Raw genomic sequence first — 57,671 nt, forward strand, 5'->3', positions numbered from 1 at the left:
GAATAAAACTTAAACAATAAAACTTGTATTCAAGTATCTAATAATGTTGATAAAATACTAGGAAAGATCCTAGAAACAATATATAAGAAATTAGGGTGGTTATAGCGAAAGGGCTCACCTCTTCCCATTCCGAACAGAGAAGTTAAGCCTTTCAGCGCCGATGGTACTGCTATTGCGGGAGAGTAGGTCGCCGCCAGTCTTTAAAAAGAATCCTCAATCATTTATTTGATTGGGGATTTTTTGTTTTCGGATGTTATGTATTACGTTGTAAGTTATATGTTGTACGTTTTGTGAGGAGTTGTATAATGTATTATTTATATGTCATTCCGAAGTGTTGAGGAATCTTATATGATTATGTGAAGCTGAAATAAATTCAGTTTAACAATGTTTTATCGTCTAACTTCTCGATAAATTTAAAATCAATCATTTTAATCACTCCTTTAGATTTGAAATTCTTAAATTGATACAAAAAGAGAATGTGTTTAAGTACACTATTATCACTCAAAGTTAAAAACTTATAGTTCGATTCAGACTTAAACACATCTTATCAAAAATTCAAATAGAAATTCGGGCTAACGACCCATTATAAAGGAGTTGAATTAATGATAATATTCTCTTGTAAATCCTAATAACGAATTTATGAATAATACTTTTATTGGTATCGACATTAGTAAAGAAACTTTAGATTTTTATGTAAAAAATTCTGAATCTGAATCACATTATCAAATTGATAATGAAGTTAAATCGATTAAAAAATTCTTCAAAAAATTTAATAACAGTTCTGAAATTATTGTTGCCATGGAGAATACAGGACGTTATAATTTTTTGTTATACGAAGTTTTGAGTACTCTTGAATTATCCGTTTTTGTAATTAATTCACTCCATCTGAAAAGAAGTATTGGTTTAACTAGAGGCAAGAATGATAAAATTGATAGCCAGAGAATATGCTTATATATTGAGAAGAATTATATGGATCTTCAAAAATGGAAACCTAGTTCAACTATTATCTCAAAAATAAGTTATCTAAATACCGAGAGAAGATTTAGAATAAAAATAAAATCATCTTTACAAAAACAATTGAAAGATATCAAACATCTTAAAAATTGCCTTGATAAAGAAGTACTTGAATTAAATAAGAAGCTGATTAAAAACTTAGACAATCATATCAAAAAAAATTGAAGATAAAATAGTTAAACTAATAAATTCTGATCAGAATTTAAATGATCAATATAAACGTATTCAGACTATTCCTGGAGTAGGAAAGGTATTGGCTACTTTAATGATAATTAAAACAAATGGTTTTACTGAAATTCTATCTGCACGAAAAATGGCTTGTTTTGCTGGTATAGCTCCTTTTGAACATCGCTCTGGAAGTTCCATTTACTATAGAGCTCGAGTTTCAACAATGGCTGATAAAGAACTTAAAAAGACCTTACATTTAGCTGCTTTAAGCACTATTAGATTAGAGAATGATTTAGCTATTTACTATCATCGAAAAGTAGAAGAAGGAAAAAATAAAATGTCAGTTTTAAATGCAGTAAGGAATAAATTTATACACAGAATTTATGCTTTAATAAAAAACGAAACTGTGTATAATTTTAATTTGGAAATGTCATAGAAATCGAAATGACTAATAGGTTATGATTCTTCAGTTCGCTGTTGCTTTGTTTAGAATGACAGAATAATGAGCTAATTTGTTTTAAAAATATTCGAATCTAATACAGTAGTTTATAAAATAAATAGACTTCTCGTCGAGCTCGAAGTGACAAGGCTTGTTATTTTTGCATAACGCATAACGCATAACGCATAACGCATAACGCATAACGCATAACGCATAACGCATAACGCATAACGCGAATTGCGTTAGGGATAGCAGTGGATCTTTATAAAGAATAACTGATAAGAGTATAGGAGAATAAATATTCAAATAGATATGATATATATTTAAATATATTATTCTATCTTTTTTACTATTTTATATTTTTCTCAATCGAGAAGAAAAATATTATATTAATATTTTTAGGACAAGAAAATTTGATTTTCGAATCCTAACACAGTTGTTTATTATCATCATGTTTTTTTATGGATTTTTAGTATTTATTTGAATAAAGTGAAATTATAGCTAAGTCAGAACATGTCCGTATATGAGTCTTGCTTTTAATAATAAATGTAACAATAAAAAATATCTAATAATTAAATAAAAAAACGCTCTAAATATTAGAGCGTTTCATTTTTCTGATATATTTCTAACCACAGAATAAAATAACAGAATTATTATTTATAAACAAAAGCAATATGTGCTGGTATATTACCTGCAGTAGTCTTCCATTTTAAAGTTCCTTCTTTAGCAAAACAATAGATAAATCCATCAGATACATAATTTGTAGCATCTGTTATATAAATATCACCATTAAATTTATTAACAGCAATTCCGTAAGGAGTTTCAACTTCATTTATAATAGGATTATTGATTAATTGATTACTAACTTGCTGTTCAGTTTTTGTGTTGATTATTCCATAACTTTTTACATATTCAAAAGTTTCATAACTAAATTCGTTTGAATAGTAGTACAAATAATCACCTACAATTGTAAAGTTTGAAACAGGAATATTAAATGTTTTTTTAATTTGATGAGTTTTCGAATCAATTACATATAAATTAGAAGCTACGTCATAATAATTTCCTCGAGTCGTTACATACAAATCACCCTCTTCGTCTTTTTTAATACGATGTAAGTTTACCTCAACATCAATTTTCTCTGTTTCAGTAAATGTATTTAAATCAACTACAGAAACCGTGCGGTCGTATTCTGGATAACGATAACCGCCTGAATTGGCTACGTATAAATTATTGCCAACAATTTCTAATTCATCAGGTTGATACCCAACTGTAGTTTCTCTTGAAATATTGAAATTAATTGTATCAAATTCAATTACTTTACCTAATGGAGAGTTAGGGTCAGTTGCTATTGGTCCTGCATAAGAAGTTGCATATCCTTTTCCATCTTTAAAAGTAAGATATCGTCCATTTTCTAAAGGAATTGTTGCAATATGACGTGCTGTTTTAACATCCATAACTTCAATAAAATTTGAAGCATTAATTACAGAATATAATTTACTACCATAAATTTTAATATCATTACCTACGTCACCTAAAGAACGAACAATATCAGGATTAGCTGTACTGTAAATATTACGACTAAATACTCCTGATGTTAAATCCATAAAATCAATTGAAGCTTTATTTGATCCCATATTACCTTCATTCAACAAATAAAAACCTGTAATTTCTGTAGGCTCTGGATTACCAATTGTTTCCTGATCATTACCTATAATACGATCATCATCGTTACAGCTAAATATAGCTAAGGGTAGTGTAAGTAATAAACTTAGTTTGATAAATTTTCTCATAAATATGTACTTATTATTATTTTAAACTGTCGGCCTGGCATTGGATAATTCAAGACGATATCATAATATTTATTCATAATATTATTGACTTCAAATGATCCATTAAATCGAATTTTCTTTAATTCAAAAGATTTTTGAATCGAAAAATCATGTGTGAACCAAGGTTTTATATAATTGTATTTGTTATTATTTTGATTGGCATCGTATCGTTCTCCTACATAAAGAAAACTATAATTTAACCCCCAAGTTTTATATGTAGAATTCAAGATAAATGATCCACTATGTACAGGAACATAAGGAATTTGATCTTTATAATAGCTTCTGCTTTGCGAGGTGTAATCTTGCGCTTTTTGATAAGTATAATTTAAGGTAGATTTAAAATCAAAGTCACTTAAATTTAGATGTCCTTGTATTTTTACATCTGCTCCTTTAATTTGTACTTTACCTAAATTCATCATCATCCAACGAAACATACTACCATTAGGTGCAGCGATAATTTTGTCTTCAACTTCATTATAATACATATCAATTTTTGCGTTTAGATAATGTAGTTTACCTAAGTTTCTCCAGGTGTAATCTAAACCTATGTTATATTGATTTGTATATTCTGGTTTTAAGTTTGAATAACCAATATTAGTATAATACAAATCATTGAAAGTTGGCATCCTAAATACACGTTTATAAAAAGCATTGATATAAAAATCTCTTGTAGTGAAAGGCTGAAAACTTCCAATCAAAGTAGGTGTCCAAACTGATTTATCAGGTGCACTTGTATTCATTTCAACTTGCTCACGTACAAAAGAACCTAATAAACTACCCTGAATTTTTAATCGTTGAAGTTGGTATGTACTTGCTATAGCTAATAATTGGGTGTATCGTTGGGGATAGGAAAAGTTTTTTAAAGTTGCATCTAGTTTATTATATTGAAAATCGAAAGCTATATTCATATCCCAATTGGAACGTATTTTAAAGTAATTCGCTGATGAAAAATAGAATTCTTGCTGAGTGTATTTATTTTGAGTTTTAATGGATGAAACTGTATCAACAAAATGAGTAAAATCGTGTGCATATTTTAAGTTGATACGAGATTCAAATTTTCCCCATTTCTTTTGTACACTTCCTTGGGTAAAATAATTCTTATCGGTTAAAGTTTGTCCTTTTGCTCCAAATCCATTACGAATAATAGCTGCAGGAATTCCACGATCAGATAAATAACTATATCCTTTTATATTCCAACTTAAAGTATTATGATTTCCATAAATACCAAGTTCAAATCGTCTTGCTTCAATTTGCCCATCCTTACGAATTGCAGTAGTATCATTAGCAATACTATTATCTGCGTTACGTTTGATTACTCTAAATTTATACTCCCCATTACTCTTAAGATATTCTGAACTTAAAGAAGTTGAAATTTGATCATTAATTTTATATTCAAAACGAGCAGATGGATTTATCAATTGGATTGAACCTGTTTTGTATCGTAATGTTAAATTATATTTTTTATTATTCTTGAATTGTGGTTTCTTCGATTGTAAATAAATTGATGAAGCAGAAGCATAATCTTTTGCAGACTGAAAAATATTACTTTTTTGGCCATTGTAAAGTGATATACTTACTAAATCATCTAAAGAGTATTTACCTAAATCAACAACACCATTTTGTGCATTTCCCAACTGTATACCATCATAATAAACGCCTACGTGCTGACTTCCCATACTACGTACATCAACAGTTTTTAATCCACCAACACCACCATAATCTTTCAGTTGAATTCCCGAAAAATAGCGTAAAGCGTCTGCTACTGAATGGCTATTAAGTCGCGTTAAGATATCTCCATCTAATGTTTGTGGAGCGATTAAATCTATTGGTTTTTTGTTATTTAAATTTACTTGTTGCAAATCATAAACAGAATCCTTACGCTCTTGTCCTAAAACAAAAGTTCCATGTCCTATCATCAAAAGGCAACAAAAGTAAAGCTGATAAAAATTTCTCATTAGCATATTACATTTGTTGCTAACGAGAGTTTAAAGAAGTATATTTAATCAACACCTAAAAAAGAGGTATTCACTAAAACTAATATTCTTCGCTTTATATCCCGAAAGCAAATAAATTTATATACTCTTGGTAGGTCTTCTGACTTACTCCATTCTAAAAACCTTCCCATTCATTATTGAACAGTGGTATTTATTTTAGAACTTGTACGGAGATTACAGCAGCGGGTCTGTTCAGGATTTACACCTGATTCCCTGTTACCGAAATGTTACTTTCGCACCAATAGTTAAGCAAATATAATAATTTTTATGAATAATCAACTTTTTCCTTTAACTGACTAGTTGAGAGTTTTTATGCCTATTTAAATTATCATTTCGAAATAAATTTGTAATGTATTTAATATGATATGCATCTAAGTTTTCTTTTCTTTAATAAAACTCAACTACCAATGAAATTATCCAATATTAAAAATAGATTAAAAATTAAACTCTACTTAAACACTAATTTCAAAAAATATTAATTTTGTAAAAAAAGAAAGGATGCAAATTATTCTTATTGAAGACGATAAACGAATCAGCGATTTTATTTTAAAAGGATTAGAAGAAAATGGACATTTTGTAACCTTATGCAAAACTGCTGAGGATTATATTGAACAATATCTTCAAACTATCTATGATTTGATTATTTGCGACATCATGCTTCCTGGAATGGACGGAATACAATTGGTACAAACTATTCGTTACAAAAAAATATATACGCCAATTTTAATGTTAACGGCTTTAGGTTCGGTGCAAGATAAAGTTTCTGCCTTAGATTTTGGGGCAGATGATTACATGACTAAACCGTTTCATTTTGATGAATTATTATCGAGAATTAATGCTTTAACCCGCCGTTTTCAATATGCGCAGCAAAACGAAAAATCAACTATTTTCTTTTTTGGAGATGTATCTGTCGATTTACAACAATACAAGGTAAATGTGTCTGGTGATGAAGTAGTTTTCTCTCCGAAAGAATTTAAATTATTGAATTATATGATTGAAAATGCCAATAAAGCCGTTTCTCGAATTCAGATTTTAAATGCCGTTTGGGGAATTACATTCGAAAATCACACTAACGTAGTCGATGTTTATATTTCTTATTTAAGAAATAAAATCGAAAAAAATCAAAAGTATATTTTCACGATCAAAGGCGTTGGATATATGCTAAAAACCGAGGATTAGTATGAAATTAAGAAATCGTTTGTCGTTATATTCCGTTTTAATTTTCAGCATTTTAATTCTGACGATTTCTGCTATCGTCTATTTTACTTTTTATTCTACAATGGAAAAAAAGGAGATGAAAGCTTTGGAAAGTAAATCATTATTAGCAGCAATTTATTACCTAGAGCAAGACGAATTATCCGCTACAGAACATGAAAATATTCAAAGTCAGTTATTAAAAACTATTTCTCGAAAAAATATTGCTATTTATAGTACTAACGATCAAAAGGTAAATGGTGAAATGCAGTATGATACCACTATTTCTGATCAATTTTTACAATTAGTGAGACAAGAAAAAGAAGCTTCTTTTCAAACTCAACTTTATTTTTATCACGGCCGTTTTTATACGGATAATCAAGGAGATTTTGTGGTGGTAGCACGCGAACCTAAAGCCGAATTTAGTGATCAAATGAAGTCTTTATTGCAAATTCTTTTTATGGTTTCTGTGATAGGATTAATTATTGTTTTTATATTATCACAATACTTGGGTTATATTGCCTACCATCCCATCAATCATTTTATTGCACAAATTAAAAACCGAAACGGGATTAATTTTAACGAACCTATTATTTTAAATAATTCGTATACAGAAGTTAAAGAATTATCTACCACTTACAATACTTTTATAAACCAAATAGCGCAGACTTTTAACGTACAAAAGAATTTTATAGACTATGTTTCTCACGAATTGAGAACGCCAATTACTGCATTATTAGGGACATTAGAAGTAACTAATAACAAAACACGATCTACCGAAGAATACGAAATTGTTTTGCAACAATTAAAACAATATACCACTGATTTACAAGAAACCATTAATCATATGATGTTACTTTCGGGTGCTAAAACTAATTTCGAATTAGCTCCAATGCGTATTGACGAAGTGATTTGGGAAATTATCGAAAACCAAATTGTGTATCACCAAGCAGATATTAAGGTTCATTTGGATGTCAAAAATGATCAGTTACTTACCACTAATGGTAATAGTCAATTATTAAATTTAGCAATCGGAAATCTTATTTCTAATGCTGTTAAATATTCAGATAATCAACAAATTCAAATTAAATTCTCAACTTTTGAAGATCGATTAGTCCTTCAAATCATTGATACTGGAATTGGGATAGATTCTACTGATTTACCCAATATTCGTCAGAATTTCTTTCGTGGAAAAAACACATCTTCTTATCAAGGAAAAGGAATTGGCTTATCCATTGCCGATATTATTTTTAAAATCCATCACATCGAATTGGAAATTTTACCGAATCATCCAAAAGGAACCGTTATGCGCTTAACGTTCTAGTAAGGCTCTAATCTATTTCTAATCTACTTCAAAGTTTGCCTTAATGTTTGATGTCTAGTTTTGATTCTTGAAAACTCTAGACATGAAAAATCTTTTATTTTCTGCTACTTTCATTTGTGCGGTATCTAGTATGCAGGCACAAACGGTCTCCTTAGCAGATCTCGAACAACAATTTATACAAAATAACACCCAACTTCTTGCGGTGAAATTTAATATTGATAAAGCCCAATCCGAAATTATTCAGGAAAAATTATGGCCAAATCCTACATTTTCTATTTCTGAAGTTAATCTTTGGAAAACATATAACGTAGAAACGCAACCCTATTTATTTGGTAAATACGGTCAAAATCAGCAAATCGCTGTTGAATTGGAACAATTAATTGAAACAGCAGGCAAGCGAAAAAAACGTGTAGCCTTAAAACAGTTGGAACAACAATCTGCCACTTTCGATTATGAAGAAACCTTACGCGAATTACGCAAAGACCTACGTTTGGCTTTTCATCAATTAATTCGTATTCAGCAAGAAGAAAAACAGCTGAAGGAAATCCTTGCATTGTACACGCAAATGAGCGAACAATACCAACGTCAGGCGCAATTGAAAAACATTGCAACTGCAGATTTCTATCGCGTACAAACCGAATTAATTGCCTTACAAAAAGAGCAAATCGAGTTGGAAAATGAACGTTTCGAAGCGTTGAATATACTTCGAATTTTAACGCATAATCCTGCCTTAGAAATCGAGCACATTTCATTTCCTCAAAATGCTATTCAACTTTCTAAAACCCTACCGTTCAATTTTATAGAAATCGCGCAGCAACAAAACATTGGATTAAAACGTCAAGAAAACGAACAGGCAAAAGCCCAACAAGTATTGGCTTTAGAAAAAGCTCAAAAAACGCCGGATATGAGATTTCAAGTGAATTACGATCGTGGTGGAAATATTATGAATGATTTTGTGGGTGTTGGAGTAAGTTTCGATTTACCCATTTTCAATCGCAACAAAGGAAATATCAAAGCCGCTGAAATTGGAATGTTACAGCAACAATCCAATAAACAAACGGTAGAAAATAATCTGACGCAATCCATTCAGCAACTGCAAAACCAATTGATTCGAATAGAACAGATGCTAGAAAATTGGCCGTATGCTCAACGAGAAAATCAGAAACAAATGTTGGAGAATTACAAAAAGCATTTGCAAAACAAACAGGTAACGTTGTTGGAATTTATTGATTTTACCCAAGCCTATCGTGAAGCCAATCAAGCTTACTTAGAATTACAACAAACCTATCAAAACACTTTCGAAGAATTACAATATATCGTAGGACAAGATTTTTAATCGTATGAACAAATCCATATACATTTTAGCCGCAATGATTTTTATTTTAAATAGTTGCAAGCAAAAAGAAGAAGAAAAACCAGTTGAAACAGACAAAAAAGAATCATTCTGTTTGAACGAACAATTAAAGAAATCAACGACCATTTCTACGATTTCAGAACAACCGATCCACGAACAACTGACACTTTCGGGAAAAGTGGAATACAACGAAAATGATTTAGTGGCTTACAAAAGTTTACTACAAGGTGTAGTCAACAAAGTCAATTTCGAATTGGGAGATTATGTTCGTCAAGGTCAAGTGTTAGCAGTAGTCAAATCGACAGAAGTGCAATCAATGGCTCAAGAACGCCGTTATTACCAAAACCAGATCGACCTTTTGCGTAAGCAAATTCAATCCAAGAAAGAATTATTAAACGATGGAATGGCTTCGCAACCTGAAGTTTTAGCTTTAGAGCACGAATTGCGTTCCGCACAAATCGAGCTGGATAAAGTAAATGCAACCTTGAGTATGTACCGTGCCATTGGTGATGGACAATTCCAAATTCTTTCGCCTAAAAATGGCTACATCGTACAGAAAAACATCAGCTCGGGTCAGTCGATTTCCAATGACGCAGACGATGCGTTATTTGCTATTTCCAACCTAAAACAGGTTTGGGTAATGGTGAACATTTATGCAAGTAACCTAAAATATGTCAAACAAGGCGATCACGTAAAAGTGAAAACCGTTGCTTTTCCTGACCGAATTTATACCGGAAAAATTGACAAAATCTACAATGTTTTCGATGACAACGAACATGTGATCAAAGCACGCGTGGTTTTAGAAAATCAAGATTTAAACTTGATGCCAGGTTTAAGTGCCGATATCATTATTGATAAAGAAAATGTGATTGGGACTGCTTTTGCTATTCCAAATTCAGCCAAAGTATTTGAAAACAACAAAGAGTATGTAGTCGTGTACAAAGATGATTGTACGATGGAAGTGCGTAAAATTACGCCTATCGCTTCTAATGCTGAATTTACGTATGTGGAAGAAAAATTTGCAAAGAACGAAAAGATCATCAGTTCTAACGCTTTGCTTTTAGTGGAAGAATTAAACAAATAATCCGATGCAGAAATTAGTACAAGCTGTCGTAACCTTCTCGTTACGTAATACGACATTTGTTTTGTTTGCTACACTAGCGCTGTTTTTTGGTGGAATTTATGCCTTAAAACATACGCCGATTGAAGCCTTTCCAGATGTAACCAATACCAGAGCGCGTATCATTACGCAATGGCCGGGACGAAGTGCCGAAGAAATGGAAAAATTGGTGACCTTGCCAATTTCAAAAGTAATGAACAGCATTCCGCATAAATCCAATATTCGTTCGATTTCCTTGTTCGGATTATCGGTGGTAACCGTTCAATTTGAAGATGGAGTCGATGATTTTTATGCGCAACAATATGTGTCCAATAAATTAAGTGGTGTCGATTTACCGCAAGGTGCTGATGCTTCTATCGAACCGCCATCGGGAGCGACAGGAGAAATTTTCCGTTATGTGATTAAATCCGATTTACCGATTAAAGAAGTAACAGCCATTCAAGATTGGGTCATCGAACGTGAATTGCTTTCGGTACCCGGCGTGGCTGATGTGGTGAGTTTTGGTGGAGAAGAAAAAACGTATGAAATCAAAATCAATCCGACGGAATTAAAGAACTATGATTTATCGCCTTTGGATGTGTACGAAGCGGTTTCAAAATCGAATATTAATGTCGGTGGCGATGTGATTCAGCAAGGCGATCAAGCGTATGTAGTTCGTGGAGTTGGTTTATTAGATAAAATTCAAGATATCGGAAATATTACGGTAAAATTGAATGGTTCTACACCAATTTTGATTAAAAACGTAGCGGAAGTTGTAGTTTCGAGTAAACCGCGTTTAGGTCAGGTGGGGTACAATGAACATGACGATTTGGTTGAAGGAATAGTAATTATGCTTCGAGGTGAAAATCCATCGGAAGTGATAGGAAATTTGAAATTAAAAATCGAAGAACTAAATGAGCGTACCTTACCAGATAATGTGAAAATCGAAACGGTAGTCGATCGTACCAAATTGGTGGATAATACGGTAAAAACCGTGGCAAAAAACATTGTAGAAGGGATTTTATTGGTTTCTTTAATTGTCTTTATCTTCTTGTACAATTGGAAATCAACGTTCATTGTAGCATCCGTAATTCCATTAGCATTTTTGTTTGCCATCATTATGCTAAAAATTCAAGGATTACCCGCGAATTTAATCTCAATGGGTGCTTTAGATTTCGGATTGTTATTAGAAGGAACATTAGTAATTGTGGAAACGGTATTTGTAGCATTAGCTACAATGCAACATAAAGTGGGTCCAGAACGTTTTGCGAAAATGAGTAAAATGGGCGTGATTAAGAAAAGTGCAGGAAGTGTAGCATCTTATATTTTCTTTGCTTTAATCATTTTAATTGTGGCGTTATTACCCATTTTCTCGTTCCAAAAAGTAGAAGGAAAAATGTTTACACCCCTAGCGTTTACGTTAGGTTATGCTTTATTAGGTTCCTTAATCTTGAGTTTGACCTACGTTCCGGCGATGTGTAAATTATTGTTCACAAAAAACATGGAAGAAAAGGATAATGTGATTTCACGCTTTTGTTCCAATGTAATTTATAAACTTTTCACCGTTTCTTTCAAAGCCAAAACCATTACAATAGCCGTATTTATTGGTTTGCTTTCGATTTGTGTCGTGAAATTTATGAACTATGGTTCCGAATTCTTACCACAACTGAACGAAGGTTCGATTTATGTACGTGCGACGTTACCCAATAGCATCAATTTACAGGAATCGACTCGTTTAACCAAAGAAATGAAAACGCTGTTGATGAAAGATGCCGACGAGATTGATTTCATTTTAACCCAAACGGGTAGACCAAATGATGGAACCGATCCTACAGGATTTTTTAATATCGAATTCAATATTCAATTAAAAGATGCATCCGAATGGACAAGAGGATTATCTAAGGATGAAATCATTCAAGAAATGCGTCAAAAACTAGCAAATTATCCTGGAATTACCTTTGGATTTTCCCAACCGATTCAAGATAACGTGGAAGAATATGTGGCCGGTGTAAAAAGTTCGTTGGTCATTAAAATCTTTGGTGATGATTTGTACGATTTAGAACGCTATGCCAATAAAGTAGCAAAGTCTATTGAAAAAGTAGAAGGAATTACCGATATCAATGTGTATAAAAACATCGGTTTACCAGAATTGAAAATTCAATTACACGACACTAAAATGGCACGTTACGGTATCAATACTGCCGATGTACAAGCGGTGATTGAAATGACCATTGGTGGACAAGCTGCAACAAAATTCTATGAAAACGACCGCCAATTTGATGTGGTGTTACGTTTTGAAAAAGACTATCGTGATACACCAGAAAAGATTGGAAATATTTTGATTCCTACCAGCAACGGACAAAATGTTCCTTTGCAAGAAATTGCAACTATAGGCTACAAAACCGGACCAGCATTTATTTATCGTGAAGGAAATAGCCGTTACATTGGTGTAGGATTCAGCATTGATGGACGAGATTTGGGTTCTACTATTGCCGAAGCCAAAGAAGTCGTTGCCAAAGAAGTGCAATTGCCAAAAGAAAATTATATGGAATGGGCAGGAGAATTTGAAAGTAAGGAACGTGCCTCGAAACAATTAATGACCGTGATTCCAATTTCCTTGATCTTAATTCTGTTGCTTTTATATAGCAATTTTGGAAATGTGAAAGATACGGCTTTAGCTGCTATTACAATTCCATTTGCGTTTATCGGCGGATTCTTATCCTTATGGATTACCAATACCATCTTCGGAATATCAGCCGGAATTGGATTAATCATCTTATTCGGGGTAAACACCATTAACGGAATCATCTTAATTGCAGTGATGAAAGAAAATCTGAAAGACTATCCATTAGTACAAGCGATTACCTTAGGTGTAAAAAGTCGAATTCGTTCGATTTTAATGATTGCTTTAATGGGTTCTTTGGGATTATTACCTGCGGCTTTATCAACAGGAATGGGTTCTGAAATCCAAAAACCATTAGCGATTATGATTGTAGGTGGATTGATGATTTGCTTGGTCTTATCGTTTACAGTCTTGCCAACGGTGTTTTATTACGCGTATCGTAAAGTCGAGAAACTAAATAACTAATTATGTATAAAAGGCTTATTACAACTAATAAAAGAAAAATCCCCTGAAAAGGGGATTTCGTATTTTTAATGAACACCTATTTGCCATGCTAAACGTCAATGAATTATTTATATTTCAATGTGATATATCCTTCAATTCTGCTGTCATCCTTTAAAGTGATAATATACCAATATGATGCAGAAGGGAGAGGTTTACCTTTAATTTTCCATCCCAAACAATAGGTTGATTTGTATTAGAGCTTTCGAAAATTACTTTTCCAAATCGATTATAGATTACAATGTTTTTTAAATCTCGAATGTAAGATAAATTCCAATTATCATTAATTCTGTCATTATTAGGTGAAATAAAAGTTGGAATATCTTTATATATATAAATCGTTTCTTGTGAAGTACATCCTTTATCTGTACGGAAATAAAAGGTGTGATATCAAGGTTCTAAAATAAAATTGTTTTGGATCCAATTTCTTTGATCAATACTAACTTTTGTATCGTTTATTAGTGTAAAAGTAATACGATTTCCATCATATAAATATGTGTAATTTATAGGTGAATAATCTTTAATTTCAAAAGTTTTAGTTGTGTAACATTCGTTATTTTTAACTGTAACCTCATAAGTACCTGGTTGCGTTAAGTTAGAAGTTAAACCACTATTGCCATTGCTCCAAATAATTTCGTCGTAATTATCATTTAAAGTAATTGTTAGTTCTGAATCTTTACATTTGTAATACACATCTTCTAAAATAATTGTAGGAATAATATTTTCTTGTAATGGAATTTCAATTAATGTTTTACATGCCGTATCTGTACTTGAGCTTGCATATATAATTGATAATCCGTCTTCATTTATATAATTTTCAGATAAAGGATTAACACCATTTTGTGCATCTCTTAAGGTTTTATAAAAGTAAATATTTGATTGATTTGAATTTAGTAAACTTGCGATTTCTGCTTTTTTTGTAGCTAAATCAAATATCCCGAATGTATCTAATTCTTTACAAATTGTGAATGTATTTGTAGTTAATACATTATAATTTGTTAGTTCGAATGTAATCGTTGATGAATTTTCACAACCATTTTGTTCAATAATTTTGTAATATATTGTTTGATTATGTGTAATTCGTTGTGTTGATGTAATTTGATTTTGGAAGTATTGATCCAAATAAAATTTTATTATAGCAGACTGATCATCTGATATTTCGTTAGCTAAATTTGATAAATCAATATTGATAAAACCATCATTTTGAGTATCACATATAGTTTTTGTAATTGGTGTAATAAATGGTTTTGGATTTACCTCTAGTTTTATTTCTTGCGTAAAACGACATCCATTTGTTAATACGCCTTCAATTAGTATAAATTCATAATTTTCTGTATTGATAAAATTACTTGGATTTTGAATTGAAATTTGATTTACTAAATCCATATAATCAGCATAAAACTTATAATCAGCATCAGGTAAATTAGGAAGAATTGAAGTTAAATTATAACCAATCTCGTTATTCTCACAGATTGTTAAAACAATATTAGCAGGAATCAACTCAACTTCTGAGAGAATATTTACTTGCTGATTTTGAGAAAAAGTATTGCCAAAATTATCAGTATACAACCAAGTGATTTGATATGAACCTGGCGAATCAAGATGTGTTCTGGTTGTTGTTGCAATTATTTCTTCTCCACAAGCCGATATTGCCTTAGGAGCAATTAAATCTACAAAACAATAAGCTGTAATTTCAGGCAAAACTGTTATAACCGGGCTAGGAGGAGTATTTGGAGAAGTGATTCTTACATAATAATTTATATAGCCTTCATTTCCTTGATGTTCAAATTTACAAGTGTAATGTCCTTCAGCTGTTGGACGTAAAACGGCTGAATTACCTACAATATTCCAATTATTATCGTACCAAGTATAATTAGTAGCACCTTCTGCTGTAAGTACTATAGAAGTAATGTCACACTGTTCTCCAGAAAATTTAATATTAAATTCATTCTCAGTTTCGTTAAATAAAACCATTAATCCTTGATCTATATCTCGTTGAAATCCTACTGGTATAAACGGATAAGGTTGATATCCATTTGGAGTTGTATTAAAATAATTCGCATTGGAGTATCCGCCAACAACTATATCTTTTGTTGTATTATCAATGGCGATAGAACTGAAAGCTTGTTGTCCAATTTCATCCCCATACATCATTCCCCAAATAGGCTGTCCATTTTCTGAAAACTTTAATAAAGTCGCAAAATTATCAGTAAAATTGGAACTTCTTTCACGACTTGTTCCCATAAAATGTCTTGTGTTTCCGTACAAAATTTTATTTTCTGAACTTGCATTACCTACAAGATAGATTTCGTTATTCAGACCAATTTCAATAGCACTTACATCAGTGAAACCTTCAGCACCAATATAAGTCCCAAAAATTTCACTTCCATTTTGATCGTATTTTTTTAAGAATGATGAATATTTATCTAATTCAAATTGATAAGTTGGAGAATAGGCATTTTCTGTCGCAATTTCAGTTCTCGAATATGTAATTCCACCAACGATAATATTATTATTATTATTATTATTATCAAGTTTTAATTTATGACCGCCATTACCTTCGCCTAAAAATCCACGAGTCCAATTTAAGTTAAAGTCTTTTGAATAAGATGATAATCGAAAAAATCCAGTTGTAGATTCAAATTGTGGCGAATTTTGGGTTGCATTGTTATTAGCTCCAGCTAAAACTAAATCACCATTATTAGAAAGTGCAAAACTAGTAAGTGGCATTAATGTATAAGAGCTCCAAATATAATTTCCCTCTGTATCAAATTTAATAAGTAATCCTGCTGATTCTCTAACTATTACATCTTCTGTAGGATCAATAGTATTTGAAGGATGGATTAAATCTTTACTTTTAGTATTTCCTATTATGTATAAAACATCATTTAGTTTATCTAAGTGTAAACCCATATTATTTTCATTGTGATTTCCACCGTAATATGTTGCCCAAATACGACTTCCTTGGTTATTTATTTTCGTAATAAGTAAGTCTCTACTGAAGTAATTAGAGTATTCATCGGGAGCTAATTGTTCTTGATAAGCACCTGGAGTTGCAGCGTTTAATTGATCTGTATCATAACTGATATAAGTATTCCCTTCATCATCAACATCAAATCCTTTTGGAAACGAATGACTGCGTTCTGATAAAAAATATGTAAACCATTTTAAACTGCCATCTTTATTCATTTTTAATATAAATGGACAATCTGCGTTTATTGTATGAGTGGATTGAAAAACACCATTTGTACCCAAATTTCGCATATTTGTATATCCAGATGCATAAATATCATTACCTAATAATTTAACAAAAAGAAATATCAATCGTTGTTTATTATAACCTATGTATGATCTAGAATAATCACCGAAATATGTACCCCATTTTCGTATAGGAACAGGATCAATAACTACTTTTTTATTGGTAAGATCTTGATGAGATTGTAATCCAATGGAACCATTAGAATTTGTACAATATTCGACTTTAATGTCTTAATTGTTGTTAGGGTTCACTATCCAACTTTTAGGTAAAGTTTCGATAAGAGTTCCAAATCTTAATTTGAATTCGATTTCGTTTGATTTAACAAATTTATTAGCTCCTTTGATATCAAATTGAATTGAAGAAATATCTGCTCCTGGATGTAAGATAAAATTATATTCAAAAGGTTTTTGTGGATTTTCAGTGATATAAAATTCTAAATCAATATTTGGGTAGAAATCTTTATATGTTATTTTTTGATAAAATGATATAAGTAATTCTCCTTTGTTGCTGATTATATTTTCATAATATTCGATTTTATCAGATTTAATAACTTCAAAATCTTTATTATGATTTCTAAAGATAAATTCTAAGCGATGAGTAGTGATTTTGTCATTATTATATTTATAAAAATCATAATTAAATCCTTTTTTTGTAAGATTTACATTAAAATTTTCTAAACGTAATGTATGTGTAATCGCAAAATTTGATTTTTGATATTGATTAATAATTTGTCCTTTATTTTCTTGAAAACCTATAGTTTTAGCAAATGATAATAGTGGCAAAAAAAGTAGTAGTAGATTGAGTAAAGTTTTTATTAATGTATATTGTGTTTCAAATTTAGTCATTTTTAATTATTTACTAAAAGGCTACTTTTTTATTAAATTATATTCAATAAAAAAGCTCAACTAAAAGTTGAGCTTGAAATTTATGATTAAAGGATTTATTTTTCTCTTGTCATCACATAATTGACTAACAATTCTAATGATTTGCGATATTCGTTGTCTGGCATTTCTTTCAAGATATCCAATGCATCATTTGCATATTTCTGCATCATATTTCTCGTATATTCAATACCACCATTTTGTTTAACAAATTCTATCACTTCACGTACACGCTTTTTATCGTTATTGTAACGTTTAACAGAATTGATTAACCATTTTCTATCTTTATCATTTACCTTATTTAAAGTATAAATAAGAGGCAATGTCATTTTTTGTTCTTTGATATCGATACCAACAGGTTTTCCGATTAAATTAGAAGTTGTATAATCGAAAAGATCATCTTTGATTTGAAATGCAATACCAATTAATTCACCAAAACGGTGCATTTTATTTGCTGTTTCTTCATCTACACCAACCGATAATGCACCTGCTTTACAACAAGCAGCGATTAAAGTTGCAGTTTTCATACGAATAATTTCGTAGTAAACCTCTTCGGTAATATCTAATTTTCTGGCTTTTTCTAATTGTAAAAGTTCACCTTCTGATAATTCTTGTATCGCAATAGAAACAACTTCTAATAAATCAAAATCTTTATTTTTAGTTGAAATAATTAAGGTTTTAGAAAGTAAATAATCACCAACTAAAACAGCAACTTTATTTTTCCAAATTGCATTAAGAGAGAAAAATCCGCGGCGTAATTGGCTATCATCAACCACATCATCGTGTACCAATGTTGCAGTATGAATTAGCTCGATAAAAGAAGCTGCACGATATGTTTTTTCTTGCATTTCTCCCAACATTTTGGCAGATAAGAAAACGAACATAGGTCGCATTTGCTTTCCTTTGCGTCTTACGATATAATGTGTGATACGATCGAGAAGCGAGACGTTACTCTTCATGGATTCGAAGAACTTGTTTTCAAACAACTTCATCTCCTCAGCAATAGGAGCTTTGATTAAGTCTACTGTGTTACCCAATGTAATTTAATTTTAGTTTGTGAAATTCTTAAAACAATGTAGAGTTTGTTTGGCATGATAGCCCTTAAACTTAAACTCTTCACCGCTTATACATATTTGATTTTGCTCGGGTGAAGATAAGGAAATTCCTTCTAATTGTCCTAATTGAGTAGTAAATCCTAAAGGTAAAATAATAGTCTTTTTGCTTTCTGTCAAGATTAGATCAGTATTGGATTTTGGTAAATCAAACCATTGAATTAAGCCAATAGTTTCCAATGTATAACCAATTAAATAAAGACCTTTGTTGTCTTTATTTGTGCTGATATGCGCACCTGTTACCATAAAATCTGTTGGATAAGATTCTATTTTATTTGCTGCATGTTTTTTAGAAGAATCAATCGGAATTGTATAATGAGTTGTTGCCTTATTTGACCATTCTTTAGTCAAAATATGAATCTTGTCATTATAGATAAAAAAAGCTTCAGCGTCCCAATTGGTTGTTAAATTTTTGTATCCAAATGTGGTTTGTTCTGGATAGAAAAATTCAATCTTTTCAGCTTTTAATGTTTGTTTGGATTGATTTAAATTGATGTCTTTACGATAGATAAAGTAAATTGAAAGATCTTGTCTTTTCCCTAAATTATTTCCAAAATCTGCGAAGAATAAACGAGTATCGTCCATTGCAATTTCTTCCCAATCGATGTTTGGAGCATTCTCAATAGTTATAGTTTGGATAATATTTCCGTTTTGATCAAAACGAATTAAATCCGAGGCATTTCCGCTATCATTTAGTCCCCAAAATGAAACTACACTCTTATCTCGATCTTCGTATGCTAATGCTGAAATTTCGTCTAATTGCTTAGGTAATTCAACAGAATTAAGTTTTACATCTTCAATAGAAATGGTATCTTTTACCATTGTTTGTTGTGCGCAACTTAATTGAAAGAATATTAAAATAGATAGGAGTGTAGGTATAAATTTCATTTTGTATTTTGATTAATTATCGCCTGTTTTATTGGCTAATTGTCCACAAGCAGCGTCAATATCTTTTCCGCGGCTACGACGTACATTAACTACAATATTATTAGACTCTAATGCTTTGATGTAATCATCAACTGCTTTTTCTGATGCTTGTTTATACATTCCGTCATCGATAGAATTATACTCGATGATATTTACTTTTGAAGGTACTTTTTTACAGAATCTTACCAATGCATCAATGTCCTCTTTTTTATCATTAACACCACCCCAAACAATGTATTCGAATGTGATTCGTAAACCTGTTTGTTGGTACCAATATTGTAAAGATTCCATTAAATCTGTTAAAGGAAATTTAGTAGAGAAAGGCATAATTACATTACGAACCTCTTCACGAGCCGAGTGTAATGAAACTGCAAGATTTACTCTTAATTCTTCGTCTGCTAATTTTTCAATCATTTTAGGAATTCCAGATGTAGAAACTGTAATTCTACGGGGTGCCATTCCTAATCCTTCAGGTAACGTAATTTTTTTGATGGCAGAAATCACTTCATTGTAGTTTAATAAAGGTTCTCCCATTCCCATAAATACGATATTACTTAAAGGACGATTAAAGTAACGTTTACTTTCTTCATCAATAATAACGACTTGATCTACAATTTCGGCAGCAGTTAAATTACGCATACGTTTTAATTGTGCAGTAGCACAAAACGTACAGTCTAAACTACAACCTACTTGCGAAGAAACACAAGCTGTAGTACGAGAATCAGTAGGAATTAAAACAGATTCAACAACGTTACCATCATGCAGTTTAACTGCATTTTTGATGGTACCGTCATTAGATTTTTGTAGAAGATCAACCTCAACTGGTTGGATTTGGAAAGAATTTCCTAATTGCTCACGTAAAGCTTTAGAAATATTTGTCATGTCATCAAACTGATGCGCATTCTTTTTCCATAACCATTCGTACACTTGTTTAGCACGGAATGATTTTTCTCCAATCGATTTGAAGTATTCTTCAATTTCAGATTGTGATAATCTTCTTATGTCTTTTTTTGTATCCAAATCTCAGATTATAAGATTAACATTGCATCACCGTATGAGTAGAATTTATATCCTTCTTTTACAGCTTCGTTGTACGCTTTCATCGTTAAATCGTGACCTGCGAAAGCAGAAATCATCATGATTAATGTAGATTTTGGCGTGTGGAAGTTTGTAATCATACAGTTTGCAATAGAGAAATCGTATGGTGGGTGGATAAATTTGTTCGTCCATCCATCGTATGCATTTAAGTGCCCATCAGCAGAAACTGAAGATTCAATAGAACGCATAGTTGTTGTACCAATAGCACAAACTTTCTTTTTATTGTCAATTGCATTATTAACTAAATCAACAGATTCTTGAGGAATAATAACTTGCTCAGATTCCATTTTGTGTTTAGATAAATCTTCAACCTCAACTGGGATAAAAGTACCTAAACCTATGTGTAAAGTTAATTCAGCAAAATCAACACCTTTAATCTCTAAACGTTTTAATAAGTGTTTAGAAAAATGTAAACCAGCTGTAGGAGCAGCAACGGCACCTTCATGTTTTGCGTAGATTGTTTGGTAACGCTCAGCATCCTCTGGCTCAACCTCACGTAAAATATATTTTGGTAAAGGAGTTTCTCCTAATTCTTTTAATTTTGCACGGAATTCTTCGTAAGATCCATCAAATAAGAAACGTAATGTACGTCCACGAGAAGTAGTATTATCTACAACTTCAGCAACTAATGTATCATCATTATCGAAGAATAATTTGTTTCCGATACGGATTTTACGTGCAGGATCAACTAAAACGTCCCATAAACGAGTTTCAGCGTCTAATTCTCTTAATAAGAAAACTTCGATGTTAGCACCTGTTTTCTCTTTATTACCCATTAAACGAGCAGGGAAAACTTTTGTGTTGTTACGAATCATAACATCACCTTCGTCAAAGTATTCGATTACGTCTTTGAATAATCTATGTTCAATTTCTCCGGTATCACGGTGAACAACCATTAAGCGAGATTCATCTCTGTTTTCTGCAGGGTGTTCCGCTAATAATTCTTCAGGTAAATTAAAATCGAAATCGGAGGTTTTCATTTTCATAATCGCAAATTTTTTTACAAATATACAATCTCAGATACCCCTTTGTCAAGTTTTGAGGCGTTAATTATATGATAATGCTAGATTAGGACTATATTTGAGTTATGAATAATTTACTTTTAGGAGGTATTATGTTTATATTTTTTATAGGTTGTAATACTAAAGATGCGAAAGATGAAACGGATAAAAATATTGAAAATGTTGATTCAGAATTTGTAGAAAACGATACTAAAGTAGAAGATACGGTTTTGGATAAAGCACCTGATTTTAACTTGCCTGATATTGATGGTAATATAAAATCGTTAAAAGATTATAAAGGAAAATTAATCTACTTAGATATTTGGGCAACATGGTGTGGACCATGTCGTATACAAATACCAGCAATGAAAGAATTAGAAAAAAAATATGGTGATAAAGGAATTGTTTTTCTGAGTGTATCTGTAGATCCTGAAAAAGATAAAGACAAATGGATGCAGATGATAAAGGAAGAACAAATGTCTGGTGAACAATTGTATGCTGGTGTTACTAGCAGTAGTTTTGGATTAAATTATAAAGTTGAATTTATTCCTCGTTTTATCATCATTTCACCAAATGGTGAAATTATTATGAATAATGCGCCACAACCAATGGATTTTGCAACAAGAAGCGTAAATTCAGAAATAGTGCATATCTTTGATCTATACATTAAAACAAATCAATAAATAACTAAAATATATGAATAAAATTACTCTTCTACTTTCATTGATTTCATTACCATTATTAGCGCAAACAAAACTTGAGAAAGGCTATATAATTGACTTAAATAATCAAACTATTCCAGTTGAAATTTATTATCAAGATTGGGCAAAAAATCCAAATGAAATTGAAGCAAAAATTAATGGAGAATTAAAGAAATATACTCCAAAAACAATTAAAGAATTTGGATTAGAAAACGGAATTAATTACGTTAGTTACAATGGTAAAATAGACAATTCAAGTCAGTTTTATAATAGAATTTCTGAAACAAAACAACCAGAATGGGTAGAAACCTCTACTTTTCTTAAAACTACTGTAAATGGGCCTTCCAAATTATATGTTCACGACAATAACACAACTATTACATATTTCTTTAGTAAAGAGGATGGAGAGATAAAACCATTAATTTATAAAATATATAAAGAAACACAAACTACAACGAGTAAAAATGAACAATTTAAGAATCAATTAAGATCTAATGTTTATTGTGGCGATGTAAATGTGAACAAAGTAAACTACACTAAAAATTCGTTAGAAAAATATTTTATTGATTATAATTCTTGTATTACAAATGGCGCTTTTAAACATAATAAAGATGTTAGTACAAAAAATATAATTGAATTTGGTGTTCAGGCCGGGATAAGATCTGAGAAAAATTATGTTCATTATACTTCATATGATGTAGAAAATAAATTTAATGGTACTTCGCCAACCTTTGGAGTTAATGCTGAATATCAATTACCTTTTTTAAAAAATAAATATGCAATTGCATTAGAAGCAAACTATTTTCATTTTAAAAGACAAGATGTTCAAGCAAGTCCAAGATTTGGATTAGCAATTGAACGAAAGATTATTGAAATTCCTATTGGAATTAAATACTACATTAAAAATGATAATGAGCATAAAGTTTTTTTAGATGCTTTTTACAATGCTAAAATCAATCTGTCGGATGCAAATTATACAGAAGTTGTATATTCTGAAAGTGCTAAAACAGAAATTGCAAATATGTCATCGTTTAGTATTGGAGCAGGATATCAATGGAAAAATTTAGGTTTGAAAGCTAGATATAACTTAAAATCTAGTTTTGATGTTGGTACTTACATGTCTGGAGATACATCTTCTTTTAGTTTAAATTTATTCTACAAATTTGCTCGAATTGAATTCTAGTAATCGATATAAAAGGAAAAAGCATCTCATAAGAGATGCTTTTTTGTGTTCCTCACGTAGTTTGTTGTTAATTTTAAACCTTTAGGTCTGTGTTAGTACCTAAAAACTCTTTATATTTTTCGACAATAGGGTCTACTAAATCTTTTAAGAAATCTTCAGTTTGCTCTTCAGCAAAACCAATAAAGTTTTTCGGATCAAGTAATTCTACTAATTTATCCTTGTCAATTTTAACTTCATCATCAGCAATAATACGCTCGATTAAGTCATTATGTTTACCCTCCATTTTTACTTGTCTAGCAGCTTCCATAGAATGTGTACGAATAATTTCGTGTAATTCTTGACGGTCACCACCATTTTTCACACCTTCCATAATAATGTATTCAGTAGCCATAAATGGTAACTCTTCCATAATATGCTTTTCGATGATTTTTGGGTAAACCACTAATCCATCTAAGATGTTATTCCAAATAATTAAGATTGCATCAATTGCTAAAAAAGCTTGAGGAATCGCTAAACGTTTGTTAGCAGAATCATCTAAAGTTCTTTCAAACCATTGAGTTGACGCAACCATTGCAGGAGATGCAGCTAAAGATATAACAAATTTAGCTAAAGAAGAAATTCTTTCTGAACGCATTGGGTTACGTTTGTATGCCATTGCAGAAGAACCGATTTGGTTTTTCTCGAATGGTTCTTCAATTTCTTTTAAATTTTGTAATAATCTTAAATCATTCGTGAATTTATGTGCAGATTGTGCAATGTTGCTTAAAATATTTAAAGCTTGAGCATCAATTTTACGATCGTATGTTTGTCCAGATACAGCAAATACGTTATTGAATCCGAAACGTTCAGATAAACGACGATCTAATTCTTTAACTTTGTTGTAATCACCATCAAATAATTCGCTGAATGATGCTGCTGTACCAGTTGTTCCTTTTACTCCACGGAAACGTAAAGTTTCTATTCTGAATTCTAATTCTTCTAAATCTAATAATACAGATTGTAACCATAAAGTTGCACGTTTACCAACTGTTGTTAACTGAGCAGGTTGGAAGTGAGTGAAACCTAATGTAGGTAAGCTTTTGTATTCTTTTGCAAATTTACCTAATCCATTGATTACGTTAATAATTTGTTTTTTGATTAATTCGAATCCATCACGAATCTGAATTAAATCTGTATTATCACCAACAAAGGCAGAAGTTGCTCCTAAGTGGATAATCGCTTTAGCGCTTGGTGCAACATCTCCGTACGCGTGTACGTGAGCCATTACATCGTGGCGGAATTTCTTTTCGTACTCTGCAGCTTTAACGTAATCGATATTGTTTACATTATCTTTTAAATCTTGGATTTGTTCATCTGTAATGTCAAGACCTAAATCTTTTTCAATTTCAGCTAATGCAATCCATAATTGACGCCAAGTTGTGAACTTTTTCTCTGGAGAAAAGTTAAATAACATTTCGTCACTACAGTATCTAGACTCTAAAGGATTTTGATATTTGTTCATTTTGAATGTTTGTTTTGTTAAGGAATTTAAAATTGAAATTTTTTAAGAATAGATTGTACATCTTTGATGTAATAACCTTCAAATAGGAGAGCGTGTACTAATAAAGGGAATAATTGAGCAATTTGTTTACGTTCTTCAAAATTTTCTTGCAATGGATAAACTTCATTGTAAGCATTAAAGAAAGTATCGTCAAAACCTCCGAATAAATCTGCTAAAGCAATATCCATTTCACGGTGTCCATAATAAATTGCAGGATCAATCAATGTAATATCGCCATTTTCTCTTGTTAAGATATTTCCATTCCATAAATCACCATGGATTAAAGATGGTTTTTCTTCAGGAAAAATATTGATTAATTCAGAACATAAACGATTAGCAGCTTTCACTTCTTTTGATTTTAATAACTTTTTATCTGCTAATAATTTTACCATCGGTAAAATTCTATTATTAGAATAAAAATCTACCCAAGTTGATTTGTAGGAGTTTGGTTGAATGATAATTGCAATATAATTATCCTCAGACCAACCAAATTGATCATTTGTATTCTGATGAAATTTAGCCATATTATGACCAAATTTTTCCCAGTTTTCAATCGTAGCTTCACCTTTTTCAACCCAATCCAATATTAAAAATTGGAAATCATTATCTGTAATTCCTTTCGTTATAATCTTAGGAATATCAAATAGTTTGGTTTCTGCAAGTGCTTCTAATCCACTTGATTCTTTTACAAAAAGATTTGGGAAATTCTGAGCGGTATTTAACTTTAAAAAATATTTTTTATTAAATGACTCTATTCTGTATGTATCATTTAAATTACCACCTTTTACAGGGTAAACATTTTCGATTGCTAAGTTTAAGGTTTTAAGTCGCTCTAAAATTTCATTCATAAAAATGATTTCAATGTAATAAAAATAGGAATTAAAAATAGCCCAACAAAGTTGGGCTAAGTTATATAGCTATTAAAATAAATTTGTTCTAATAATGTTCTGAGATCTTTCTGGTCCTACAGAAACTAAATATACTTCGATGCCTAAGTATTTTTCGATGAAGTGAATGTAATCTTGAGCAGCTTGAGGTAATTCATCAAAAGATTTTGCAGATGTAATATCCTCAGACCAACCTGGCATTTCTTCGTAAATCGCTTCGTAAGAATCTAATTTATTTGTAGAAGAAGTGAAGTAGTTGATTATTTTACCATCTTCAGTTTTGTAACCTGTACAAGCTTTGATGTTTCCTAAGCCTGATAATACATCTAATTTAGTAATTACTAAATGTGTAATACCATTGATCATACAAGCGTGTTTTAAAGCTACTAAGTCTAACCATCCAGTACGACGTGGACGACCAGTAGAAGCTCCAAATTCATGTCCTACTTGGCGGATGTGTTCTCCTAATTCGTTATCTAACTCTGTTGGGAATGGTCCGTTACCAACACGTGTACAATACGCTTTAGAAACTCCGATTAAATTTTGTAATTTAGTTGGAGGAACTCCAGCACCAACACAAACTCCACCTGTTGTTGGAGAAGAAGAAGTAACGAACGGGTAAGTACCAAAATCAATGTCTAACATTAATGCTTGTGCACCTTCAAATAATACATTTTTACCTTGATCGATAGCCTCATTAATTTCTAATTCAGTATCAATAATACGGTCTTTTAAACGCTCACCGTAAGCAACATATTTATCGTAGATTTCTTCTAAAGTTAAAGGATTTTTTTCGAATAATTTTTCGAATAAAGCATTTTTAACAATTAAGTTTTCTTTGATTTTTTCTTTTAAAATCTCAGGATTTAATAAATCGATAGCACGGATACCAACACGAGCAACTTTATCCTCGTAACATGGGCCAATACCACGTTTTGTTGTTCCGATTTGAGAATCTTTACCTGCAAACTCTTCACGATATTCATCTAATAAAACGTGGTAAGGCATAATGATATGCGCTCTTCTACTGATAAAAACGTGATCTGTAGATAAACCTCTTGCTTCTAATTTTTCGATTTCGTTAAAGAAAGCTTCAGGATTTACAACAACTCCGTTAGCAATAATACATTTTCCTTTGCATTGTAATACACCAGAAGGTAACAAATGTAAAACGAATTTGTCGTCTCCTACATATACTGTGTGTCCAGCATTATTACCACCTTGATAACGTACTACGTAATCTGATTTTTCTGCTAAAACATCAGTAATTTTACCTTTTCCTTCGTCGCCCCATTGAAGACCGACAACTACGTGTGTTGACATATTTGTTTGTATTGTTTGTTAAATTTGAATTTTAGGAAATTAAAAATGTTTATTCCTTAATTTTTGGTTCGATACAAAGGTAACTCAAACCTAATTTTAAACAAATTTTAAATCCTTTTTTCACGAAAAACTTTTCAAATTTTGTTGATAAATTTTTAGTTGTTTGAGATTCAAAATTTAAAGTTTAAAAAGACGAAAAATAACCGTGTTAGGTTAAAATAAAAGCTTAATTTTACAAACTTTTACACCTAAAATTTTTCAATATGAAAATAGAAATATGGTCAGATGTAATGTGTCCATTTTGTTACATCGGAAAAAAAAACTTCGAAACAGCATTAGAGCAAATTCCATATAAAGACAAAATCCAAGTGATTTGGAAAAGCTATCAGTTAGATTCTGATCTAAGTAAAACTGAACCAGCTGATGCAAAAGAATATTTTGATAAAAAAGGATATAGCTTAGAGCAAGTAGCAGCTTCTAAAGTTCGTTTAAATGAAATGGGAGCACCATATGGTGTTACTTTTAATGAAGGTAACATTATGATTAACACAGGAGATGCACATCGTGTAATTCAATTTGCACAAACTAAAGGATTAGCTTCTGTAGCAGAGGAGGCATTGTTTAAAGCATATTTTACAGATAATAAAAATGTAGCTGATCACGATACTTTAGCAGAAATAGCGGTAGAAATAGGATTAAATAAAACTGAAACTTTAGAAATGTTAAATTCTGATTCATTTGTGTTTGATGTAGCTTCTGATGTTTTAGATGCTCGTAATATTGGAGTAACTGGAGTTCCTTTCTTTGTAGTTGATAGAAAATATGCATTATCTGGTGCACAACCAGTTGAATATTTTGTGTCTGCGCTAACACAAGCTTACGAAAAAGATCATTTAGATGCTTCTTCTAATGATGGTGCAACTTGTGACGTTGACGGAAATAATTGTTAAGAAATTATATAATAGAAGAAAAGCGAACCAATAGGTTCGCTTTTTTATTTTATTCTAATGCCTCTAATATTTTATCAGCAATTATAGTATAATTTTTTTCGTTTGTTACGATAGCTTTATCTTCTTCATTTGTTAAATGCCCAATGTGTAACATTACAGTTGGTGCTTGCGGATCTCTTAGAATTTTGGTGTTATTTTCTTTAATTCCTATATTTTCAAAGCCTAAATCCATTAATTTATGGTTGATTTTCTCGGCATATTTTTTAGAATCATCATAACAATTATTCATTGGTGAGATATGAGCCTCTAATCCTTTTACTGTTGATTTAACATTAGAATGTACATGAAGTGATAGAACTAAATCAGGATTAAAATTACTGATTAATTTCGCTCTATTTTCATTACTCATTTGTTCGTCTTCTGTTCTAAGAATAATGAATTCAGTGTCCTGAAATTTATTACGAGCTTTAATTAATTTCGCAATTTCTAAAACAATTTCTTTCTCTTGGAAATCTTCACTTTTCACTCCGGTATCTACACCGCCGTGGCCAGGATCTAAAACAATTACTCTTTTTCCATCATTATTATCAGTTGCGAAAAGAGTTGACGCTAAAAATAGCGTAAACAAAAAAACAATCTTTCTCATTTTATATTCAAGGGATATTATGTACGAATAATAAAATGCAATAATCGTTCTATTTTTGAATAAATTTTAAAATTTCGGAAATTATTTTTTCTTTTCCATCTTCGCTAGTTAAATATGCAGCGTCGTTTTCATTTGAAATAAATCCAATTTCATAAATAAAACCTGGCGCTTTAGATTCTCTAAGAATATGAAAATTAGCTGATTTAACACCTCTATTTTCAATTGGGAAATTTACATTTTGGATAAAATTTTCAGCTAATATCTTAGCTTCATTATTTTTTGGATAATGATAAACTTCAAAGCCATTTTTTGTTTTGTCCATCGCACTGTTCAGATGAACTGAAATAAAATAAGTTGGATTTACTTTATTTATTAATGCTGAACGCTCAATTAATTCTAAAAACTGATCTGAATCTCTTGTTAAAACGATTTCTATATTCGTGTTTTGATTTCTTTCTTTTACAGCTTTTACAATTTCAAGCGTATAATCTTTTTCGTTGTATAAAGAATTTTTTGTACCAAAATCATGCCCTCCATGACCAGCATCTAAAACAATTGTAATCTTTTTAGGATCATCATTTGCAAAAGATAACGAAGAGAAAATGAAACAGAAAAATACTGTTAATAAACTTACTTTTAATCTCATATGTGTTTTGTTTAAATAGATAACCATGAGATTAAATGTAATCGTATATTTCTAATGAATAGATTAACAAACGTTTAACGTTAGAATAATCCTCTTGCTTTAAGTTCTAAATATTTGTTAATAGAATTAACTGTCAATTCATTTGGTTCAGTATAAATAGTATGAATTCCGTAACGATGAAGTTTATTAATAATTAATTCTTTCTCATAGTTGATTTTTTCAGCGATAGTTTGTCGGTAAATATCCATTACATTATCTGGTTTGTTTTGGATATATGCATTAAGCTCAGTGTTTTTAAACATAATAATGACTAAAACATGACTCTTTTTAATCAATTTAATAAATTGTATTTGTCTTTCTAATGCATCTAAAGATTCAAAATTTGTATACACAAAAAGTAACGATCTTTGAGGTAATTTTTTCTTAGCGTAACTATATAATCTTCCAAAATCAGTCTCTTTGAAATCTGTTTTTGTTGCATATAAAGCTTCTAAAATCACTTGCATTTGATGATTTTTCTTATCCGCAACAATGTGATTTTCTACTTTTTTATTAAACGTGATTAAACCTGCTTTTTCTTCTTTAATTAACGTTACATTTGAGAGAACTAAACTAGAGTTTATTGCATAATCCAATAAAGTTAACTCGTTAAATGGCATTCGCATCGAACGTCCTAAATCAATTATATTATATACTGGCTGCGATTTTTCTTCTTGGTATTGATTCACCATCAATTTATGCGCTTTACCAGTAGCTTTCCAGTTAATAGAACGGTATTCGTCTCCACGAGAATAAGGTTTGATGTTTTCAAATTCTGTGGTAGCTCCAATTCTTCTGATACGTTTAACACCCATTTGATGCAACTGATTTGTTGTCGCCAAAAGTGTATATTGACGCATTTGTAAATACGATGGGTAAGTTTTAATATTGAATTGTTCTTGTTGAATAATTCGTCTTTCAAAAAATCCTAAAAATGATACAAATACATTGATATTCCCAAAAGTATATTCACCACGTTGAGTAGGGCGTAAGCGATAGTTGATAGTTTGGTCTTCACCTTTTTTTAATCGTAAATGCTTTTCAAAATCTCTTTTTTGAAACTGAATAGGAAGTTCTTCAATCAATCTAAAATTCAAACTTAAACCATATTGATTCTGTATTTTTATTTTTAAATCATTAAAATCTCCGTTTGAAAATCGTTCAGGATAGATACGTTCTGTGTAGACCGTTTTATTTGTAATGAAAAGAACGATAAAATCTATAATAATGATTAATATAAACAGAATCAATCCAAATTTAACGATTGGAAATAAACTCTTAAAAAAGAAAGACACGACAAATACCGCAGCAATTGCTAAAAGTGCGTAAAAGAATTGATTTTTTAGATATATGTTTTTAATCCATTTCATTAGCGTGGAATTTCAACACGATCTATAATTTGTTGGATAATATTTTCAGTTGAATATCCTTCCATCTCTTTTTCTGGCATCAATACGACACGATGCCCTAAGATTGCATAAGCAACATTTTTAACGTCTTCTGGAATTACGAAATCACGTCCATCAATTGCAGCCGCTGTTTTTGCAGCATCTAATAACGCGATACTTGCACGAGGTGATGCACCTATATAAAGATTTTGATCTGTTCTTGTTTGGAAAACTAAAGTTGCGATAAATTTGATGATATCTGAATGAACAAAAATAGATTTGATTCGGTCTTGGAATTCAGTGATCATTTGACCTGAAATAACTACTTCAATCAAAGATTCTTTATTGATATTCTTACGTTCTTGCTGTTCAGTTAAAAGTGTAATTTCATCTTCTAATTCAGGATAATCGACATTAATCTTGAACATGAAACGGTCCAATTGTGCTTCAGGTAAACGATAAGTTCCTTCTTGTTCAATCGGATTTTGTGTTGCAAAAACTAAAAAAGGTGGGCTTAATTTGTATGTAGTTCCGTCCACAGTAACTTGATTTTCAGACATACATTCAAATAATGCAGCTTGTGTTTTTGCAGGCGAACGGTTTATCTCATCAATTAAAATAATATTGGAGAAAATTGGTCCTTTTTTGAACTCAAATTCATTCGTTTGCATATTTAAAACCGATGATCCAGTAACGTCTGAAGGCATTAAGTCTGGTGTGAATTGAATTCTTGAAAAATCTGATTGAATTGTTTTAGCAAGTAATTTAGCCATCATTGTTTTGGCAACACCTGGTAAACCTTCTATTAATGAATGTCCGTTTGAAAGTAAAGCAATAACTAATTGATTAATTACATCTTCTTGTCCAACGATTACTTTTCTTAATTCTCTTTTAATTTCGACAACTTTTGTTTGAATATCAGAAACATCTATTCTGTTCTCAAATGGCATAAATTTATCTGGTGTACTCATATGATATGGGCTTTCTTTTTATAATTTTCTATAATGTGATACGTTCGGTTAACGTCTTTTAATAGTGTCTTTGGATTTTGGTATAAATCGTCTAATTCTGTTATAAATTCCTTTACTTCAGCTTCAGAAATCTGTGCTTTTTGAGCCAAAACATAAATGAAATGATCATCAAAAACATTTTCTGTAGCAATATTAAATTGTTTGCGAAGTGTATAATAAAAATAGTCAATTTTCTTTTTGATAATATCTTGTGGTTTACCACTTTCGTAATACATCGATGCAATTACATTGGCATATTCTAATGATAAATTCTTTTCAGGATTTACAATCGGAATTATCTTTTGTTCTCTTTTTGATTTAAAAATCATATATAAAAACATAGCAGCCAATATTACAAACCATGCAGCTTTTAATTCTGGTTGCGATAAGATAAAAGAGAGAGGTGATGAATTATTTTCATTAGTCGCATAAGTTCTATCTGGATTAATCCAATATACATTTTTACCATTAAAAGGTTTAAATGATTCTTTGGCGTAAGCGTAACCGTCTGGTTTTAGTAAGTAAAAATTAGAAAATAAAATAGGATCTGCGTGTGTATATTCAGCCATTTTATTATTCTTTTCGATGATATAATTAGCATAAATAGAATCGCGAATAATAACGGTTCCGACTGTTTCTACATTCTTTAAATTTTTAAAATATTTAGCTTCGTTTGTATAACGGTTTTGATATACTTCTAATTCAGATGTATTGATTTTAGTTTTTGTCGATTCTTCAATATTTTTAGATGTATAATTTTGAATATCAGCATAAAAAATCTTGAATTCATTTTTATTTAAATTATTGATTTGGTCAATTACAGTGTATGAAGACGAATTATTTGTATTGATATAAAATATTGCATCAGTTTTAGGATTTAATTTTCCTAATTCATCTAAATCTTTAATTTCAATAACTTTTTTGGCGCCAGTAAGCTCTTGTAATTCTTGATAAAGAATATAAAATCCGAAAGGTGTTTTAGATTCTTTCTTGAATTTAGAATCCCAATTTGTTTTTGGTGTTGATAAAAATGCTAATAGTATTAAACTACCTATTAGAATGACAAATATTCCAATAAAAATTTTGACTAATTTTCCATTCATACAATTTGATTTAGATAGTTATAATTAGCCTCAAAAGTTGTAAAATTCTCCTCGTTTAACTCGAAATTACCAAACCAAACTTGATTAAAAATTTGCGTGTTATTTTCAAATAAATTTCTAATATCTTCTTTTTTAATTTGATTGATTAATTGTTGATTTGTCTTTTTCGGATCCCAAACAAAATATTCTTTTTGAGCTAAATTTTGAGCGTTTTGATAGTGATAATAACGAATTGCTAAACGGTAATCTTTATCGTTTTTTGCTTTGTTAATTAAATCAACAAGATTAATTGTTAAAAGATTGTTTTCGATATAATCAAAATGTTCATCGTATTCGCCAATTTTATTTTCCGTTTTGAATTGGAAAATCATACCATTTCGGTATAATTTATATAAGACTAACAAAAGTGATAATCCAAGAAATGTGTATAAAACATAGGTCCATTCGATATTCTGAAGAAATTTAAAAAAAGAATCTAACCAATCCAGATTTTGTGGTTCAACTTCTTTTTTTGGTTTTTCTACAATATAATCAAATTCTTTCGTGTTGTATTTTTCCTTAAAATTTTCAAATTCTTTTAAGGAATCTTGTGCGTTGGCAAAAACAGTAGTGAGTAAAAATACAACTACATAAATTAACTTATATTTCATCTTCTTCCTCATCTGTTCCTAAATTGATTTCGTTGATTTCATTTAATATATAAGTGTTTTTAACCTCTGCAGTAAAACAGTAATAAATGAAAATAAATATGGTGAAAACTGCTATTGTATTGATATATTCTACGACGATTGTTCCGTAATGAAATAGAAAATCTCCAGTCGATTCTCCTAATAATTCACCGAAAAGGTTCACAATTATCACAAAAACATTAAAAGATATTCTATATATGAAGATAGAAATCAACATTAAAATGAATAGAGTAAGAAGGTATTTAATCAACTTATAGTTAAAATAATTAGAAATTTTACTCTTGTATGGATTTAATTGATAGATGATCAATATTGCTATAAAATAGATAATTGCATTGACGAATTCTATGAAAAAGAAAATAAAAGCATTGTAATATTGATAGAAAAGTAAAGTCGATTTAATCGAAAAATTAAGAAGAAATACGACTAATGTTAAGATTGCATTTGCAATTAATAATTTTGAATAATGATTTAAAAATACATCTATAATATTTCTGAATGTAGGTTTCCTATTTTCTAATAAAGTCAGATAAAATGTAGATATAAAACTTACAGGTAATGTAAAAAACAACACATAATAGAATGATTTGGTGATAAAGTTGTAAATATAATTGTCTGAAAATGTTTCGCTTTCTACTTTTCCTATTATAAAGTAAAAACCAAGTAAAACAATGATATTAAATGGAATTAATAGTTTATAATTTTGAAAAAATAGGATAAAATACGTTTTGATTAATTTCGATAAATTCTTCGGTTCAATTAAAATGCTCTTGTAGTCCATTGGTGTTTTTTGGCTTGTAAGTATGGGAAAATAATGTAATAAAATACGATAATGAATAATGAAATCAGAATAATTGAAAGACTGAAAAAGATATTTAAATCGTATAAACGAGAAACGTAACCTTCTAAAAATCCAGCCACAATAAACAGTGGGATTGTTGTGATAAGAATTGTAATCGCTTCTTTTGTTTTGATTTTTAAATTTTCAACACGTTTAAGTGTTCCAGGAAACATAAAACTATTTCCTAACATCAAACCACAAGCTCCAGCTATTATAATAACCGAAATTTCGATTGTTCCATGAATCCAAATTCCACTCATCGCTTTTCCTAAAACTCCTTCTTGATAAAACATGTAGTGAAAAGCGCCTAACATTATTCCGTTTTGCATCAGAATATATCCCGTTCCTATACTGAAGAAAATACCTAAAGCAAAAGCTAAAAATGAAACACGAATATTATTAATCGTAATTCCGATTGATGAACCAATATCGCTTCCGCCTTTATATACTGCGGCAGGATCGCCTTTAGCTATATTCTTCATACTCATATCAACGTATTCGTTTCCTAATATCTGTCGAATAAAGTTTACGTCATAAGCAGAAGATAAAGCTCCGATTACAGTGAAAAAGCAAAAAATCAAGAAAGAAAATAACAACATTTTTCTATTATGATAAATAGCTTTTGGTGCTTTATTCAAGAAGAAATCAATCAACTGATTTTGATCTAATTTTTTATCTCTGTATAACGTTTGATGAGCAAAAAGTGCTAACTCATTCAAATAATCCTTCGTTTTACTTTTTGGGTAATAAGTTTGGGCATAAGCTAAATCGTTAGTAATTTCGATATAATTATTAGAAAGTACATCAGGATGAATATCGCTCTTATTTTTCAAATTCTGTTCGATATTCACCCATTTCGATTTATTTTTATCAATAAAATGAGCTTCACGCATAATATTTAGTAGATAGTTCAGTTAATCCAAATATATGAATAAACTTTTAGTCAATACACCTCAAAACGTACAAATAGAGTATAATATTGCAGTATTAGGACCTCGAATCCTTGCTTTTATTATAGATACGGTAATTCGGTTTACATATGTTTACTTTATTTTTGAGATGTTATCAAAAGTAAATTTTGATGATGATTGGTTAGAAATTGGTACATATAGCTTATTATTTTTACCTTCTTTAATTTATCCCGTTTTGTTGGAAACGATAATGAATGGACAAACTATAGGGAAGTGGGTTACTCAAATTCGTGTAGTACAAATGGACGGACAGGCGGCTTCGTTTTATAATTATTTTACACGTTGGTTAATAGGTATTTTCGAAATTTCGATGTCATTTTGTTCGGTTGCCTTTTTAACTATTATTATCAATAAAAAAGGTCAACGTTTAGGTGACATTGCAGCGAATACTGTTTTAATCAGTCTAAAATCTAAATTAGATTTACATCAAACTATTTTTAAAGAATTGGATGAGAAGTATGTGATTCGATTTCCAGAAGTTTCAAAATTATCTGATCGTGATATTAATATTGTAAATGATAATTTTCAGCGTGCTTTAAAATCAGATAATTACGAGGTTTTAGAAGCTTTGACTCGAAAATTAGAAGGAATTATGGATGTAAAATCGGATGGATTGGGATTTATAGATTTTATAAAAACTGTAATTCAGGACCATTATCATTTTCATCGAAATAAGTAATTCATACCTTTGATAAATATAAAATTAAGATGATGGATTGTCCTTGTTGTTCAGGAAAAGAATATAAATATTGTTGCGAACCTTTTCATAAAGATGAGGTTTTGCCTCAAACACCAGAATTGTTAATGCGTTCTCGTTATACAGCATTCGCAATGAATTTGACAGATTATTTGGTCGAAACAACGCATCCAAGTAAAAGACCATTTCATTCTAAAAAAGAAATTGACGATTGGTCAAAACAAAACGTTTGGTTGAAATTAGAAGTTGTAAAGGCGTGGGATAGTTATGTTCATTTTAAAGCGTATTACCAAGATAATTTTGGCGATTTTTATGAACATGAAGAACTTTCTGGTTTCCAAAAAGAAGGAGGAAAGTGGTACTACGTTGACGGAAAATTTGATTTGTAAACAAAAAATTCCAAAACTTAATTTTGGAATTTTTTATTTAGATTATTTAACTTTTCTTCGATTTCAGTTTTATAGATTTCCAGAAATTTTTCATTATAAGGATCACGATCTTTATAATTTCTATTAACTAAATCTAAACTTTTTAAGTAGTTTAGTTTTGCAGAATCAAGCTGATTAATTTTTACTAAAGTTTCAGCTTTATAATAATAAGCTTCTCCAATATTTTTATCAGTTGATATTGTCTTATTGAAAAGAATTAAAGCTTCATTGTAATTTTTCTGATTCGATTTATTAACTCCTTGAAATGTATATGCTCTTGGATAAATATTTACAGATTTTTTTTCAGATAAATAATATTTCTCATAATAGAAATTAGCAGAATCATAATTATTTAAACCTTGATGAGCAGTTGCCATTAAATAATATACGTTTTCGCCCCAAGGATATTCTACAACTTTGGATAATTTATTTAAATGATGATAATCTTTTAAAGCATTTTCATAATCCTTTAACCTCGTTTGTTTAATCCAACCCTAATATCCTAATTTTTCTATAGGAGCAAGAGATGTTGCTATATTCAAACGTTTCATTCCTTCTTCATGTTCGCCACGTTTATTAAATGCGACAGAAGATTCCCAGACAATTTTATAATCATCTAGATTATTTTTGAATAAATGATCTAGCATAAATATCGAAAAATAGCTTCCTTGAGGATCTGAATATAAATTTAATCTTTGATCAGTAGTTGAAAAGAAGTAAAAATAAAACAGTAAGATTATAACTATAAATAAAGGAATAGAAACGATTAATTTTACAGTTCCTGAAATATATTTAAAGATTTTTGAATTAAAAAATATCATCAACTTTTCCATTTCTTATTTTGATATAAATTTGATAATAAGAGTTTTCATTTTTTCCGTTCCAATCAGTTAATTGTTTTAGGATTTTAACTATTTCATACTCCAATTCATTTCCAATTTGTACACTTTTGTATTCTTGATTTGTGGTTTTAATTCTAAAATATCCGATTTCGTTTTTACAATTTATTACAAAACGCACATTTATTAAACCTGAAAAGTTAGGAAAGTTTAGATTCTTAATAGGATTTTCTATGATTTTTCGAAAACCAAAACGTTCAGTTTTATAACCATATCCATCATTATAATATTCATAAATTACAGAAGGACAAGGTTCGAAAGAAGTGTTTTTGTCTATTATATCACTTTTGTCAATTTTACCAACCATTTTATGAAAACTAAAAAATAGTATAGTTCCAATAATGAAACTGAGAGATATGGTAGTGTAAAAAAAGTAATTAATGTATTTCATTAAGGTTAGTTATAAATTAAAAGTACAAAAAAATAGCTCAATTCACGAGAATTGAGCTTTATAACTATTATTTAAAAACTTCTTCAGCTTCCAAAACACTTGATGGTCGACCAACGTCGATTAAAATTCCACCCGAATGATCGAAACCTAAAATAGTTTCAGATTTCATTAATTCCATATAAACTTTCATAATAGAAAATTTTCCAGTTTCTGTAATAAAATCAAATAATTCAGGTTTGATTAAATGAATTCCACTAAAAGCTAATTCTTTACAATTATCCAAAGAATCAATCGCTTTAATTTCTTCATTTGTATTTAAGTTTTTCCATCCTTTTAAAGCATTTGCTTCGTTGAAAAATAACTTTCTTGATGATGTTCTATCAGATACAGCTAAAGTAACCAAGGCGTTATTTTCTTGATGTGCTTTTATAAAATCGGTAATGTTTAAATCAGTTAAAATATCAACATTCATCACTAAAAAATCTTCATCAAAAAAGTGTTTAGCATTAACTAAACCGCCACCAGTTTCTAAAACCTCTGGACGTTCATCAGAAATATGAATTGTGATTCCGAAATTGTCATTTTCATTTAAAAAATCAATTATTTGATCCGCAAAATGAAAAACATTAACTACGATTTCTGTAATTCCAAAGCTTTTTAAATATTCAATATTACGTTGTAACAAAGGTTTTCCGTTAACCGGAGCCAAAGCTTTTGGATGATTTTCTGTAAATGGTTTTAGACGCGTACCTAATCCGGCAGCAAAGAGCATTGCTTTCATTTCTTAATAAGCTTCGTTAATCCAGTTTTTCGCCTCTTGCACAACGTGCTGAACTGTAACTTGCGCATCAGGAAATTTTTCTGCGATGTGTTTTGCAGTCGCATCTGCCGAATAAACCGAACGATGTTGCCCGCCTGTACATCCAAAATTGATTTCTAAATTCTCGAATCCACGATTCAAATAATCTTCGATAGAAATATCAATTACTTGGAAAACGCCATTTAAGAAATCTTGAATTTTAGTTTCAGTTTCTAAGTAATTTTTCACACCTTCATCACGACCTGTTTGTGTTTTGTATTCTTGGATTCGACCTGGATTTAATATGCCACGACAATCAAATACAAATCCACCACCGTTACCAGTTGGATCAGTTGGGATTCCACCATTTTTATATGAAAAACTACGTACGTTAATGTTTAATTTAGCCATTTATTTTTTGATTTACTCGTTCTAACGTTTCTGGTTGAGTCAGAACTTTTATAATATGTTTTAATTCTGGGTAATTTTGTAAAATAGGGTAGTCGATAATAACTTTTAAATTATCTAAACCATATGAAATACTTTCGATAAAATGAGGTTTTCTTTCAATTAAACCTCTTAAACCATAAGCACCTAAAACTTGTAATAATCGAGCGACAACGCAATATTCGTACGAAGTTCTCGAATCTATTGTAATTGCATTGGGATCTAATTTTTTAACTTGTTCAAAATAATGATTGTATAAATCTTTTTTGAAATCCATTGGTAAATTAGCTTTCGCTTGCCAAATTAATGAAACTAAATCATAGAAAATAGGACCGTATAATCCACCTTGATAATCGATAAAATACGGTTGATTGTCTTTGATCATGATGTTTCTTGATTGAAAATCTCTAAAAACAAATCCTTTAGGAGCTAATTGATCAAATTGAGAAGCAAATAAATCAAAATCTTTAATTAATTTTCCTTGATTAAAATCGATTTCGATAGCATTTAAAAAGTAAAATTTAAACTGAAATAAATCTCTTAAAATTAATGTTTTATCTAGTTTTGGATATGAGAAACTTTGCTTGAAATTGATTGCGTTTCTACCTTTTATCTGAGCTTCAGCTAATTGATCAAGTACTGGATAAAAGTATTTTTTAGCTGATTCTAAATCATCTGAAATATAATTCATTAATGTTTTATCGCCTAAATCTGTTTGTGTATATAATGTAAAATCATCACTCACAAAATAGACTTCTGGAACAAATGGTGTAATTTGATTTAACTGATTTGTAAATGCTAAAAACGTTTTATTTTCGTCAATATTACTACTTTCAGATAAAATATAGGATTGGTTTTGATCCCAAAAACGATAATACTTTCTTGCAGAACCTCCACCAGCTAACAAAGTAACTGTGTTTATAGCTTCTTGAGAATAATGTAATTTTAAAAAATCGATGATTTTCGAATCCATTTTTACAATTTTCTGCAATTTACACCGAATCTTCAATTCTTAAAAATCAATTGTTGTAACCTTTTCAGAAAATTAGCATCTATAGTATAAAATAGATACTATGAAAAGAATAATGTTATTATTAGTGATGCTGTCATTACAATCGTGTATTTCAGTAAAAATTAGTAACGATAAATTTGACAAGAAACAATATGAAAATGTTAGGAATACCAACTTAACAGCTTCTGGAACTTATTTTGAAAATGGAAATGTGGATAAAGATTGGTCAAATCAAAATTCAAATAATTCTACGCAGGCAAGTTTTAGAGATGCTTCTGGAATTTCCTTTATTAAATTAAAAGCTAATAAAAATGTTAGCGTGCAGTTTCATCACTTGGTTAAGTTAGAAGGGAAAATAAAATTTGAAGTTATAAATAGTAAAAATGAAGTTGTATTTGAGCGAGATTTGAATAATTCGATTGAAGAAAATTTTAATTTAGAATTAAATTCAGGTGAATATGTCATTCGTTGGGAAGCTAAAAATGCGAATGGATTTTATTTTTTAGAATGGAAACAGAAGTAAATAATAAAGCCAACTCTGCAAAGTTGGCTTTAACGTAATTTCAAACACCACATTTGAAATTTTAATAATTTGATCGAAATCAAACTGTTGTTTTATATATCTAAAATTTTTTATCTCTAGTTTTGAGCGTGCAAAAGTACTATATTTTATGGTTTTTGTTAGTTTAAATATATTAAAATTATCCTAAATAATACCATTAACTCTATTAAACAAATGCACTAAAGCCGGTAATTGATCGTCCAACGATTAAAGAATTGATTTCTTTTGTTCCTTCGTAAGAATAAATAGCTTCAGAATCAGCGACAAATCTTGCGACGTCATGTTCTAATAAAATTCCATTACCGCCCATAACTTCTCTTGCTCTCGATACAATATCTCTTGTACGCATGGTACAGAATACTTTTGCTAACGAAGCGTGTTCATCTTTTAAAATTCCTTCGTCTTGCATTTCGGATAAGCGGAAAACCATAGTTTGCATAGCAGTTAAATTAGAAAGCATTTCGACCAAATGACCTTGAATCATCTGAAAACTTGCAATTGGTTTACCAAATTGTTTACGTGTTCTTGTATAATCTAATGCACTTTCGTAGGCGCCTCTTGCACATCCAGTTGCCATCCATGCTACACCAGCTCTTGTCATTTGTAACACTTTGGCAGTATCTTTAAAAGAATTAGCATTCTGTAATCTATTTTCTTCTGTAACAAAACAATCGGTTAAAGTGATTAATCCATTCTGAACAATACGAAGTGCCATTTTACCATGAATTTTTTCTACTGCAAATCCAGGATTATCTTTTTCTACAATAAATCCTTTTACTTCGTTATCGTCAAGATCTCTAGCCCATATAATAATTAAATCAGCAAAAGTTGCATTTCCAATCCATTTCTTTTGTCCGTTAAGAATCCATCCATCGTCCGTTTTTTTACAAGTTGTAGTTAATCCACCAGCAGCACCAGAGCCAACTTCAGGTTCTGTTAAACCAAAAGCTCCAATTTTTTCTAATTTTTGCATTTGTGGTAACCATTTTTGTTTTTGTTCTTCAGATCCACAGATGTAGATTGATCCCATAGATAGACCTGATTGAACGCCGAAGAATGTTGCAATTGAAGAATCTATTCTAGCCATTTCCATTGCTAAAACACCTTCCATTAAGAACGGTAAATTAGGGCATCCGTAGCCATCATAAGTAACACCACAGATGTTTAATTCTCTAAATTTTGGAATAATTTGAAATGGAAATTCATCTTTTAGCCAATATTCATTTACGATTGGTTTGATTTCAGTTTCCATGAAATGACGAACTTTTAGTTGAAGTTCTCGTTGTTCAGGAGTAAGAGTATGTGAAACATCGTAAAAATCGCCATCAATTTCTGGTAATTCACGATTTTTTGGTTTTGCGTTTAAGACTTTCATTAATCCAGCTAATTGTTGATCGTCCATTGAATTCAAATTTTTTATCACTTGAAGTAAATCAACTTTTTTAGAAAGCTCGACTAATTTTGATACATCAAATTGTTGAAGTAAAGCAGAAATTCCTTCTGAATTAAAAAATGCTCCCGACATATTTTTTGGTTTTGGTTACCAAAACTAATCAAAGAGCATTCCTAAAATATTATATTGTAGTTAAAATTAGGCGATTGCTAACTTAACACGTAAATTATCTAACATTGTTTCAGTCATTTTTTCTGTAGAAAATTTTGGAGCATAACCCCAATCAGCTTTCGCTACAGAATCATCAATTGATGATGGCCAAGAATCAGCAATTGCTTGACGGAAATCAGGTTCGTAAGAAATTTCAAAACTTGGAATATGCTTTTTAATCTCTTCAGCTAAATGTTCAGGAGCAAAACTTAAACCTCCTAAATTATAAGATTTAAATTCGCCTAACTTTTCACTATCAGTAGTCATTAATTGAACGATTGCATCAATTGCATCATCCATATATAACATAGGTAAGTAAGTTCCTTCTTTTAAGAAAGAAGTGTATTTACCTTCTTCAATGGCTTTGTAGTAAATATCTACAGCATAATCTGTAGTTCCGCCACCTGCAGGAGTTTTCCATGAAATTAAACCAGGAAAACGAACCGAACGAACATCAACTCCGTGATTTTGTTGATACCATTTACACCAATATTCTCCAGCTAATTTAGAGATTCCATAAACTGTAGACGGGGTTTGAACTGTATTTTGAGGTGTGTTATCTTTTGGCGTGTCAGGACCAAAAACTCCGATAGAAGATGGCCAGAAAATTTTATCGATAACTTTATCTTTTGCTAATTCTAGAAAAGTTAATAATGTGTCCATATTAAGTTTCCAACCAAACATTGGATTTTTTTCAGCAGTTCCAGATAGTAAAGCAGCTAAATGATAAACTGTTTTTACATTATGTTTTGCAATAACTTCTTTGATACGATTTGAGTCTAAAACATCAATTACTTCATAAATCCCATCATAGTCAACGTCTTTAGGATCACGGATATCAGAGATAATAACATTCTCTTTTCCGTATATAGTTTTTAATTTCTCAGCTAATTCAGAACCAATTTGTCCTAATGCGCCTGTAATTAAAATCGTTTCGGTTTCCATTCAAAAATTATTAATTTGTTTGCTATTCAAAGATACTAAGATTTTGTAGATTCAATAATTATATCATCGTTTTATTATTAACAATATTGTTTTGTATCACTTGCCTGTGGGGTGATTTGATAAATCTTCAATGTATTTTTTCAGAATTTTTTAATTATCAGTAGATAAAAGCTAATTTTTGAGGAAGTTTTAAGGCTAATTGAAATATCTCATTAAATTTGTAAGACTACGAAAATTAAAAAAAAGAATTAAAGATATTTAACATGAAAAAACACTTACTTGTTGCTGCATTTGCATGTACATCAATGCTAGTTAATGCACAAGAAAAGTATCAAGCAATCAATTTAGATTACATGGATACTTCAGTTCGTCCACAAGATGATTTTTATAGTTATGTGAATGGAAACTGGATGAAAACTGCTGTTATTCCTTCAGACCGTGCGCGTTGGGGAAGTTTTGATGAGTTGCGTGAAAATACGGATAAAGTTACTTTAGAATTAGTAAAAGGATTATTAAAAGAATACTACAAAGAAGGTTCTGATAATCAAAAAATCACTGATTTATATCGTTCATACGTAAACTATGATGCGCGTAATGCAACAGGATTAGCTCCAATTCAGAAATACTTAACTCAAATCGATCAAATTCAGAATTTAAACGATTTACAAGCATATTTAGTTGAGGTTACACCTATTGGTCGTAATCCATTTTACTCTTTCTTTATCTCTTCAGATATGAAAGATTCTAATGCAAACGCTGTTTATTTAGGTGGAGGTTCTTTAGGATTAGGTCGTACTTACTACCAAGTAGATGACGAGAAAAATCGTAAAACATTAACTGAATATTCAGATTATGTTTCACAGGTTTCTGCTATTGCAGGACAAAGAACACGTGATTTAAAAGGACCAGGGGTTGTTGCTTTCGAGAAACAAATTGCTTCTTACTTAAAAAATAACGTAGAAAGCCGTGATCCTGAAAAACGTTACAATCCTGTAAAAGTTTCTGAATTAAATTCATTAGTTAAGAATGTAGATTTACAAGCATACCTAACTCAATTTAATGTTAATGTTGATCAAGTTATTATTGGTGAGTTAAAATACTTCCAAAATTTAGATCAAATCTTAACTCAAGAGAATTTACCAATAATTAAAGATTACTTAAAATACCAATTTGTAAACAGTGTTGCTGGTTCTTCTACACGTGAATTAGAAGATGCTAATTTTGAATTTTTTGGTAAAAAATTAGGTGGACAACAAGTTCAACGTAGTTTAGATAAACGTGGATTAGGTTTTGTAAATGGTGCAGTTGGTGAATTAGTTGGTAAAGAATATGTAAAAGATAACTTTCCGCCAGAAGCAAAGGCTAATGCAAAAGAATTAATCGATTACTTATTCAAATCTTTTGATAAACACATCAACGAATTAGAGTGGATGTCTGCTGATACTAAAGTAAAAGCAATTGAAAAATTAAATAAATTCTCTGTTAAAATTGGTTACCCAGATCAATGGAAAGATTATTCTGAATTAATAGTTAAATCGCCAGTAAACGGAGGTTCTTTATTAGAAAATAGTTTAGAATTACGTAAATTCTCTTTCAACGAAATGATGAAAGATTTAGGTAAGCCAGTTGATAAATCTCGTTGGGGAATGTCTCCACAAACTGTAAATGCATATTTCCGTCCATCTGCAAACGAAATTGTTTTCCCTGCAGCTATTTTACAAGCGCCTTTCTACGATTATCGTGCTGATGCAGCTGTAAACTTTGGTGGGATTGGAGCAGTTATTGGACATGAAATTTCTCACGGTTTTGATGATTCTGGTGCGAAATATGATGGTGATGGTAACTTAGTAAACTGGTGGACTGCAGAAGATGAAGCTAAATTTAAAGCAGCTTCGCAAGCATTAGCATCTCAGTATGATAAGTACGAGCCAGTTCCAGGTATTTTTGTTAATGGTAAATTTACATTAGGAGAAAATATTGGAGATTTAGGTGGAGCATCGGTCGCTTTTGATGGTTTACAAATGTATTTAAAAGATAAAGGAACTTACGGAAATATCGATGGATTTACGCCACAACAAAGATTCTTCTTATCTTGGGCCACAATTTGGAGAACTAAAGCAACGCCAGCTGCATTAGAGAATCAAGTAAAAACAGATCCTCACTCTCCAGGTTATTACCGTTCTTTTGGACCAATTATTAATATTGATGCATTTTACGAGGCATTTAGTGTAAAAGAAGGTGATAAGTTATTCGTTCCGAAAAAGGATCGTATTAAAATCTGGTAATAGAATATGTTTAAGAAAATCAAAGCTTGGTTTTTAAATCGAAATAGAGTAATTAGTATGACAACAGTAGAAGCTATTAAAAGTGGAAACGGTACGTTAATCGATGTACGTGAACCACACGAATTAGATATGGAAGGATTTGTACCTAATGCAATTAATATTCCATTAGGTGACGTTCCACATAGAGTAGAAGAGATTAAAGCAATGGCACAACCAATCATTGTTTTTTGTAGAAGTGGAAATCGTTCAGGAAATGCTGCGATTTTCTTACAATCTCAAGGATTAGAAGATGTATATAATGGAGGAGGTTTCCAAGACGTTTTAGATGTTTTAGGATCTTAATCTAAATACAATCATAGAGATAAAAGAGCGATCAGATTTTCTGGTCGCTCTTTTTTATTTAAAATAATAACAAAGTTTGTTTAAAGCGTTGTACAATCAGATAATTGTTGTAAATTTGCAATTCATTACATAATAATTATTAAATAATATTTGCATGTACTTAACATCAGAAGTAAAAAGCGAATTATTCGCTAAGCACGGGAAATCAGCTCAAGATACAGGATCTGCTGAAGGACAAATCGCTTTATTCACTTACCGTATCAACCATTTAACTGGTCACTTAAAAAAGAACAGAAAAGATTTTAACACAGAAAGATCTTTAGTACTTTTAGTAGGTAAGCGTAAGTCTTTATTAGACTACTTAAAGAAAAAAGATATTACACGTTACCGTGCGATTATCGCTGAATTAGGATTACGTAAGTAATTTTAAATTATAAAAGAAAGGGCAATTGAAAATAATTGCCTTTTTTTTTGCTCAAATAGTTAGAAATAAACTACATTTATAAAATATTGGAGCAAACGGCTCCAATTATAGACGAATTTAATAGATAAGAAGACGAATGATTCCACAGGCGATCACAGAAAAAGTATCTCTTTCAGACGGAAGAGAGATTACAATCGAAACAGGGAAGTTAGCTAAACAAGCAAATGGATCAGTGGTTGTACGCATGGGTGATACCATGTTATTAGCTACAGTAGTAGCAAACAAAGATGCAAATCCAGGTGTAGATTTCTTACCATTAACGGTAGATTATAGAGAGAAATTCTACGCAGGAGGACGTATCCCAGGAAACTTCTTCAGAAGAGAAGCAAAACCATCAGACGACGAGGTATTAACAATGCGTTTAGTAGACCGTGTATTACGTCCGATGTTCCCAGAAGATTTCCATGCTGAGGTTCAAGTAATGATCTCATTAATTTCTTACGACAAAGAAGTAATGCCAGAAGCATTAGCTGGTTTAGCAGCTTCTGCAGCAATTGCTATCACAGATATTCCTTTTACATTAATTTCTGAAGCTAGAGTTATTCGTTTAGACGGAAAATTAATGGTTAACCCTTCAAAAGAGCAATTAGATAGAGCTGATATCGATATTATGGTAGGAGCTTCTAAAGATTCTGTTGTTATGGTTGAAGGTGAAATGAGTGAAATTTCTGAGCGCGAAATGTTAGACGCGATCATGTTTGCTCATGAAGAAATCAAAAAACAAATTGAAGCACAAGAGCGTTTAGCTGAGAAAGTTGGAAAATCTTTCCCTAAACGTGAATACTGCCACGAAACACACGACGAAGAAATTCGCGAAAAAGTTTGGGCATATGCTTACGATAAATACTACGATATTGCAAAAACTCCTTCTGACAAAAATGAAAGAGGTGAAAAATTTGCAGCAGTAGAAGAAGAATTCTTAGCACAATACGCTGAGGATGAAGAAGAGTTAGCACGTGTTAAACCATTTGCTCACATTTACTTCCACGATGTTCAAAAAGAAGCTGTACGTCAATTAATCTTAAATGAAGGGATTCGTTTAGATGGTCGTGATCCAAAAACTATCCGTCCAATTTGGTCAGAAGTTGATTACTTACCTTCTACACATGGTTCTGCAATCTTTACACGTGGGGAAACTCAAGCATTAGCTACTGTTACTTTAGGTTCTTCTAAAGATGCAAACATGGTTGATGGTGTAGTTACAAACTTCGACGAAAAATTCTTTTTACACTATAATTTCCCTCCATTCTCAACAGGTGAAGCTCGTCCATTAAGAGGAACTTCTCGTCGTGAAATTGGTCACGGAAACTTAGCACAACGTGCTTTAGCACAGGTTTTACCAGACGATTGTCCTTACACTGTACGTATCGTTTCTGAAGTTTTAGAATCTAACGGTTCTTCTTCTATGGCAACTGTTTGTGCGGGTACATTAGCATTAATGGATTCAGGTTTAGCAATCAAAAAACCAGTTTCTGGTATTGCAATGGGATTAATTACAGATCCTAAATCTGGAAAATTCACTGTATTATCTGATATTTTAGGAGACGAAGATCACTTAGGTGATATGGACTTTAAAGTTACAGGTACAGCAGATGGAATTACAGCTTGTCAAATGGACATCAAAGTTCAAGGTTTATCTATGGAAATCATGGAAACTGCCTTATTACAAGCAAAAGATGGACGTGAGCATATTTTAGGTAAATTATTAGAAACGTTACCAGCTACTCGTCCACAATTGAAACCAAATGCACCTAAAGTTGTTGTGATCGAAATTCCTAAGGAATTCATCGGAGCAGTAATCGGTCCTGGAGGAAAAGTGATTCAAGAAATGCAAAAAGAAACTGAAACAGTTATTGCAATTACTGAAGAAGATACAATTGGTCGTGTAGAAATCAATGGTGTTATCCAAGAAAACATCGATCGTGTCGTAGAGCGTATTAAGCAAATTGCTTTCGTTCCTACAGTTGGTGAAACATACCACGCTGTTGTAAAATCGATTAAACCATTTGGAGCTTTTGTAGAAATCTCTAAAGGTGTTGAAGGATTAGTACACATTTCTGAAATTGAGCACAAACGTTTAGAGAAAGTTGAAGATGCATTAAACATTGGAGATCAAATCGACGTTAAATTCTTAGGGTACGATGATAAAAAGAAAATGAAATTATCTCGTAAGGCTTTATTGCCAAAACCTGAGAAAAAAGAAGCTCCTAAAAAAGAGGATAAACCAGAAGCTTAATTTTAGCTTTTAAATAATCTCAAAAGTCCACGTGTAAACGTGGACTTTTTTTTGTGGGTAATATTTCTTCATTATATTTATTGTAATTTACACTCAACATAAAAAAAAATGAAATTATTACAATCTCTAGCATTTACAGTTTTAGCCTATTCTTTTGGCTATTCACAAAATTGCAACTGTACCGAAAATTATAATTGGATAAAGAATACTTTTGAAGAAAATGATGCTGGATATCAATATATCATTGATAAAAAAGGAAATAATGCTTATCAAACGCATAATCAATTAACAGCTAATAGAATTGCAAAAATTTCAGATTATAATCAATGTAAAATAGAATTAGAAAATTGGTTGAAATTCTTTCGACAAGATCATTTTTACATTGGATTAACTGATCAAGCAAAATCAAACCAAAAAAAGTTAGAAAACTTTCAATCAGTAACTGCAAATCCGATTCAACTAGAAAAGTTTAAAAAAGAAATTTTATCTAAAAAAAGTTATTCGATTGAAGGGTTATGGAAAGCAAAAAATTTATTGATAGCTGTAAAGAAGATTAATAATGAATTTATCGGTTCTGTTGTTGAAACAAAATCGAAGTACAAATTAAATGATGTTATATTTAAGATATCAGCTGATATGTCTTCAGCAACATATTTTACGTCCAATTATAAACCAGAATCAATTCAACAAGTACAATATTTAGGGAATAATGTTTTACAAATAGGAAATCGATTCTTTGAAAGGGAATTCCCTGTATTAGCTTACGAGAATAAAATAAAGGAATACTTTCAAATCAAATCTTCAGAAAAACCTTTTGGTTATAAAAAAGATGAAAATACCGTTTATATTTATATTCCTACGTTTGATGATAGTAAATCGGAAATCGATCAACTATTTAAAGTTCTACACTCAGAAATAATTAAAACTGAAAATTTAATCATTGATATCAGAGATAATACAGGAGGACAAGATCAGAGCTATTCATCTGTTATTTCTTATTTATATACGAATCCAATTCAGTTGGTTTTACCTGAATTTTATTCAACGGAATTGAATAATCAGCCTATGAAAGTAATTATTGAGAATCCTTCAGTAGATGAACAGACAAAAAAAATGTATAAAGAATTATATGATAAATTAGAGCGTAATAGAGGCAAGTTTATCAATTTATCGTCTAATGAAAATGTTGCCCTAATAAAAAGGGAAAAGATGTTAGATTTCCCGAAGAATGTAGGGATTATCATCAACGAAAATAATCTTAGTTCGGCTGAAGAATTTATTTTTATGGCAAAACAAAGTCGTAAGGTAAAATTATTTGGTCGTAAGACGGGTGGTGCTTTAGACGTGTCGAATATGGTTGATTTGGTATCACCAACTGGCGATTTTGAATTTTCTTATTGTGTTTCACGTTCTAAACGTATTCCTGATAATGCAGTTGACGACATGGGTATTCATCCAGATTATTATTTTGATTCGTCTATTCCTGAGGTAGATTGGATTGATAAAGTAAAAGAAATAATGAGTTTTTGGAAGTAATTATTAAAAAATTATAAAAATAAAAAAGCGACTTCTTTTGGAAGTCGCTTAACTTTTTCATACTATTTCACGATACAAAATCATAAAATGATTTCACTCGAAATGACAAATTAAAATTTATTCTCAATTTGAGCTGCTTGCAACATCAAATAATGTAAATCTGTATTTTTTACGAAAGGTTTTAATAACTCTTTACCAGGACCAAAAGCAGCAACTTCTACATGATCAGATGAGTGATCCATAGAAATCCAACCGACAGAACTGTGTTTTTTCTGCATATTAGCAAAACCTTCGTAAGGTAAATGCTTATAATTATATAAACCTTGTTCCTCTTTTTGAATGTTGCTATAATAACCTAAAATATGATGCGCTTCGCCAGAAGTGATTGTAAAACCTAAATATTCATTCACTAAATCTCTCACTTTATTCGGAGAATAGCTGTTGTCAATTTGATTTAAAATCCACTCGTTTGTGTATTTGTATTTAGCAACCGTTTCAAAGTTCTTATCACATTCTTTACCGTAGATTAAACCAGGATTCGCGTTCCCATGATCGGTAGTGAAAATAACTAAAGTTTCACCATCTTTTTCAGCAAATTCTAACGCGACTTTTAAAGCTTCATCAAACTGAATTTGTTCAAATAATAAACCTCCTAAATCATTTGCGTGAGCCGCCCAATCCACTTTTCCAGATTCGATTTGTAAAGCAAAACCATTTTTAGAAGTGTTCAAATGTTCAATCGCTTTCTTTGTCATATCAGCCAAAGAAGGAATCTTCTTTTCTAATTCAGGATTATTTTTTCTATCCAATTGATATGGAAGTGCGCCTTCATTAAAAATACCTAAAATCGGTTTGTTTTTACCTGTTTGTTTTAACTCGTTTAAAGTTTTTACAACAGCATATCCTTTATCTTCGTAATCTTCGTATAAATCTCGTTTATCTTCACGTTTATCTTCATTAAAGAATTCGTCACCACCGCCCATTACGATATCAACTCCAAGATTCAAATAATCTACAGCGATTTGTGGTTCTGCATAACGCGAATTATTGTTGACATTGAAACCAGCAGGCGTAGCATGTGTAGCCGTAACCGTAGTTACCACTCCAATTTTCTTTCCTTTGCGTTTCATTTTTTGCCAAATCGGTAAATATTGTTCACCATTCGCTCCAACATTTAAAGATCCGTTCGGAACACGAACACCACCTCCAAAAGCAGAACTTCCGGCCGAACTATCAGTAACAATAGAAGAAGCAGAAGAAGTTTCCATTAAACCTCTCGTTACTTTATTATCCATATAGGCGCTCATCCAAACTGAACGATGACCTAATATTCTATTTTGATAATGATCAGATAACGCTAAAGTTCCAGAACTCATTCCGTCCGAAACCATAAAAATGATATTATTTGCGCGTTTTCCTTTTACAGAAATATCGTAATCCATCGTTGTGGCTAATCCACTAATTGGATTACCAAATAAAGCTCCTCCAGCTGCTAATAATGTTCCTTTTTTAAAGAACTTTCTTCTGTCCATTTGTCTTTATGTTTTGTATGTATGTTATGAATTATGTTTGGCTTGCCATTCAATAATTTCTTGCTCATTTAATAAACAAGCATTTAATTCTCTTGTAATTTGATCTTTATCTATTCCTTGGCCGATAAATACAATTTCTATCACACGATCTCCCCAAAATTTCGACCATTTTGCATCAATAGTTTCTTTATTCATTTGGTAAGCCGCATACATTTCGCGTTCTTGTTTAGGAATTGCACACCACCAAGCTCCAGCAGGATCAATTCTGATACTTCCACCAGCTTGACTTAAAAATATAGCATCGTCGGGACGATTAGCCATCCAAAATAAACCTTTAGAACGATAAACTGAAGGTGGGAAATCATCATTTAAATACGATAAAAATCGCTCAGCGTGAAAAGGAATTTTTTGACGGTAAACAAAAGATGTCATTCCGTATTTTTCTTCCACGTGATGGTGATGATCGTGAGAACAATCTGGTCCACATGTGTGTCCGTGTTCGTGGTGATCGTGCGAATGTTCTTCTTCTTCCTCCAACATTTTTACCCAAGCATCCATATCTTGAACTTTTTCGAAATCGAATAAATTAGTGTTTAAGATTTCGTCTAAATCAACTTCAGAGAATGTTGTAGGAATAATCTTCGCAGTAGGGTTTAATTTATGAATAAATGATGTGATATTTTTTTGTGTTTCATCATCAATCGCATCAATTTTATTTAAAAGAATAACGTTTGCAAATTCAATTTGATTGATTAATAAATCAACAATTGGGCGATCGTCTTCGTTATTTTCTGTGTATCCACGTGTGAAAACATTTTCGTCTGTACCAAAATTTCTAAAGAAATTTAAAGCATCAACAACATTGACCAATGTATCTAAACGAGCGTGTTTTGGAATGTCAATTTTACCATCAGGAGAAACAAAATCTAATGTTTGAGCAATTGGTCCTGGATCTGAAATACCCGAACTTTCAATCACTAAATAATCATACTTCCCTGATTGAGCTAACTCGTGAATGTTTTCAATTAAATCTTCACGAATTTCACAACAAACACATCCGTTGCTTAATTCGACTAACTTTTCATCTGATTGTATAAAGTTATTATCGCGCGCAATCATTTGTGCATCGATGTTAACTTCGCCCATATCATTTACGATTACGGCTACTTTTAATCCTTTTTTATTGTGTAAAATATGGTTAAGTAACGTTGTTTTTCCACTTCCTAAAAATCCTGAAAGTACGGTTACTGGTAATTTAGTTTGCATAATTTTATATGAAAATATCTTACAAATTTACTGAATATTGAGTCAAAATGAATTGATTTTAACTCTTAATTTTGCTAAATAACTGTTAAGTCTTACGTTATTGTTTGGTTGATTATTTAATTCAATTATTTTTGTTCAAAATCATTAAATTGTGTTTCAAGAAAGTTTGATCGGATTATTAATCCTAATGTTTTTTGTAGAGATCTACTTGTACTTTTCTTTTAAATCTTTCATTAAAAATAAATTCATCTTATTTGGTTGTATTTTATCAACGGTTTTCGTGATGGCTTTTATGGCGTACAACTTTTTATTTTTCGATAGAAATATTGGTCAAACGCCAATGTTTATGTGGAGTGTAGGTATGTTTATGTTAATAGCATTTCCGAGAGCAATATTTTTAGTTTTCTTCTTGTTTGATGATTTGATTCGATTTTTTGGTTGGATTAAAAATAGAATTTTAAAAACTCCAGTAAAAGAGCAACAATATTTACCTGCTCGACGTAAATTTATTTATATGACCGCTGCAGGAATTGCTACTGTATTATTTTCAAGTTTAGTCCACGGAATGACTTTTGGGAAATATAATTTTAAAGTGATTCGAGAAAAGTTAGGATTTAAGCGATTACCTAAAGCTTTTAATGGGTTTAAAATTTTACACATTACAGATATTCATTCAGGTAGTATAGATAATAAGGAAAAGATTGAAGAAGCAATCCAAATGATTAATGAACAAGAGTTTGATATTTTGCTTTTTACGGGTGATATTGTCAATAATTTTCATTGGGAAATGGATAAATGGATTCCAGTTTTTTCTAAGATTAAGAAAGCACCATATGGAAATTTTGCAGTATTAGGAAATCATGATTATGGAGAATATTCAGATTGGAAATCCGAAGAAGCAAAACAAGAAAATTTTGAGAAAATCAAAGGAATTTTTCCTAAAATTGGATTTGAATTACTATTAAATGAAAATAGATTCATCGAAAAAGATGGAGAGAAAATTGCTTTGATTGGCGTTGAAAATTGGGGCGCACGATTTAAAAAAGCTGGAGATTTAGATGTTGCCTCAGAAGGGTTAGATCAATCAATTTTTAAGATTTTAATGTCGCATGATCCATCGCATTGGGATTTAGAAGTGAAGGATGATAAGCGTATGTTTGATTTAACTTTATCTGGACATACACACGGAATGCAATTAGGAATTGAGGTTCCAAGTATTGGTTTAAAATGGAGCCCTTCGCAATATATTTATCCGCAGTGGGCAGGTTTTTACGAACACAAAGATAGAGTGATTAATGTGAACCGTGGTTTTGGGTATCATTTTTATCCAGGTCGAGTAGGTGTTTGGCCAGAAATTACAGTAATCGAATTACAAAATTCGTAATATTTTCAAGCAATCCTTTTGGGTTGCTTTTTTCTTGATTTATGGTAATGAATTTGATTTATATTAAAATTAATTTTATGAAAAATATTAAACTATGAATGAAGAATTAAAAAACCTTGAAGTTGTTAAAAATGACGCAACGAATCGTTTTGAATTAAATGTGGATGGATTTATTGCGTTTATTGATTTTAAACAAGTAGATCAATTAATTAAATTGATTCATACCGAAGTTCCTGAAGAATTAGGAGGTCGTGGAGTTGCTGCAGCTTTAGTGGAGAAAACGTTGGTTTACTTAGAAACGAATAATTTTACACTTTATCCATACTGTCCTTACGTTTATGCGTATATTAAAAAACATCCAGAATGGAAAAGAGTAGTGGATTCTACTTTTCCAAAATACGATGAGTTATAAGAAATAAAAAAGCGAGTCAATCAAATGACTCGCTTTTATTTTATATAGAAATTGATTATGCTTTTAAATCATCATCATGAACAAATTCTTGTTCAACAGCAACGTGACCTTCCCATTTGTCAACCGCTACAGTAGACAATGCATTTCCTAATACATTTGTCATAGAACGTGCCATATCACAGAAGTGGTCAATTGGTAAGATTAATGCAATACCTTCTGGTGGAATTCCGAACATAGAACAAGTTGCAACTACAACAATTAAAGATGCACGTGGTACTCCGGCAACACCTTTAGAAGTCAGCATTAATACTAATAACATTAACAATTGCTTTTCAATTGGCATGTCAATACCATAAACTTGAGCAATAAAGATAGATGCGAATGTCATATACATCATCGATCCATCTAAATTAAATGAATATCCAAGAGGTAAAGTAAATGAAATGATTTTCTTTTGTGCTCCAAATTTCTCTAATTCTTCTACTAATTTTGGGAATACAGCTTCCGATGAAGTTGTTGAAAATGCGATTAATAAAGGCTCTTTAATGTGACGTAATAAATCGAATAATCGTTTTCCTATAATTAAATATCCAACAGCTAATAAAACTAACCATAATAGGATAATTCCTAATGAGAATGCAGCTAAATATTTTAGGTATAAAGCGAATATTCCAAATCCGTAATTAGCAACAGCAGCAGCAATAGTTCCTAATACTCCTAATGGAGCAGTCCACATCACATAACCAACCATGATTAACACGACATGAGAAATCTTGTCAAATGCTTTTACTAACGGTTCTCCTTCTTTTCCGAATGCAGCTAAAGCTACTCCAAAGAAGATAGAGAAAACTACGATTTGTAAAATTTCATTGGTAGAAAAAGCTTCGAAAACAGATTTAGGAATCATATGCTCCACAAAATGTTGTAACGATAAATTTGATTTTGCTTTTAGTAAATCTTCTGCCGAACTACTGTCTGGCGTCAAATCTAATCCAACTCCAGGTTGTGTAACATTTACAACGACTAATCCAATCATCAATGAGACTAAAGATGCTGTGATAAACCAACCCATTGCACGACCACCAACACGACCAACCATTTTCATATCACCCATTTTAGCAATTCCAACCACTAAAGTTGAGAATACTAATGGCGCAATAATCATCTGAATTAATCGAATAAAAATCGTTCCTAAGATTTTAATGTTCGTTGAAAACGAAGCAATAAATTCTGGCGATGTATTGTAGTGGACGAATCCCCCAAGAACAACACCTAATACAAGCGCAATAATAATTGCGATGAAAAGTTTATTGTTTTTCATTATTAATTTTATTTGTACCAAAACTAATGTTTTTTTAGAAATTTTTAACGAAAAAACATGATTTATACAACGATTTCGTTGCATTTTATGATTAATCTAATGCCTTTCAGTAGCTTGTATAGATAAATATTTGGTGTATTATTTACTTCTCCGAATTTTGGAATGGAATATTAGGATTTAAGATGTCTTCTATTAATAAACTTAATGGTTCTTTTGTTAATTCTATGATTGAATTATCTATAGTAGTTGATTTATCTAATTTCAATTTGAATAATTCCTTTTTAGGAAATTTGATTGGATAGATACAAAGTTCAATCGACTTATTTAGGTTTTCTGGATTTGAGAAAAACAAATGTGCATAAAATGCAAGTTGTAATTCTTTTGCTTTATCACTTTCTTCAAAAACCACATTAACTTTTTCAGAATCTATTTTTACATCTTTTGTAAAACCTGTTTTATAATCGATGATTCGGATTTGTCCATCGACTTGGTCAATTCTATCAATAACACCTTGTAGTTTAACTAAACGACCATTAGATAATTCAAAATCAATACAGTGTTTTGACTCTAATTGTTTTATAATAAATTCAGAAATTTCGGCAGTTTTGCAGTCTTTTTCAAGAACACCGTTTACAATTCTCTCCGCTATTTTATACACTAGATAGTTTGGACCTTGGTCAGTATGTCCATCTTTATATTCCTTTTTAAAGAATTTTTGTAAGGATTGATCTTTGATTTTATCAATCATTTTAAAATCCTCTTTAATCATTATTTTATTGATAAAAGGCGTGTATAGCTCTTCTAAAGTTTCGTGTACAATATTACCTAAAGTCTTTGCAGAAACCATTTCTTCAGCTTCTTCAACTTCTTGGACACCAAAAACACGTTGCTCATAAAAATCTAATTGATTTCTTAAATAAGAGGATAGAGAAGAAGGCGAAATTCCTTTTTCATCGGCCCATTTATTTAATTTTTCCATGGTATGAGGCGTTTTTTCAATTACAATTTCTTTTAAAGGTTTTGTAATGAAACTTGGCGCTGCAAATGATTCGTTGATTTGATGATTACTTTCGAATTTAATTTGTGAAATGAAACGAGATTTTTCACCAGACCCCATTCCATCAGCTTCTGTATTATAAACTAAATGAATATTTTTCCCACGCTGAATTAAGCGATAAAAGTGATATGCATAAATTGCATCATTTTCTGTAAATGTATTTAATCCCATTTCTTTTCGGATATCGTAAGGAACAAATGTGTTGTTCTGACGACCTAATGGTAAAATTTCATCATTTACAGAAGTCATGATGATGTTATCAAAATTAATTAAACGTGTTTCTAATAATCCCATTAGCT

General features: G+C 30.8%; 52 protein-coding genes, 1 rRNA gene and 1 riboswitch (1 of these 54 running past the window's edge). Of the genes, 21 read left to right on the forward strand and 32 right to left on the reverse strand.

Going from position 1 to position 57,671, the window contains the following annotated elements; all coding sequences use genetic code 11:
• Window positions 1–91: 91 nt before the first annotated feature.
• The 3 genes from rrf (at window position 92) to EAH69_RS04860 (ending at window position 1,618) form a co-directional block, all read left to right on the forward strand.
• Window positions 92–199, forward strand: a 5S ribosomal RNA gene (gene rrf / locus EAH69_RS04850).
• A gap of 440 nt (window positions 200–639) precedes the next feature.
• Window positions 640–1,179 (forward strand): IS110 family transposase, encoded by a 540-nt coding sequence (locus EAH69_RS04855; RefSeq protein ID WP_121934061.1) that lies wholly within the window; start codon window positions 640–642, stop codon window positions 1,177–1,179.
• A 58-nt stretch (window positions 1,180–1,237) separates the two neighbouring features.
• Window positions 1,238–1,618, forward strand: coding sequence for an IS110 family transposase (locus EAH69_RS04860; protein WP_262602203.1), 381 nt, complete (start codon window positions 1,238–1,240; stop codon window positions 1,616–1,618).
• 656 nt (window positions 1,619–2,274) lie between these two features.
• On the opposite strand, the gene EAH69_RS04865 is transcribed toward EAH69_RS04860, so the two are convergent.
• Window positions 2,275–3,411, reverse strand: a complete 1,137-nt coding sequence (locus EAH69_RS04865; protein ID WP_121934063.1) for a YncE family protein — start codon at window positions 3,409–3,411, stop codon at window positions 2,275–2,277.
• A complete protein-coding gene (locus EAH69_RS04870; RefSeq protein WP_230466707.1) occupies window positions 3,408–5,405 on the reverse strand; it encodes a TonB-dependent receptor in 1,998 nt (665 codons plus the stop codon). Before EAH69_RS04870 ends, EAH69_RS04865 begins: the two co-directional genes overlap by 4 nt.
• 112 nt (window positions 5,406–5,517) lie before the next feature.
• A riboswitch (cobalamin riboswitch) is annotated at window positions 5,518–5,702 on the reverse strand.
• A 240-nt stretch (window positions 5,703–5,942) separates the two neighbouring features.
• On the opposite strand from EAH69_RS04870, the gene EAH69_RS04875 reads away from it, so the two are divergent.
• The 5 genes from EAH69_RS04875 (at window position 5,943) to EAH69_RS04895 (ending at window position 13,503) form a co-directional block, all read left to right on the forward strand.
• Window positions 5,943–6,623: a response regulator transcription factor gene (locus EAH69_RS04875; protein WP_121934065.1), complete on the forward strand. Its 681-nt coding sequence runs from the start codon at window positions 5,943–5,945 to the stop codon at window positions 6,621–6,623.
• Between the two features lies 1 nt (window position 6,624).
• Window positions 6,625–7,962 carry a sensor histidine kinase gene (locus tag EAH69_RS04880; protein WP_230466708.1) on the forward strand — a complete coding sequence of 446 codons (1,338 nt, stop codon included), beginning with the start codon at window positions 6,625–6,627 and terminating at the stop codon, window positions 7,960–7,962.
• An 82-nt stretch (window positions 7,963–8,044) separates the two neighbouring features.
• Window positions 8,045–9,298: a TolC family protein gene (locus EAH69_RS04885; RefSeq protein ID WP_121934067.1), complete on the forward strand. Its 1,254-nt coding sequence runs from the start codon at window positions 8,045–8,047 to the stop codon at window positions 9,296–9,298.
• 4 nt (window positions 9,299–9,302) lie between these two features.
• On the forward strand, window positions 9,303–10,400 hold the full coding sequence (locus tag EAH69_RS04890; RefSeq protein ID WP_121934068.1) for an efflux RND transporter periplasmic adaptor subunit: 1,098 nt from the start codon (window positions 9,303–9,305) through the stop codon (window positions 10,398–10,400).
• Window positions 10,401–10,404: 4 nt separating this feature from the next.
• A complete protein-coding gene (locus EAH69_RS04895) occupies window positions 10,405–13,503 on the forward strand; it encodes an efflux RND transporter permease subunit (protein WP_121934069.1) in 3,099 nt (1,032 codons plus the stop codon).
• Window positions 13,504–13,653: 150 nt separating this feature from the next.
• Here the strand turns inward: EAH69_RS04895 and EAH69_RS14110 are convergent, their stop codons facing one another.
• The 7 genes from EAH69_RS14110 to queA form a co-directional block, all read right to left on the reverse strand.
• On the reverse strand, window positions 13,654–13,878 hold the full coding sequence (locus EAH69_RS14110) for a T9SS type B sorting domain-containing protein (protein WP_121934215.1): 225 nt from the start codon (window positions 13,876–13,878) through the stop codon (window positions 13,654–13,656).
• Between the two features lie 51 nt (window positions 13,879–13,929).
• Window positions 13,930–16,863: a hypothetical protein gene (locus EAH69_RS04905; protein ID WP_147439089.1), complete on the reverse strand. Its 2,934-nt coding sequence runs from the start codon at window positions 16,861–16,863 to the stop codon at window positions 13,930–13,932.
• A 165-nt stretch (window positions 16,864–17,028) separates the two neighbouring features.
• Window positions 17,029–17,643: a DUF7948 domain-containing protein gene (locus EAH69_RS04910; protein WP_147439090.1), complete on the reverse strand. Its 615-nt coding sequence runs from the start codon at window positions 17,641–17,643 to the stop codon at window positions 17,029–17,031.
• A 95-nt stretch (window positions 17,644–17,738) separates the two neighbouring features.
• Window positions 17,739–18,716: a polyprenyl synthetase family protein gene (locus tag EAH69_RS04915; protein WP_121934072.1), complete on the reverse strand. Its 978-nt coding sequence runs from the start codon at window positions 18,714–18,716 to the stop codon at window positions 17,739–17,741.
• 12 nt (window positions 18,717–18,728) lie between these two features.
• Window positions 18,729–19,613 carry a hypothetical protein gene (locus tag EAH69_RS04920; RefSeq protein WP_121934073.1) on the reverse strand — a complete coding sequence of 295 codons (885 nt, stop codon included), beginning with the start codon at window positions 19,611–19,613 and terminating at the stop codon, window positions 18,729–18,731.
• A gap of 78 nt (window positions 19,614–19,691) precedes the next feature.
• Window positions 19,692–20,738, reverse strand: a complete 1,047-nt coding sequence (gene rlmN, locus EAH69_RS04925; protein ID WP_121934074.1) for a 23S rRNA (adenine(2503)-C(2))-methyltransferase RlmN — start codon at window positions 20,736–20,738, stop codon at window positions 19,692–19,694.
• Window positions 20,739–20,746: 8 nt separating this feature from the next.
• Entirely contained in the window at window positions 20,747–21,796 is a 1,050-nt protein-coding gene (gene queA, locus EAH69_RS04930; RefSeq protein ID WP_121934216.1) for a tRNA preQ1(34) S-adenosylmethionine ribosyltransferase-isomerase QueA, read from the reverse strand.
• A 107-nt stretch (window positions 21,797–21,903) separates the two neighbouring features.
• Here queA and EAH69_RS04935 point away from each other — a divergent pair, with 107 nt between their 5' ends.
• Entirely contained in the window at window positions 21,904–22,500 is a 597-nt protein-coding gene (locus EAH69_RS04935) for a TlpA family protein disulfide reductase (RefSeq protein WP_121934075.1), read from the forward strand.
• Window positions 22,501–22,513: 13 nt separating this feature from the next.
• A complete protein-coding gene (locus tag EAH69_RS04940; RefSeq protein ID WP_121934076.1) occupies window positions 22,514–23,701 on the forward strand; it encodes a porin family protein in 1,188 nt (395 codons plus the stop codon).
• 73 nt (window positions 23,702–23,774) lie between these two features.
• Here EAH69_RS04940 and purB read toward each other — a convergent pair whose 3' ends face one another.
• The 3 genes from purB to EAH69_RS04955 form a co-directional block, all read right to left on the reverse strand.
• The gene (gene purB / locus EAH69_RS04945) at window positions 23,775–25,202 is read right to left on the reverse strand and encodes an adenylosuccinate lyase (RefSeq protein WP_121934077.1); all 1,428 of its coding nucleotides are present in this window, start codon (window positions 25,200–25,202) and stop codon (window positions 23,775–23,777) included.
• Window positions 25,203–25,228: 26 nt separating this feature from the next.
• Window positions 25,229–26,089: a fructosamine kinase family protein gene (locus EAH69_RS04950; protein ID WP_121934078.1), complete on the reverse strand. Its 861-nt coding sequence runs from the start codon at window positions 26,087–26,089 to the stop codon at window positions 25,229–25,231.
• A gap of 72 nt (window positions 26,090–26,161) precedes the next feature.
• A complete protein-coding gene (locus EAH69_RS04955) occupies window positions 26,162–27,451 on the reverse strand; it encodes an adenylosuccinate synthase (protein WP_121934079.1) in 1,290 nt (429 codons plus the stop codon).
• Window positions 27,452–27,714: 263 nt separating this feature from the next.
• Between EAH69_RS04955 and EAH69_RS04960 the strand changes: the two genes are divergently transcribed.
• Window positions 27,715–28,401, forward strand: coding sequence for a DsbA family oxidoreductase (locus tag EAH69_RS04960; RefSeq protein ID WP_121934080.1), 687 nt, complete (start codon window positions 27,715–27,717; stop codon window positions 28,399–28,401).
• Between the two features lie 49 nt (window positions 28,402–28,450).
• Here EAH69_RS04960 and EAH69_RS04965 read toward each other — a convergent pair whose 3' ends face one another.
• The 8 genes from EAH69_RS04965 to EAH69_RS05000 form a co-directional block, all read right to left on the reverse strand.
• Window positions 28,451–29,047: an N-acetylmuramoyl-L-alanine amidase family protein gene (locus tag EAH69_RS04965; RefSeq protein WP_121934081.1), complete on the reverse strand. Its 597-nt coding sequence runs from the start codon at window positions 29,045–29,047 to the stop codon at window positions 28,451–28,453.
• 49 nt (window positions 29,048–29,096) lie between these two features.
• Complete coding sequence (locus EAH69_RS04970) at window positions 29,097–29,693, reverse strand: N-acetylmuramoyl-L-alanine amidase family protein (RefSeq protein ID WP_230466709.1); 597 nt, start codon at window positions 29,691–29,693, stop codon at window positions 29,097–29,099.
• An 80-nt stretch (window positions 29,694–29,773) separates the two neighbouring features.
• A complete protein-coding gene (locus tag EAH69_RS04975) occupies window positions 29,774–31,102 on the reverse strand; it encodes a DUF58 domain-containing protein (protein WP_121934083.1) in 1,329 nt (442 codons plus the stop codon).
• A complete protein-coding gene (locus EAH69_RS04980) occupies window positions 31,102–32,091 on the reverse strand; it encodes an AAA family ATPase (protein WP_121934084.1) in 990 nt (329 codons plus the stop codon). The genes EAH69_RS04975 and EAH69_RS04980 overlap by 1 nt, the downstream gene beginning before the upstream one ends.
• Window positions 32,088–33,233, reverse strand: a complete 1,146-nt coding sequence (locus EAH69_RS04985) for a hypothetical protein (RefSeq protein WP_121934085.1) — start codon at window positions 33,231–33,233, stop codon at window positions 32,088–32,090. The genes EAH69_RS04980 and EAH69_RS04985 overlap by 4 nt, the downstream gene beginning before the upstream one ends.
• Complete coding sequence (locus tag EAH69_RS04990) at window positions 33,230–33,883, reverse strand: hypothetical protein (protein WP_121934086.1); 654 nt, start codon at window positions 33,881–33,883, stop codon at window positions 33,230–33,232. Before EAH69_RS04990 ends, EAH69_RS04985 begins: the two co-directional genes overlap by 4 nt.
• Window positions 33,873–34,703: a hypothetical protein gene (locus tag EAH69_RS04995; protein WP_121934087.1), complete on the reverse strand. Its 831-nt coding sequence runs from the start codon at window positions 34,701–34,703 to the stop codon at window positions 33,873–33,875. The genes EAH69_RS04990 and EAH69_RS04995 overlap by 11 nt, the downstream gene beginning before the upstream one ends.
• On the reverse strand, window positions 34,682–35,656 hold the full coding sequence (locus EAH69_RS05000) for a stage II sporulation protein M (RefSeq protein ID WP_121934088.1): 975 nt from the start codon (window positions 35,654–35,656) through the stop codon (window positions 34,682–34,684). Before EAH69_RS05000 ends, EAH69_RS04995 begins: the two co-directional genes overlap by 22 nt.
• Window positions 35,657–35,690: 34 nt before the next feature.
• Between EAH69_RS05000 and EAH69_RS05005 the strand changes: the two genes are divergently transcribed.
• Both EAH69_RS05005 and EAH69_RS05010 read left to right on the forward strand, forming a co-directional pair.
• Window positions 35,691–36,413: an RDD family protein gene (locus EAH69_RS05005; protein WP_121934089.1), complete on the forward strand. Its 723-nt coding sequence runs from the start codon at window positions 35,691–35,693 to the stop codon at window positions 36,411–36,413.
• 29 nt (window positions 36,414–36,442) lie between these two features.
• Window positions 36,443–36,820, forward strand: coding sequence for a YchJ family protein (locus tag EAH69_RS05010; protein ID WP_317124729.1), 378 nt, complete (start codon window positions 36,443–36,445; stop codon window positions 36,818–36,820).
• Between the two features lie 17 nt (window positions 36,821–36,837).
• Here the strand turns inward: EAH69_RS05010 and EAH69_RS05015 are convergent, their stop codons facing one another.
• From EAH69_RS05015 to EAH69_RS05040, 6 genes are all read right to left on the reverse strand, one after another.
• Window positions 36,838–37,236: a hypothetical protein gene (locus EAH69_RS05015; protein ID WP_121934091.1), complete on the reverse strand. Its 399-nt coding sequence runs from the start codon at window positions 37,234–37,236 to the stop codon at window positions 36,838–36,840.
• A gap of 117 nt (window positions 37,237–37,353) precedes the next feature.
• A complete protein-coding gene (locus EAH69_RS05020) occupies window positions 37,354–37,692 on the reverse strand; it encodes a hypothetical protein (RefSeq protein ID WP_147439091.1) in 339 nt (112 codons plus the stop codon).
• On the reverse strand, window positions 37,667–38,149 hold the full coding sequence (locus tag EAH69_RS05025; protein ID WP_230466710.1) for a hypothetical protein: 483 nt from the start codon (window positions 38,147–38,149) through the stop codon (window positions 37,667–37,669). Before EAH69_RS05025 ends, EAH69_RS05020 begins: the two co-directional genes overlap by 26 nt.
• Window positions 38,150–38,216: 67 nt before the next feature.
• On the reverse strand, window positions 38,217–38,930 hold the full coding sequence (locus EAH69_RS05030; RefSeq protein ID WP_121934094.1) for a nucleotidyltransferase family protein: 714 nt from the start codon (window positions 38,928–38,930) through the stop codon (window positions 38,217–38,219).
• A gap of 3 nt (window positions 38,931–38,933) precedes the next feature.
• Complete coding sequence (locus EAH69_RS05035; RefSeq protein ID WP_121934095.1) at window positions 38,934–39,359, reverse strand: RapZ C-terminal domain-containing protein; 426 nt, start codon at window positions 39,357–39,359, stop codon at window positions 38,934–38,936.
• Window positions 39,352–40,368, reverse strand: coding sequence for an aminoglycoside phosphotransferase family protein (locus tag EAH69_RS05040; protein ID WP_121934096.1), 1,017 nt, complete (start codon window positions 40,366–40,368; stop codon window positions 39,352–39,354). Before EAH69_RS05040 ends, EAH69_RS05035 begins: the two co-directional genes overlap by 8 nt.
• 100 nt (window positions 40,369–40,468) lie before the next feature.
• Here EAH69_RS05040 and EAH69_RS05045 point away from each other — a divergent pair, with 100 nt between their 5' ends.
• Complete coding sequence (locus EAH69_RS05045; RefSeq protein ID WP_121934097.1) at window positions 40,469–40,930, forward strand: hypothetical protein; 462 nt, start codon at window positions 40,469–40,471, stop codon at window positions 40,928–40,930.
• 205 nt (window positions 40,931–41,135) lie between these two features.
• Here the strand turns inward: EAH69_RS05045 and EAH69_RS05050 are convergent, their stop codons facing one another.
• Entirely contained in the window at window positions 41,136–42,494 is a 1,359-nt protein-coding gene (locus tag EAH69_RS05050) for an acyl-CoA dehydrogenase family protein (protein WP_121934098.1), read from the reverse strand.
• A gap of 66 nt (window positions 42,495–42,560) precedes the next feature.
• Entirely contained in the window at window positions 42,561–43,517 is a 957-nt protein-coding gene (locus EAH69_RS05055) for an NAD-dependent epimerase/dehydratase family protein (RefSeq protein WP_121934099.1), read from the reverse strand.
• 263 nt (window positions 43,518–43,780) lie between these two features.
• Between EAH69_RS05055 and EAH69_RS05060 the strand changes: the two genes are divergently transcribed.
• The 5 genes from EAH69_RS05060 (at window position 43,781) to EAH69_RS05080 (ending at window position 50,400) form a co-directional block, all read left to right on the forward strand.
• Window positions 43,781–45,802 carry a M13 family metallopeptidase gene (locus EAH69_RS05060; protein WP_121934100.1) on the forward strand — a complete coding sequence of 674 codons (2,022 nt, stop codon included), beginning with the start codon at window positions 43,781–43,783 and terminating at the stop codon, window positions 45,800–45,802.
• Window positions 45,803–45,859: 57 nt separating this feature from the next.
• Window positions 45,860–46,144 (forward strand): rhodanese-like domain-containing protein, encoded by a 285-nt coding sequence (locus EAH69_RS05065; RefSeq protein WP_121934217.1) that lies wholly within the window; start codon window positions 45,860–45,862, stop codon window positions 46,142–46,144.
• A 154-nt stretch (window positions 46,145–46,298) separates the two neighbouring features.
• Window positions 46,299–46,568 carry a 30S ribosomal protein S15 gene (rpsO, locus tag EAH69_RS05070; RefSeq protein ID WP_121934101.1) on the forward strand — a complete coding sequence of 90 codons (270 nt, stop codon included), beginning with the start codon at window positions 46,299–46,301 and terminating at the stop codon, window positions 46,566–46,568.
• A gap of 136 nt (window positions 46,569–46,704) precedes the next feature.
• Window positions 46,705–48,864 carry a polyribonucleotide nucleotidyltransferase gene (locus tag EAH69_RS05075; RefSeq protein ID WP_121934102.1) on the forward strand — a complete coding sequence of 720 codons (2,160 nt, stop codon included), beginning with the start codon at window positions 46,705–46,707 and terminating at the stop codon, window positions 48,862–48,864.
• A 108-nt stretch (window positions 48,865–48,972) separates the two neighbouring features.
• The gene (locus EAH69_RS05080) at window positions 48,973–50,400 is read left to right on the forward strand and encodes a S41 family peptidase (RefSeq protein WP_121934103.1); all 1,428 of its coding nucleotides are present in this window, start codon (window positions 48,973–48,975) and stop codon (window positions 50,398–50,400) included.
• A gap of 110 nt (window positions 50,401–50,510) precedes the next feature.
• Here EAH69_RS05080 and EAH69_RS05085 read toward each other — a convergent pair whose 3' ends face one another.
• Both EAH69_RS05085 and EAH69_RS05090 read right to left on the reverse strand, forming a co-directional pair.
• The gene (locus EAH69_RS05085) at window positions 50,511–51,932 is read right to left on the reverse strand and encodes an alkaline phosphatase (protein WP_121934104.1); all 1,422 of its coding nucleotides are present in this window, start codon (window positions 51,930–51,932) and stop codon (window positions 50,511–50,513) included.
• A gap of 24 nt (window positions 51,933–51,956) precedes the next feature.
• Entirely contained in the window at window positions 51,957–53,198 is a 1,242-nt protein-coding gene (locus EAH69_RS05090; RefSeq protein ID WP_121934105.1) for a CobW family GTP-binding protein, read from the reverse strand.
• Window positions 53,199–53,349: 151 nt separating this feature from the next.
• On the opposite strand from EAH69_RS05090, the gene EAH69_RS05095 reads away from it, so the two are divergent.
• Both EAH69_RS05095 and EAH69_RS05100 read left to right on the forward strand, forming a co-directional pair.
• Window positions 53,350–54,582 carry a metallophosphoesterase gene (locus EAH69_RS05095; protein ID WP_121934106.1) on the forward strand — a complete coding sequence of 411 codons (1,233 nt, stop codon included), beginning with the start codon at window positions 53,350–53,352 and terminating at the stop codon, window positions 54,580–54,582.
• Window positions 54,583–54,676: 94 nt separating this feature from the next.
• A complete protein-coding gene (locus EAH69_RS05100; protein ID WP_121934107.1) occupies window positions 54,677–54,994 on the forward strand; it encodes a GNAT family N-acetyltransferase in 318 nt (105 codons plus the stop codon).
• 55 nt (window positions 54,995–55,049) lie between these two features.
• Here the strand turns inward: EAH69_RS05100 and EAH69_RS05105 are convergent, their stop codons facing one another.
• Both EAH69_RS05105 and EAH69_RS05110 read right to left on the reverse strand, forming a co-directional pair.
• Window positions 55,050–56,315: a dicarboxylate/amino acid:cation symporter gene (locus tag EAH69_RS05105; protein WP_121934218.1), complete on the reverse strand. Its 1,266-nt coding sequence runs from the start codon at window positions 56,313–56,315 to the stop codon at window positions 55,050–55,052.
• A gap of 142 nt (window positions 56,316–56,457) precedes the next feature.
• A protein-coding gene (locus tag EAH69_RS05110) for a PD-(D/E)XK nuclease family protein (RefSeq protein WP_121934108.1) crosses the window boundary here: on the reverse strand, window positions 56,458–57,671 show its 3' end. The gene runs 1,498 nt beyond the window's last position; the window shows 1,214 of its 2,712 coding nt (coding positions 1,499–2,712); its start codon lies beyond the right edge, outside the window — the gene reads right to left on this strand; its stop codon occupies window positions 56,458–56,460.

This window comes from Faecalibacter macacae (assembly GCF_003687725.1).
Taxonomy (GTDB): domain Bacteria; phylum Bacteroidota; class Bacteroidia; order Flavobacteriales; family Weeksellaceae; genus Empedobacter; species Empedobacter macacae.

Bases quoted from the DNA above. Each gene is read 5' to 3' on its own strand.
- EAH69_RS04855 (WP_121934061.1), top strand. From the start codon at position 640: ATGAATAATACTTTTATTGGTATCGACATTAGTAAAGAAACTTTAGAT.
- EAH69_RS04865 (WP_121934063.1), bottom strand. From the start codon at position 3,411: ATGAGAAAATTTATCAAACTAAGTTTATTACTTACACTACCCTTAGCT.
- EAH69_RS04870 (WP_230466707.1), bottom strand. From the start codon at position 5,405: ATGAGAAATTTTTATCAGCTTTACTTTTGTTGCCTTTTGATGATAGGA.
- EAH69_RS04875 (WP_121934065.1), top strand. From the start codon at position 5,943: ATGCAAATTATTCTTATTGAAGACGATAAACGAATCAGCGATTTTATT.
- EAH69_RS04880 (WP_230466708.1), top strand. From the start codon at position 6,625: ATGAAATTAAGAAATCGTTTGTCGTTATATTCCGTTTTAATTTTCAGC.
- EAH69_RS04885 (WP_121934067.1), top strand. From the start codon at position 8,045: ATGAAAAATCTTTTATTTTCTGCTACTTTCATTTGTGCGGTATCTAGT.
- EAH69_RS04890 (WP_121934068.1), top strand. From the start codon at position 9,303: ATGAACAAATCCATATACATTTTAGCCGCAATGATTTTTATTTTAAAT.
- EAH69_RS04895 (WP_121934069.1), top strand. From the start codon at position 10,405: ATGCAGAAATTAGTACAAGCTGTCGTAACCTTCTCGTTACGTAATACG.
- EAH69_RS04910 (WP_147439090.1), bottom strand. From the start codon at position 17,643: ATGACTAAATTTGAAACACAATATACATTAATAAAAACTTTACTCAAT.
- EAH69_RS04920 (WP_121934073.1), bottom strand. From the start codon at position 19,613: ATGGTAAAAGATACCATTTCTATTGAAGATGTAAAACTTAATTCTGTT.
- queA (WP_121934216.1), bottom strand. From the start codon at position 21,796: ATGAAAACCTCCGATTTCGATTTTAATTTACCTGAAGAATTATTAGCG.
- EAH69_RS04935 (WP_121934075.1), top strand. From the start codon at position 21,904: ATGAATAATTTACTTTTAGGAGGTATTATGTTTATATTTTTTATAGGT.
- EAH69_RS04940 (WP_121934076.1), top strand. From the start codon at position 22,514: ATGAATAAAATTACTCTTCTACTTTCATTGATTTCATTACCATTATTA.
- purB (WP_121934077.1), bottom strand. From the start codon at position 25,202: ATGAACAAATATCAAAATCCTTTAGAGTCTAGATACTGTAGTGACGAA.
- EAH69_RS04950 (WP_121934078.1), bottom strand. From the start codon at position 26,089: ATGAATGAAATTTTAGAGCGACTTAAAACCTTAAACTTAGCAATCGAA.
- EAH69_RS04955 (WP_121934079.1), bottom strand. From the start codon at position 27,451: ATGTCAACACACGTAGTTGTCGGTCTTCAATGGGGCGACGAAGGAAAA.
- EAH69_RS04960 (WP_121934080.1), top strand. From the start codon at position 27,715: ATGAAAATAGAAATATGGTCAGATGTAATGTGTCCATTTTGTTACATC.
- EAH69_RS04965 (WP_121934081.1), bottom strand. From the start codon at position 29,047: ATGAGAAAGATTGTTTTTTTGTTTACGCTATTTTTAGCGTCAACTCTT.
- EAH69_RS04970 (WP_230466709.1), bottom strand. From the start codon at position 29,693: ATGAGATTAAAAGTAAGTTTATTAACAGTATTTTTCTGTTTCATTTTC.
- EAH69_RS04975 (WP_121934083.1), bottom strand. From the start codon at position 31,102: ATGAAATGGATTAAAAACATATATCTAAAAAATCAATTCTTTTACGCA.
- EAH69_RS04980 (WP_121934084.1), bottom strand. From the start codon at position 32,091: ATGAGTACACCAGATAAATTTATGCCATTTGAGAACAGAATAGATGTT.
- EAH69_RS04985 (WP_121934085.1), bottom strand. From the start codon at position 33,233: ATGAATGGAAAATTAGTCAAAATTTTTATTGGAATATTTGTCATTCTA.
- EAH69_RS04990 (WP_121934086.1), bottom strand. From the start codon at position 33,883: ATGAAATATAAGTTAATTTATGTAGTTGTATTTTTACTCACTACTGTT.
- EAH69_RS04995 (WP_121934087.1), bottom strand. From the start codon at position 34,703: ATGGACTACAAGAGCATTTTAATTGAACCGAAGAATTTATCGAAATTA.
- EAH69_RS05000 (WP_121934088.1), bottom strand. From the start codon at position 35,656: ATGCGTGAAGCTCATTTTATTGATAAAAATAAATCGAAATGGGTGAAT.
- EAH69_RS05005 (WP_121934089.1), top strand. From the start codon at position 35,691: ATGAATAAACTTTTAGTCAATACACCTCAAAACGTACAAATAGAGTAT.
- EAH69_RS05010 (WP_317124729.1), top strand. From the start codon at position 36,443: ATGATGGATTGTCCTTGTTGTTCAGGAAAAGAATATAAATATTGTTGC.
- EAH69_RS05015 (WP_121934091.1), bottom strand. From the start codon at position 37,236: ATGGCAACTGCTCATCAAGGTTTAAATAATTATGATTCTGCTAATTTC.
- EAH69_RS05020 (WP_147439091.1), bottom strand. From the start codon at position 37,692: ATGGAAAAGTTGATGATATTTTTTAATTCAAAAATCTTTAAATATATT.
- EAH69_RS05025 (WP_230466710.1), bottom strand. From the start codon at position 38,149: ATGAAATACATTAATTACTTTTTTTACACTACCATATCTCTCAGTTTC.
- EAH69_RS05030 (WP_121934094.1), bottom strand. From the start codon at position 38,930: ATGAAAGCAATGCTCTTTGCTGCCGGATTAGGTACGCGTCTAAAACCA.
- EAH69_RS05035 (WP_121934095.1), bottom strand. From the start codon at position 39,359: ATGGCTAAATTAAACATTAACGTACGTAGTTTTTCATATAAAAATGGT.
- EAH69_RS05040 (WP_121934096.1), bottom strand. From the start codon at position 40,368: ATGGATTCGAAAATCATCGATTTTTTAAAATTACATTATTCTCAAGAA.
- EAH69_RS05045 (WP_121934097.1), top strand. From the start codon at position 40,469: ATGAAAAGAATAATGTTATTATTAGTGATGCTGTCATTACAATCGTGT.
- EAH69_RS05050 (WP_121934098.1), bottom strand. From the start codon at position 42,494: ATGTCGGGAGCATTTTTTAATTCAGAAGGAATTTCTGCTTTACTTCAA.
- EAH69_RS05055 (WP_121934099.1), bottom strand. From the start codon at position 43,517: ATGGAAACCGAAACGATTTTAATTACAGGCGCATTAGGACAAATTGGT.
- EAH69_RS05060 (WP_121934100.1), top strand. From the start codon at position 43,781: ATGAAAAAACACTTACTTGTTGCTGCATTTGCATGTACATCAATGCTA.
- EAH69_RS05065 (WP_121934217.1), top strand. From the start codon at position 45,860: ATGACAACAGTAGAAGCTATTAAAAGTGGAAACGGTACGTTAATCGAT.
- rpsO (WP_121934101.1), top strand. From the start codon at position 46,299: ATGTACTTAACATCAGAAGTAAAAAGCGAATTATTCGCTAAGCACGGG.
- EAH69_RS05075 (WP_121934102.1), top strand. From the start codon at position 46,705: ATGATTCCACAGGCGATCACAGAAAAAGTATCTCTTTCAGACGGAAGA.
- EAH69_RS05080 (WP_121934103.1), top strand. From the start codon at position 48,973: ATGAAATTATTACAATCTCTAGCATTTACAGTTTTAGCCTATTCTTTT.
- EAH69_RS05085 (WP_121934104.1), bottom strand. From the start codon at position 51,932: ATGGACAGAAGAAAGTTCTTTAAAAAAGGAACATTATTAGCAGCTGGA.
- EAH69_RS05090 (WP_121934105.1), bottom strand. From the start codon at position 53,198: ATGCAAACTAAATTACCAGTAACCGTACTTTCAGGATTTTTAGGAAGT.
- EAH69_RS05100 (WP_121934107.1), top strand. From the start codon at position 54,677: ATGAATGAAGAATTAAAAAACCTTGAAGTTGTTAAAAATGACGCAACG.
- EAH69_RS05105 (WP_121934218.1), bottom strand. From the start codon at position 56,315: ATGAAAAACAATAAACTTTTCATCGCAATTATTATTGCGCTTGTATTA.